The sequence below is a fragment of the Sutcliffiella sp. NC1 genome, assembly GCF_027594365.1.
In the GTDB taxonomy this organism is placed as follows: Bacteria; Bacillota; Bacilli; order Bacillales; family Bacillaceae_I; genus Sutcliffiella; species Sutcliffiella cohnii.
This window is the reverse complement of sequence record NZ_CP115153.1, coordinates 327,501-385,171: the sequence shown is the minus strand read 5'-3', so window position 1 is coordinate 385,171 and position 57,671 is coordinate 327,501. Positions and strand designations below refer to the sequence as shown.

Sequence of the window (57,671 nt, the reverse complement as noted above, 5' to 3'; positions counted from 1 at the left end):
TCCGACAAACAATGCTGTTTGTGGGCTAGCAGCATACTCAAAGTCTTCTCTTGACATTTTAGTCCCCATACCACGCTGACGATTGACATAGTACCAATAATTAGAGTAATACGGATAAAACTCCTCCTTTGCCTTTTCAGTCGTTTGCGCTAGGAATGTGTGACCTGTTACACCAACATTTAATTGCTCCGATGTATGTCCAGCCTCCAATCCTGCTTGGCGATAAATATCAACGAGTGGCTTAAATCGCAGCGGATCTCCACCTAATATCGCTAGGGCCATACCGAGTCCCAACCTACCAGCACGAGCAGCACTTTCAGGTGTCCCGCCAACTCCAAGCCAAATTGGTAACTGCTTTTGTACTGCCCGAGGCGAGATTTCCGCATCTCTTAACGATGAACGAAACTTTCCATTCCAAGAAACTTTTTTCTTTTCATTTAATTTTAATAGTAAATCCAAGTGCTCACTAAAAAGCTCATTATAATCGTTCGTGTTGTACCCAAAAAGCGGGAAAGATTCAATAAATGCACCACGACCAGCTAAAATTTCGGCACGGCCATCAGAAATTATATCTAAAGTGGCGAAATCCTCGTACAGCCGAACTGGATCAAGTGTACTTAATACACTTGTAGCACTCGTTAATTTAATACGGTTTGTTGCATATGCAATCGCAGATAAAACTACTGCCGGAGAAGAGACAACATAATCCAATCGGTGATGTTCACCTACTCCGAAAACATCAAGGCCCATTTCATCTGCAAGTTTAGCTGCCTCTATTATTTCGCCCATTCTTTGTTTAGCACTTATTGTATTACCTGTATGAGGGTTTGGCCCTAAATCTGCGAGTGTGTATATCCCTACTTCAAAACCATTTTGTTTTATTATAGACAACTGTTTCTCCCCCCTTATTAAACAGCTAACTCAATACGATTTCCAGATGGATCGTAAGTAAAAAGCCTACCTTGTTCTTCTAGTACTGTTACTCCAATACTTTGTAGATTAGCTACTGTTTCCTTTCTAGCTTCTTCATGCGGCAAAACAATGGTATATGATTCCATACCGACACTATTTTCTGGTGGCTTTGGTGCCCCTACTCCATTCCATGTATTTACACCAATATGATGATGATATTTACCAGTTGAAAGGAATAACGCTTGACTACCAAAACGATTCACCACATCGAATCCAAGCCCCTTCACATAAAATTCTTCTGTTTTCTTTAATTCTGCTACGTGTAAGTGAATATGTCCCATTAACGTACGTTCAGGCAACCCTTGCCATGATTGGCCCAGCACTCTATTTTCTAATAATCTCTCAAAATCTAGCGGATCTACTGCCATTGCTACTTCTTCACCATTCCAGTTCCATTCTGAAGGTTCTCTGTCTATATAAATTTCGATTTCATTTCCATCCGGATCATGTAAATATAACGCTTCGCTTACAAGATGATCTGATGAACCGAAACGAACACCTTTTTCTGATAAATGAACAACGATATCGGCTAAATCTTTTTTCTCAGGCAATAGTAGGGCAAAATGATATAACCCTGTAGTTCTTCCCTGTTTTGGAATGACATGTTCAGGTTGTTCCAATGATAAAATATTTGTTCTACCATCTGTAGTAAGTTTTGCTGTTGTCGAAGTTTGTTCTAATATTTGAAACCCAATTATTTCTTGATAAAACTGTAAAGACCTTACTAAATTTTGTACTTTTATGTTGACATGACTAACAAATGTTGTTGGTTTACGATGGAAGTTCATTTTTCACTCCTCCTACCCTTTATTAAAATTGTTTTCTAAATAATTAATAAAAAGAACGTATACAGTCCTAAAATAACTTTCCCTAATTACATTCATGATATGTTTATAATTAAGTTACTTTATGTAACTTAATTTATAATTTAAACTAAATATTGTCAAGTTACTAGTTTTCGTTTTACAATTTAATTAACTTTTGTGTTATTCTATGTATTAAAGAGGTGAATGGAAATGACACAGCCAACAATCTGTCCAAAGTTTGAAAAAGCCATCTCCTTACTAAGTCAAAGATGGACAGCTTTAGTAGTTTATCAATTATTACACGGTAAACAACGCTTTAGTGAAATTCAATCATCTATTGGCATAAGCGGAAAAGTACTATCAGATCGCTTAAAGGAGTTAGAAAAGCAAGATATAGTGAAACGAGAAGTGATTCCTGTGACACCAGTTATTATAGAATACTCTTTAACCGAAAAAGGACTTTCAATGGAACCAATTTTGAGTTCTATCGAAAATTGGTCTCAAGACTGGATGAAATAAGACCGAATAACGTTAATTTATAGAAAAAAGAAGCTGTTTTCCATAATCGATTGATTGGCGGGAAAGCCCTTCCCCCTTTTACTTTTTTAAGTCAGATATTGAGGTGAAACAATGGCACAAAATGAATTATCCACATTAAAAAGAGGGCTTCTCGTATTAGAACTAGTAAAAAAACATGAGGGAATTACTTTAGCAGGAGTGATGAAAGAACTTCACCTAAGTAAGTCTACCGCCTTTCGGTTTTTAACAACGTTAGAAGAAATGAAGTATATTTATAAAATTCAAACGCAATATTTTTTCAATCCTAAAATGTTTAGTGGAGAAGCAGGGGACCGTTCAAGTAAAGATTGGGCTTCGTTACGTTCTATCTATCAAGTAGCGCAAAGCTTACAAATGAGTACGTATTTAGGAAAAGTAGACGGAACGGACCTAGTTATGACTCAAGTGATACATTCCCCATTCCTGAACTCAGCAGACGAAGAAATTGGCAACCGTTCCAAGTTACATCAATCAGCTTTAGGAAAGGTTATATTGGCCCATATGGAAAAAGAGTCGTTAGAATCTTTACTTGGTCAAATGTCGTTGGAACGCGCAACAAAAAATACATTTCAAGATTCACAACTATTTCGTTATCATTTAAAAGCGATTCAGGAAGATGGCTATGCTTTTGATGATGAAGAACGAATCGTTGGTATTCGTTGCGTAGCTTTACCTGTATTTCGCAATAAAAAGGTCATTGCTGCTTTAGCTGTTGCAGCTCCAGCAGACCAAATCTCCCGTACTAATATTAAGCACATTGCCACCAAACTCCATGCAGGTAGTAAAGCCATTACGAAAGAGATAGAAACTATCGAAAGTATTCATTAATCTAAATTTAATTTGGTTTCAAATAATGAAACCCATTCATCATATTTTGATTAAAAAAACTTAAGCATCTATACTTTTTGAAGAACGAGATTCACCCAGTAGTGTTACTCCTAGCGAGTGCACAATAAATCTCAAAAAAAAACATTTGGAGGTTAACATTAATGAAAGTAGTAGCAATTGTAGGAAGTATTCGTAAAGACTCATATAATTTACAACTAGCAAAACATATCCAAAATCGTTATAAGGATCAATTTGAATTGGAGATTTTAGATTTAGGTCCACTTCCAATGTATAACCAAGATATTGAATTAGAGGCTCCACAAGAAGTTCTTAACTTTAAAAAGAAAGTAAAAGAAGCAGACGCTGTTCTATGGGTAACACCTGAATATAACTCTTCTATTCCTGGAGTATTAGGTAATGCAATCGACTGGTTAAGCCGAGTAGAAAAAGTTATGAATGGTAAACCGTCCATTATCATGGGATCTTCTATGGGGATTTTAGGAAGCGTAAAAGCACAAATGCACCTTCGCGACATTCTATTTGCTAGTGGATTAAATTCTCCAGTACTTGGCGGAAACGAAGTTTATGTAGGGGCAGTACATGAAAAGTTTGATGCAGATGGAAACTTAACAGATAACGCTACTATCGCATTTTTAGATGGTGTTATCTCTAACTTCCAAGACTGGATGAAGCAGTACGTATAAAGTGAAGCACCTCTTCAAGCTTTTTGAAGAGGTGTTTTTAAAAAGAGGAGAATAGAAATATGGAGGCAAATTATCAAAAATTATTTCAAGAATATACATTTAAAAGTGGTGTTCATGTTAGAAACCGTTTCATGATGGCGCCGATGACGACTTTTTCTGCAGATGAGAATGACTATGTTTCCGAGGATGAGCTTAACTACTATAAGGAACGTGCTAATGGTGTCGGCACAATCATTACTGCCTGTGCATATGTTTCGAAAGGTGGAAAAGGTTTCGACGGTCAAATGGGTATTGATCATGATGGAACTATTGAAGGACTTTCAAAATTGGCGAAAGTTATCCACGAGGGAGGGGCAAAAGTAGTTGTCCAACTATACCATGGTGGCCGCTTAGCAGTTCCTAGACTACTTCCAAATGGAGAAACGGTTAGTGCAAGTGCTGTTACCCCTCTTGGAGACCGTGGATTTTATAGCGTTGAGCATACACCGAGAGCGTTAACGACAGAAGAAGTTTATGAGATTATTAAAGAGTTTGGTGAAGCAACACGCCGTTCGATCGAAGCCGGATTTGACGGAGTGGAATTGCACGGTGCAACAGGATATTTATTACAGCAGTTTGTCTCACCTCATTCGAATCAACGAAAAGATGAGTTCCAAAATAGATATTTATTTGCAATAAAACTTATTGATGAAGTGAAGCGAGTGATTAGTGAACATGCAACAAAACCGTTTTTAATTGGTTATCGTTTTTCACCCGAAGAGCCAGAAACACCTGGGATTACGATGAGGGAAACGTTCGAGTTGCTAGATGAATTAATGAACGCAAATATTGATTATATTCATATGGCTACAACAGAGGCCTGGGCTCAACCGCGTAGAGGAATTGTTAGTGAAAAATCCCGTACGGAAATAATTGCAGAATACATTAACGGACGCGTGCCATACATTGGTGTTGGAAATATTCATACACCAGCTGAAGCCGCACTTGTATTAGACAAAGGGAAAACAGACTTTGTTTCACTCGGTCGTGCATTAGTCGTTGATCCTCATTGGGTTGAAAAAGTTAAATCTAACAAGGAAGAAACAATTATTCATCACTTAACAGAAAACGACCAACAAAAAGCAGTTATCCCAACACCTTTATGGAAACTCATTTTAGAAGTTCAAGGTTGGTTCCCAGTAGTACGATAAAAGTGGACGAGGTATTCCCTCGTCCACACATTTTCTAGTAATATACCTACATTTTCAACTCTAACTTCGCAACTGCTTCACAATGATTCGTATGTGGGAACATATCTACTGGTTGTATTTCTACCGTCTTATATCCACCGTCTTCTAATACACGTAAGTCACGAGCTAACGTTGCAGGGTTACACGATACATATACAACCTTCTTAGGCTTCATATCGATTATTGTATTCAGCAACGCCTCATCACACCCTTTTCTCGGTGGATCCACAACAATAACGTCAGCTTTAATACCTTGCTTGTACCAGTTTGGAATAACAACTTCCGCTTCTCCCACTTCAAACTCTGCGTTGTCTATCTCATTTAATTCAGCGTTACGGCGGGCATCATCAATAGCTTCTGGGACAATTTCTACTCCGTACACTTTTTTTGCTTTTTGGGCTAGGAATAACGTAATTGTTCCAATCCCACAGTACGCATCCATCACCGTTTCTTCACCAGTTAATTCCGCATAGTTTAACGCTGTATCATATAATACTTTCGTTTGCTCAGGATTTACTTGATAAAAAGAACGTGCCGAAATTGCAAATTTTATGTCGCCGATATAATCGTAAATGTACTCTTCTCCCCAAAGTACCGTTGTCTTATCTCCGAAAATAACGTTCGTTTTCTTTTGATTAACGTTTTGCACAATAGATTTTACCCCAGGTAATGCAGCAACAATCTCCTCAACGATTTTCTTTTTATTCGGTAATTCTTCCGTTCTCGTAATAAGTACAACCATCGTTTCGTTTGTTACAAGTCCGTAGCGAGACATTACATGTCGTAGAGTTCCTTTATGCTTCTTTTCATCGTATGCTCTTACACCGTATTTTTCACAAATAGCTCGAACTGTTTGAACAACTGTATCGTTCGTTTCTTGCTGAATCATGCATTCTTTCATATCGATAATTTCATGGCTTCGCTGTTGATAAAATCCTGCAACAAGTCCACCTTCCCGTTCACCAATCGGAACTTGTACTTTATTTCGATAGCGCCACGGCTCTGCCATTCCAAGCACAGGATGTACAGGAACCCCTTGTAGCTTCCCTATCCGTTCCATCACACCTTGGACCTGCTTTCGCTTCGCCAACAGTTGACCTTCATACGTTAAATGCTGCAGTTGACATCCACCACATTGTTTATAGATCGGGCAAGGAGCATCTACTCGATAGTCACTTTCCTTTTGTAATTCGATTAAACGACCGATAGCATATCCTTTGTTTACTTTTATTATTTTTATTTTTGCCTTTTCATCTGGTAAAGCATTGGACACAAAGATAGGATAGCCATTAATTTTAGCTACCCCAGCTCCATCATGAGTCATATCTTCAAAGGCAACATCATAATATTCATTCTTTTGCACTGGCGGTTTTAATGCATTCATACAGTCTCTTCCTTCTTCCTAAATTGCTTCTCCGATTGTATCATAGCATTAGTATTCCATACCAGTTTTCCATTATCCTAATCCGCATTTCTAACAAATAAATAGGCAATAAATCCGAGCGGTCCTAGTAAAAATACAATTAGCGCCCATAAACACCAATATTTGTTCCTCTTTTATCTCTTGCGTCACTATATACCCAAATGAGTGCAACGATCCCGATTAACCACCATAAGAAAAAAAATATCTCCATGCTTAACCCCTCCTGTTATATATTCTATTCCCCCTTACTATATTTACGAAAAATTCTGATAAAAGTTTCTTTCTAATAAATATTTCATTTTTATTCAACTATCAATTATGTTCTCACAATAAAACACGTTTGCTTGAATGTAAAAAAAATAGAGCTCTTATTAAGCCCTATTCCTTTTCTGCACGTTCTTTTGACACCATAATGTCAAAATGGCGATATAAATTGACGAATTCTCCTGGTAGGAGACCACCATATTCTCCATCTAAATTAAGTTGCATCTTTTCTTTCGTATTTACTTTCACTCGATTTGCTTTCGTATAAATAATGTGCGGATCTTTAATATGTTCACCCCGTAAAGCAAGTGAGGCTACTTTAATAAAGTCTGCTATATTCACCTTTTTTAATATAAGTAAATCAAACATTCCATCGTTTAAGCATGAATCTGGCGCTAGCTTTTCAAAGCCTCCTACCGAATTCGTTAAACTAACGAGGAATAACATAATCTCTCCTTCAAATACTTTACCGTCGTATTCAATACGTACGTCAGATGGACGAATGGAAGGTAGCATTTCTATTCCTTTTAAATAGTATGCTAGCTGCCCTATAACAGTTTTTAACTTACTTGGTACTTCATATGTTAATTCTGTAAGCTTCCCTCCACCGGCAATGTTCACAAAAAACATATCGTTTACTTTTCCGATATCAATTGGCATTGGTACACCGTTGGCAATTACTCTAGCTGCCTCTAAAATATCATCTCTTGGGATATCTAACGCACGAGCAAAATCATTCGTCGTACCTACTGGGATAATGCCAAGCTTTGGCCGATACGATTGCTCTGCAAGTCCATTTACGACCTCATTAATCGTTCCATCCCCACCTGCAGCAACGACTAGGTCGAACTCTCTTTCAGCTGCATGACGAGCAGCCTTCGTCGCATCCCCTGCTTCTGTCGTTGCATGACATGACGTTTCATATCCTGCTTTTTCTAATATTACTAATACTTCAGGCAAATATTTTTTAAAAACTTCTCTACCAGACGTTGGATTGTATATTATTCTGGCACGTTTCATATTAATCAACATCCTTAATTAATTAGTTTAAGGTTTTTTCACAAAGTATAAGGTAAAATTTTCTACCTTTTCATTTACATATTAGCTTAATCTTAATAACGAATCAATTTTTAAGCAAGAAATAGACTATTTACCTAGTTATTCATACATTTTAGCTTTTATAAAACAAAAAACCTTCACATCAGCTGCAAAGGTCTTTTATCCTACTTTTTTCAGTGTAATTTTATTTCCACAACCACATATTGTACTATGCTTTAATTGCTTAATGACTGTTTTACATATTGGGCAAGTTTTGATAGGTTTCATAACGGACTCCTTTATAGTATATTTCGAGGTTTTTTCAAAGAGGATAGAATAGTTGTATAAATTCTATGATAACATTTATTAAAGGAAAATCAATCCCTCTTTATAATTATTTTAAATAAGTAATTAATTTAAAAAGTGACATTTTTCGATAAAACGTGCAAACGACTGTACTTAATTTCTAATATAAAATCAATTGGGTACCACCTTATTACTAGTAACAATCGTTATTTGAGAAAATTTTGGAATAACGTACTTGATTCCAATATACATTTTACACAATAGTACGACTTACTCTGTATAGAATAGAGTACACATCCTGATACCCTATCAATTCCTACGATCTGCTTTCCATTAACATAAACCCCATGTAAAAAAACATTAATAACCCCCAGCTAAAATCAGCTAGGGGTCTATAAATCTATTATTCTTGTTGACTTGACTCTGATTTTGATGATGCAATTTCATCTGTTAGCGCATCGATACTACCGCGTACGTTTGCTTTACCAGAGAAGTTTTCAATTAGTTCTTTTACGTCAATGCCGGAAGAAGCTTTTAGTGATTCTTGCAAAGTAGACATTAAGTTTGTTGCATAACCTGTTACTTTGTTAGCTCCGCCGTTTTCACCGCTGCTGCCAGTATCCACAACTGTAATTTTATCAATGTTGCTAAGTGGGCTTGCGATTTGCTTCGCGTATTCAGGAAGCATTTTGATAATCATGTCTAAAATAGCCGCTTGACCGAATTGCTCGAATGCTTCTGCAATCTTTTCTTTCGCTTCTGCTTCTGCTAAACCTTTCAGACGGATAACTTCTGCTTCTGCTTCCCCTTGTGCTCTTTCCGCATCTGCTTTTGCAACACCATCGATACGAACTTTTTCCGCTTCCGCTTTTGCCATTGCCTCGATACGGTATTTGTTCGCATCTGCCTCTGCCATTTGACGAGCTTTTTCCGCTGCTGCTGCTTGCTCAACAGAGTAACGGTCTGCATCGGCTTTTTTCTTCACTTCGGAGTCATATTGGCGCTCACGACGTAAAATTTCTTTCTCTTCTAACTCAATTTGTTTTTGACGCTCAATAATTTGAATTTGCATTTGATGCTCTGTAACTTCTTGTCGCGCTCTCGCTTCCTCTAGATGGTACGCTTGGTCAGCACGAGCTTTTGCGATATCTTGTTCACGACGATATTCCGCTACTTTTAATTGATTCACTTTTTCTGCTTCCGCAATTTCTGTTGCGCGCTCTAGTTCCGCACGTTGCGCATCTTTTGCCGCTTCCGCACGTTTAATACGTGTTTCTTTGTCCGCCTCTGCAGTCGCAATGTCTGCATCACGCTTTACTTGTGCAATACGCGGTCTACCTAGTGACTCTAAATAGCCGTTATTATCACGAACATCTTTAATCGTGAAGGAAACGATAATAAGACCCATTTTCGCTAAATCTTGAGATGCAACACGTTGTACTTCTTGCGAGAACTTCTCACGGTTTTTATAAATTTCTTCTACTGTCATGGATCCGAGAATAGAGCGTAAATGACCTTCTAATACTTCACGAGCTTCATTCTCTAAATCTTCTTTTCTTTTTCCTAAAAATTGTTCCGCTGCTGTCGCGATATCACCGATAGAGTTTCCAATTTTAATAATTGCCGTTCCATCCGCCATTACCGGAACACCTTGTTCAGTATAAACTTCTGGTGTTTTTACATCTAATTTAATAGATAGTAAGCTTAACGGCTCCGCTTGTTGGAAAACAGGTACGATAAACGCACCGCCACCGCGCACAATTTTAATTTTGTTACCAGCTTCATCGACATGCACATTTTTTCCACCTAAGTAGCTACCAGTTACGATTAATGCTTCATCTGGTCCTACTGTTTTGTAACGTGCTACAAATACACCAATAAGAGCTAAGACTAAAAAGACTACAATACCAATAATAATTGCCATTTCTCCTAACATTAAAATACCTCCCCGTTTACTGTTGATTTTTTTCGATAAATTCATTATATGGAGTAACGAAAACTACTCCTTTCTTTACATCGATAATAAGCACTTCTGTCTCGTAGGCAATTTCTTCATTATAATAGCTTTGCGCGGAACGAGAAACAGTACTACCACCGATCGTTAACACAATTTCACCGAACCCGTCTCTAGGGATCGAAATAATTACTTTTGCTACTTTTCCTTTTAAATCCTCATCAGAGTAACCGAGCGATGTTTCTGCTGACTTTAATGGGACTAAAACGAACAAGTATAAAAGTGCCACTGCTAATAGTGAAAATAGAGAAGAGATAATTAGTGCAACGACGCTTTCCACACCGAAAAATTTCTCTAAAATATATCCACTTGCAGAAAAAATGGTAAAAAAGGATAAAATGACAGTCGGGTTCAGTGGCCCTGCGTCTACCACATCAAATATCCCATCCAATACATCACCTAACAAAATATAAAGAAGTGTTAGGCAACCAAAAATGACCAAACCCCATAAATAAAGCGTCATCATATCTACTCCAAATAACGTCATACGCATCTTCCTCTACATCAGTTTGATTACATCCTTACACCCTACTTTCCTTATTATACTAAAGCTGTTAAAAAATTTAATATATTCTTTTACTTTTTATACGATTTTGTTGCAACTAAGTTTCATTCTTTCAAAAAATAATTTCATAAAGAACATATGATTGGGAATTTTAATAAGAAATTAGAACGTTAGGAGGAAATCGCTTTGAAGAGGATTTTTGGTGTTTTACAAAAAGTAGGGAAAGCGTTAATGCTTCCTGTTGCGCTCCTTCCAGCTGCAGGTATTCTTTTAGCGCTAGGTAATGCGTTACGGCAAGAAAACCTTCTAGAATTAGCTCCTTTTCTCGGTGCTAGTTGGATTCAACGAGTTGCCGAAGTAATGGATGCATCAGGAGGGGTCGTTTTTGATAACCTCCCTGTATTGTTCGCTGTTGGAGTCGCTGTCGGGCTTGCTGGTGGCGAAGGGGTTGCTGCCTTGGCTGCCATTATCGGTTACTTAATAATGAACGCGACGATGGGTGTCGTAATTGGTGTAACCGATGCGATGATTGACGACCCCGCATATGCAAACGTACTAGGGGTTAATACATTACAAACTGGCGTTTTCGGAGGTATTATCGTCGGGATTCTCGGTGCATATATGTACAATAAATTCTATAATATTGAACTCCCATCGTATTTAGGCTTTTTTGCTGGGAAACGATTTGTACCAATTGTAACTGCTGCCTCTGCGCTAATTTTAGGATTACTTATGACTTTTCTATGGCCACCAATCCAAATTGGCTTAAACACATTATCTGAAAGTATGATTCATACTAACTTAACTCTTTCTGCTTTCATATTCGGTGTTATTGAACGGGCCCTAATTCCTTTCGGCTTACATCATATTTTTTATTCACCGTTTTGGTTTGAATTTGGTTCGTATACAAATGAAGCTGGCAATATCATTCGTGGAGATCAACGTATCTTTTTTGAGCAAATACGCGAAGGCTCTCAATTAACAGCAGGAACGTTTATGACAGGTAAGTTCCCGTTCATGATGTTCGGTCTACCTGCCGCAGCACTTGCAATATACCATGAAGCGCGTCCTGAAAAGAAGAAAGTTGTTGGTGGAATAATGGCGTCTGCTGCTCTTACGTCCTTCTTAACAGGAATAACAGAGCCTATAGAGTTCTCCTTCCTTTTCGTTGCACCAATATTATTTGCGATTCATACCGTTTTTGCTGGTTTATCGTTTATGGTAATGCATATTTTGAACGTGAAAATTGGGATGACATTCTCTGGTGGAGTGATAGACTACATTTTGTTCGGTATTGTGCCAAACAGAACAGATTGGTGGCTAGTGATACCGGTTGGTTTAGTATTTTCACTCATTTACTATTTTGGGTTCCGCTTTGCTATACGGAAGTTTAATTTAGCAACACCTGGTAGAGAAGATGTAAGTGAAGACGATGATGGTGGCACTCCTGCTACAGCTGGTGAACTGCCACATAATGTGCTAGATGCGATGGGTGGAAAAGAGAATATCGCCCATTTAGATGCTTGTATTACGCGGCTAAGAGTATCCGTCAACGATATTGGCCAAGTAGATAAAAATCGACTAAAAAAACTCGGCGCTGCTGGAGTACTGGAAGTTGGTAACAATATTCAAGCTATTTTTGGTCCTAAGTCTGATACGTTAAAATCGCAAATGAAAGATATTATGGATGGAAAAACTCCACGTCCAGCGAAAACTGTACCAGAAAGAGAAGTAGAACAACAAATTGAAGAAATAAATCCAGATGCTTTACAAACCGATTCTGCTGAAGAAGATTTTATTTCTCCGATTGCAGGTGAAATAATGCCGTTAGAAGAAGTACCAGATCAAGTGTTTTCTCAAAAGTTAATGGGAGATGGGTTTGCTATTTTACCAAGTGAAGGTACAGTTGTTTCTCCTGTTGACGGTAAAATCGTTAATTTATTCCCAACGAAGCACGCAATTGGTATTTTATCGAACAGTGGTCATGAAATACTCATTCATATCGGAATTGATACTGTTAATTTAAAAGGAGAAGGGTTTGAAGCATTTGTTGCACAAGGGGACACTGTTTCAAAAGGTCAACAACTTGTAAAGTTCGACCTTTCTTTCGTAAAGCAAAATGCCCCTTCTATTTTAACACCTATTATTTTTACAAATTTAGAGGATAATGAAGGCTTAAAAGTAAAAAAACATGGAGCTGTCTCATTGAAAGAAGAAAGTATTTTATCGATAACAAAAGGATAAAAAAAGCACCGTTCCAATTTTGGTTCGGTGCTTTTTTTATTTAACGTTTTTGTATTTCTTCTAACAATAATTTATTTACAAGTGGTGGATTCGCTTGACCTTTCGTCGCCTTCATAATTTGTCCAACTAAGAAGCCAACTGCACGGTCCTTACCATTTTTGTAGTCTTCAATCGATTGTTGGTTCGCATCTAAAATTTCTGTTACGATTTTACGAAGCGTGCCTTCGTCAGAAATTTGCACGAGTCCTTTATCTTTTACAATCTTTTCTGCGTCTCCGCCTTTTTCAATTAACTCTTTGAATACTTTCTTCGCAATTTTACTAGAAATCGTTCCATTTTGAAGAAGCTTAATCATACCAGCTAATCCTTCTGGTGTTAGAGCCGTTTCTTCTAATTCTTTTTGCTCAGCATTTAAGTAGGCCGATACTTCACCCATCAACCAGTTTGATGCTAATTTCGCATCTGCACCAGTATGAACTGTCGCATCAAAGAAATCAGACATTTCCTTCGAAAGTGTTAATACGTGCGCATCGTACGCTGGTAGCCCTAATTCTTCTACGTAGCGCTTTTTACGTACGTCCGGTAATGCTGGGATAGAAGCACGCACTCTTTCTTTCCATTCGTCATCAATATGTAATGCAACTAAATCTGGTTCTGGGAAGTAACGATAATCGTCAGAGCCTTCTTTTACACGCATTAATATTGTTTGTTTAGAAGATTCGTCATATCGTCGAGTTTCTTGCTGAATAATTCCACCTGACAGTAATACTTTTTCTTGACGTTTTTCTTCGAATTCTAAACCTTTTTGAACAAAGTTGAAGGAGTTTAAGTTCTTCAGCTCTGTTTTCGTACCAAACTTCTCCTGTCCAACAGGACGTAATGAAATATTGGCATCACAACGAAGGGAACCTTCCTCCATCTTACAATCAGATACACCTGTATATTGGATGATGGATTTTAATTTTTCTAAGTACGCATAAGCCTCTTCTGGCGTACGCATATCTGGTTCTGATACGATTTCAATTAACGGTGTTCCTTGGCGGTTAAAGTCAACAAGTGAATAACCATCTCCACTATGCATTAATTTACCAGCATCTTCTTCTAAATGAAGACGAGTGATTCCGATGCGTTTTTTCTTACCATTTACTTCGATTTCAATCCAACCATTTTCACCAATTGGCTTATCGAATTGAGAGATTTGGTAAGCTTTCGGGTTGTCTGGATAGAAATAGTTTTTACGGTCAAATTTCGTATCTGTAGCGACTTCACAGTTTAACGCCATTGCAGCTTTCATTGCGAACTCAACTGCTTGTTTATTTAATACAGGTAGTACACCAGGGTAACCTAAATCAATAACACTTGTTTGTGTATTTGGATCTGCACCGAATTCCGTTGGGCTTGCAGAAAATATTTTTGATTTTGTTTTTAACTCTACGTGTACTTCAAGTCCAATAATCGTTTCAAAGTTCATCTTGTCTCACCCCTTACAATTGTGGTTTTTGTTTATGATGGTCTGTTGCTTGCTCGAATGCATGGGCAACACGGTAAATTGTACTTTCATCAAAGTGTTTTCCGATAATTTGTAATCCAACCGGTAAGCCGTTCACAAATCCACCTGGTACAGAAATAGCCGGTACTCCCGCTAAGTTAACTGGAATGGTTAAAATATCGTTTGCGTACATTGTTAACGGATCGTTCACTTTTTCTCCTACTTTAAATGCGGGAGTTGGAGTTGTTGGTCCAACGATCACATCGTAGTTTTCAAACACTTTTTCAAAGTCTTCTTTAATTAATGTTCTTACTTTTTGAGCTTTAATATAGTAAGCATCGTAGTAACCAGAGCTTAATGCAAACGTTCCTAACATAATACGACGTTTTACTTCTGGTCCAAAACCTTCACTACGAGTTTGCTTGTACATATCGATTAAATTTTTCGCATTGTCCGTACGGTAACCGTAACGAACACCGTCGAAGCGTGCTAAGTTAGCTGAAGCTTCAGACGAAGAAAGTAAATAATACGTTGCAAGCGCATATTTTGAATGAGGTAATGATACTTCATCCCACGTTGCACCTTGAGCTTCCAACACTTTTAACGCATCTATTACAGATTGACGAACTTCTTCGCTAACCCCTTCACCTAAGTACTCTTTTGGTACGGCAATTTTTAATCCTTGAACATCTCCAGTTAAGCTAGAAAGAAAATCTGGAACCTCTGCATTCGCTGAAGTGGAATCCATTGGGTCTAATCCTGAAATAGCTTGTAATAGGTAGGCATTATCTTCTACTGTTCTTGTAATCGGACCAATTTGATCTAGTGATGAAGCAAAAGCAACTAGTCCATAACGTGATACACGACCGTATGTAGGCTTTAATCCAACTACTCCACAAAACGCTGCTGGTTGACGAATTGAACCACCTGTATCAGAGCCTAGGGAGAAAAATACTTCACCCGCCGCTACAGCAGCAGCAGAACCACCACTTGACCCACCTGGCACTCTATCTAAATCCCACGGGTTACGAGTTGCTGCAAACGCTGAGTTTTCGTTTGAAGAACCCATTGCAAACTCATCCATGTTTAATTTACCAATTGTAACTGTTTGGGCAGCTTGTAGTTTTTGTACAACTGTTGCATCGTAAATCGGATCAAAGTTCCCAAGGATTTTGCTCGCACAAGTAGTACGAATACCTTTCGTTACGATGTTATCTTTTACACCAATTGGAAGTCCGAACAATAATCCATGTTCTTTCTCTACCCCAATTGTTTCATCTAATTGTTTTGCATATGCACGTGCATTTTCTTCATCTAATGTTAAGAACGCTTGAACTTTATCGTCTACATTGTGAATTTGTTTATAAGACGCATCCACTAAGTCCGAAACGCTAATTTCTTTCTTATGTAAAAGACTATGTAGTTCTGATAGCTTTTTGTCGAATAAAGACACTTTATTTCCCTCCTTACTATTCTAATATAGATGGAACGCGTACTTGTCCATCTTTATGGTCTGGTGCATTTTTCAATACTTCCTCGACTGGAAGACCTTTTGCCGGAACATCTTCACGCAACACATTTTTCATATGTAAAACGTGTGTTGTTGGCTGAACATTTTCAGTATCGAGTTCATTTAATTGCTCAGCAAACGTAATAATAGAATCTAACTGATTTGTGAATAATTCTGCTTCTTCTTCCGTTATCGCAAGACGCGCTAAGTGAGCTACGTGCTTTACTTGATCTTTTGAAATACGGGACATTTCTTTCACCTCCGTAAAATTTCGGACTTGCACAATATACTTATAATACTAAACTTTTACTACCTACTTCAAGCTACAGTTGTTCTACAATAATATAGAAAGAAAAAGATTTGTGAAATAGGTCGTTAACTCAATGAATAATTTACGTTTATTTGAAAATTTTGTCGATACGTTCATACTAAATCACATTAATCAAATTTGAATTTACCTACTCTGCTTTCATCTATATAATAATTCAAACAAAAACAGATAATCATATAAAAATAAAAAATGCATAGGATACTAAAACAAGGCGAATTAGCATGTCTGATTTTTCTGAATAGTTTTACTTTAGAAAAAATACAATTCAGCTTTAACCTTATAATGGCAACGGTTTACAAGCCGTTGACTATGTTACAAATATGTTTCATCGCCTTGAATTATTGGGAATAGTTTGTTAGGTTAAGTAACCGTAAGCATTTGTATTTTTTTCAGAAAGGGAGAATGCTAGAAAAATAGAAAAATAGGAGTGATTTTGATGGAAACGGGAACGATTATCGCGTTAGCATTGTATTTTATCGGGATGCTAGCGATCGGACTTTACGCTTATAAGAAGTCGACCGATGATTTATCAGGGTACATGCTTGGAGGACGAAGGCTTGGACCTGGTGTAACAGCATTGTCAGCTGGGGCATCAGATATGAGTGGTTGGATGTTAATGGGATTACCAGGTGCGATGTATGCATCCGGAATGTCAGAAATATGGATTGCAATTGGTTTAACGATTGGTGCATATTTAAACTATATTTTAGTTGCACCTCGCTTACGTACTTATACGGAAGTAGCTAATGATTCTATTACAATTCCAGACTTTTTAGAAAACAGGTTTTTTGATAACACTAGAATTCTTCGCCTAGTTTCAGGTATTGTTATTATTATTTTCTTTACCCTTTACACCTCTTCAGGATTAGTATCTGGTGGTACGTTATTTGAAAGTGCATTTAATATGGATTATAAAGTAGGTTTATTTGTAACTGCAGCTGTAGTTGTTTCCTACACATTATTTGGTGGTTTCTTAGCAGTTAGTTTAACGGACTTTGTCCAAGGTTGTATTATGTTCGTCGCTTTAGTGTTAGTCCCTATTGTTGCGTTTACTAGTTTAGGGGGCCCAACACCAACCTTCGAGGAAATCCGTAGTATCGATCCAAACCTTATGAACTTATTTGCTGGTACATCTGTTTTAGGTATTATTTCGTTACTAGCATGGGGGCTTGGTTATTTCGGTCAACCACACATTATCGTCCGCTTTATGGCGATTAAATCAGTTAGTGATTTAAAAGCTGCGCGTCGTATCGGAATGGGTTGGATGATCGTAGCAATTATCGGTGCGTTAGTAACTGGTTTAGTAGGTATCGCTTATACTTCTCAAAACAATATTCAAATTGAAAATAGTGAGACGATTTTCATCGTACTATCACAAGTTTTATTCCATCCTATTATCGGTGGGTTTTTATTAGCCGCTATTTTAGCAGCAATTATGAGTACTATTTCTTCTCAGCTACTTGTCACATCAAGTGCGTTAACAGAAGACTTTTATAAAACATTCATAAAACGTAGTGCTTCTGAAAAAGAACTTGTATTTATCGGGCGTTTATCGGTATTTATCGTTGCAGTTGTAGCAATTCTTTTATCACTTACACCAAACGATACGATACTGAACTTAGTAGGTAACGCTTGGGCAGGATTTGGTGCTGCTTTCGGTCCAGTAATTTTATTAAGTTTATTCTGGAAACGAATGAACCGTTGGGGAGCACTTGCTGGGATGCTTGTTGGTGCAATCACCGTTCTTTTCTGGATTTACTTCCCAGTAGAATTTAATGGTCAAACGTTAAGTGGTTGGGTGTATGAAATTATCCCAGGTTTCATTCTAAGTACAATTGCTATTATACTAGTTAGTTATATTACTAACTTCCCACGCCAAAAAGTGCAGGATGGCTTTGAAGAAATGAAAGAAACATTAGATGAAGAAACAAAGTAATATAGTTAAGCAAGAGGATCAGAGCTAGCTCTGATCCTCTTTTTTTTACTAGAATTCAAAAAATTTACATATTTCATAAAATACAAAAATTCTCATTGCCATCGTTGAAGTTACAAACTACAATGTAATAAATATAGAAAGCTTATTTTCTCACTATAAACATATACATTAGTATACGATATTAATCGTAAATACGAAAAGATTGGAGTGATTAGGATGGAAACAGGTACAATTATTTCGTTAGCGCTCTATTTTATTGTAATGATTGCTATCGGGGTGTATGCCTACCGGAAATCAACAAATGATTTAGCCGGCTATATGCTTGGTGGAAGAAAGCTTGGTCCTGGTGTTACAGCTTTATCCGCTGGAGCATCTGACATGAGTGGCTGGATGCTCATGGGATTACCTGGCGCCCTTTATGCATCCGGAATATCTAGCATGTGGATTGCAATTGGTTTAACAATCGGTGCGTATGTCAATTATTTAATTGTAGCACCACGTCTTCGTTCTTATACTTATATCGCGAATGACTCTATTACAATACCAGACTTCTTCGAAAACCGATTCGGAGATCAAACGAGAATTCTTAGAATCGTTTCAGCAATTGTTATCATTATTTTCTTTACACTTTATACTTCATCCGGTTTAGTTGCTGGTGGAACATTATTTGAAACGGCTTTTAAGATGGATTACAGTGTTGGATTATTTGTGACAGCCCTAGTAGTTGTAGCCTACACGTTTATCGGGGGATTTCTAGCAGTTAGTTTAACAGACTTCGTTCAAGGTACTATTATGTTTATCGCTTTAATACTAGTACCAATTGTCGCACTAACAAGTGTTGGAGGAACAGCAACAACAATCGATACCATCCAAAGTATTGACCCTAACTTAATGAACTTATTTACCGGAACAACCGTCTTAGGTATCATTTCTTTACTTGCATGGGGGCTTGGATATTTCGGACAGCCACATATTATCGTCCGTTTTATGGCCATCCGATCCATCAAAGAGTTAAAGCCAGCACGCCGTATCGGGATCGGCTGGATGATTATTACGTTAATTGGTGCAATGGCAACAGGCTTAGTTGGAATTGCCTATGTTTCACAAAATAACTTGCAAATTGGAAACTCCGAAACAATTTTTATTGTATTATCACAAACACTCTTTCATCCTTTTGTAGGTGGATTTTTATTAGCTGCTATTTTAGCCGCGATTATGAGTACTATATCTTCGCAGCTGTTAGTAACTTCTAGTGCTTTAACGGAAGATTTTTACAAAACGTTTTTACGTCGTACTGCGTCTGATAAAGAATTAGTAATGGCTGGTCGCCTATCGGTTGTAATCGTTGCCATCGTTGCTATATTTTTATCTTATACACCAAATGATACTATCTTAAATTTAGTAGGTAATGCATGGGCTGGTTTTGGTGCAGCATTTGGCCCTGTTGTTCTATTAAGTTTATATTGGAAACGAATGACTCGTTGGGGAGCATTAGCAGGAATGTTAACCGGGGCAATTACGGTGCTATTCTGGATTAATTCTTCTATTGAAGTGAATGGTTTAGTTTTAAGCAAATGGATGTATGAAATTATCCCTGGTTTTCTATTAAGTACGATTGCTATTATTGTAGTTAGCTTACTCACTAAACTTCCTAGCGAAAAAATTCAAGGACAGTTTGAGGAAATGAAAAAATCATTAGAATAAAGATTGTCGGGTCAGAGCTAGCTCTGACTCTTTTTTTGTGTTGTATGAACGATTTTGTGCGTCCCTTGAACAAGCTACAGGCGGCACATAAAACGAGTGTAATCCACATAAATTGTTCGGTAACCCACATATGTGAGCGGGTAATGCACAGAAACTTCGGAGGGAGCATTGAACGAGCTACTGGCCGCACATAAAACGATTGTTAACCCACATAAATTGTTCGGTAACCCACAGAAACGAATGGATAATGCACAGAAACTTCGGTGGGAGCATTGAACGAGCTACTGGTCGCACATAAAACGATTGTTAACCCACATAAATTGTTCGGTAACCCACAGAAACGAATGGATAATGCACAGAAACTTCGGTGGGAGCATTGAACGAGCTACTGGTCGCACATAAAACGATTGTTAACCCACATAAATTGTTCGGTAACCCACAGAAACGAATGGATAATGCACAAAAACTTCGGTGGGAGCATTGAACGAGCTACTGGTCGCACATAAAACGATTGTTAACCCACATAAATTGTTCGGTAATCCACAGAAACGAATGGATAATGCACAGAAACTTCGGTGGGAGTCTTGAACAAGCTACTGGGGACACATAAATCCAAAAGATAACCCACAGAAAGGAGCGGTTTATATACATAAACTTCGGAGTGCTTTGAAACTGACTTTTCCAATCATCTTCCGGAACACATTCCGGGCTATGTTGAACAGAAATCGCGGCAAATTGAACAGAAAACTGCCGCATACGGAACACATTCGATGAAACGGACTTTTCCAAGCATCTACTTGAACACATTCTGGGCTATGTTGAACAGAAACCGCGGCAAATTGAACAGAAACCGCCGGATACCGATCACATTCGATGAAACGGACTTTTCCAAGCATCCTCCGGAACACATTCTCGGCGATGTTAATCACAAATCGCAACATGTTGAACAGAAACCGCCGGATACCGATCACATTCGATGAAACGGACTTTTCCAAGCATCCTCTGGAACACATTCTCGGCGATGTTGATCACAAATCGCAACATGTTGAACAGAAACCGCGACAAATTAAACAGAAACCGCCGGATACCGATCACATTCGATGAAACGGACTTTTCCAAGCATCCTCTGGAACACATTCTCGGCGATGTTGATCACAAATCGCAACATGTTGAACAGAAACCGCGACAAATTAAACAGAAACCGCCGGATACCGATCACATTCGATGAAACGGACTTTTCCAAGCATCCTCTGGAACACATTCTCGGCGATGTTGATCACAAATCGCAACATGTTGAACAGAAACCGCGACAAATTAAACAGAAACCGCCGGATACCGATCACATTCGATGAAACGGACTTTTCCAAGCATCCTCTGGAACACATTCTCGGCGATGTTGATCACAAATCGCAACATGTTGAACAGAAACCGCGACAAATTAAACAGAAACCGCCGGATACCGATCACATTCGATGAAACGGACTTTTCCAATCATCTTCTGGAACACATTCTCGGCGATGTTGAACAAAAACCGCTAGATACGTAACAGATAGGGCTTGCTCTCCCTCTCCTCTCCACCCCCAAACATCACAAAAACACCTCCCTGCAAATAGCAGAGAGGTGTCGTATTAAGCTTATAGCATTTCTGAAGTTGTTTTAGCTTGCATGTGAAGAAGTAGGTAGTCTGGGCCACCTGCTTTAGAGTCTGTTCCTGACATGTTGAAGCCACCGAATGGTTGGTATCCAACGATTGCACCAGTACAGCCACGGTTGAAGTAAAGGTTACCAACGTGGAAGTCTTCACGTGCCTTTTCAATATGGTCACGGTTGTTAGTGATAACTGCTCCCGTTAAACCGTATTCTGTGTTGTTCGCAATTTCAAGCGCATGATCGAAATCTTTTGCTTTTGCAAATGCTACAACTGGTCCGAAGATTTCTTCTTGCATTAAACGAGCTTTCGGATCAACATCGGCAATGATCGTTGGTTGTACGAAGAATCCAGTCGAGCTGTCTCCTTCTCCACCAGCCATTAAACGTCCTTCTTCTTTACCGATTTCTACATAGCTCATAATTTTATCAAATGCTGCTTGGTCGATAACAGGACCCATAAAGTTAGATTGGTCTGTAGGATTACCAACTTTTAATTCTTTCGTTAACTCAACAGCACGAGCTAAAACTTGATCATATACATCTTCAACGATTACTGCACGTGAACATGCAGAACATTTTTGTCCAGAGAATCCGAATGCAGATTTAACGATAGCTTGAGCTGCTAGTTCTAGGTCGCCTTCTTTATCGACAACCATTGTATCTTTTCCACCCATTTCTGCGATTACACGCTTTAACCAAATTTGGCCTGGGTTTACTTTGGAAGCACGCTCGTATATACGTAAACCTACATCACGAGAACCTGTGAACGAAATGAAACGTGTACGTGGGTGGTCTACTAAGTAGTCCCCAACTTCCGCACCGCTACCAGGTATGAAGTTTAATACTCCTGCAGGAAGTCCTGCTTCTTCCATTACTTCTACAAACTTAGCTGCCACGATTGGCGTAGTAGATGCTGGTTTTAATAGAACTGTATTACCAGATACGATAGCTGCTACTGCTGTACCAGCCATAATTGCGAATGGGAAGTTCCAAGGAGAAATAATAACTCCTACTCCAAGAGGAATATATCCGTAACGGTTATATTCGCCTGGGCGACTTTCCACTGGCATGCCGTCTTTAATTTTTAACATTTGACGAGCGTAATATTCTAAGAAATCGATTGCTTCTGCTGTATCCGCATCTGCCTCATTCCACGGCTTACCTGCTTCTTTTGTTAAAAGTGCAGAAAATTCATGTTTACGACGACGAATGATAGCAGCCGCACGGAATAAAATATCCGCTCTCATTTCTGGCTTTGTTTTGCGCCAAGTATTAAATGTTTCATCAGCAATTTGCATTGCCTTTTCCGCCAGCTCTTGGTTAGCTTTTGAAACGCGACCAATTACTTCTTCTTTATTCGCAGGGTTTACGGAAACGATTTTATCTTCTGTCGTAACACGCTCTCCGCCAATTACTAAATCATAATCTTGTCCTAAGTAAGATTCCACCAATTTTAAGCCTTCTAAGTAGGCTTTCTTATTTTCCTCTTGCGTGAAATCTGTAAATGGTTCATGTTTGTAAGGTAATACCATTACATTCGCCTCCTATCCATTATAAGCGCTTGCACTTTTCCATTCTAACCTATAAATTAAAAGCTTTCAAATGTTGTTATTTATTAAACTAGTAAAAAAATAATAGAAATTGCGACTTACTGAATTTTTATTATGTAAGCGTTTTGCCAAATACTAATTTTATAGGAAAATCATTTCTCTCTTCTTTATATATATGCACTTTCGTATTATAAAAAAAAGTAGCTAGCATGATGCCATGCCGCTACTTAGTAAATGTGAACAAACGGTTCCTCCGCACCAGCATCTCTAACAATTAATGCTTCTGCTCCGTTTATTGATTCTACTGTTAGTTCTAGATTAATATGAGGTGGGAAATGTTCTAATAGTAATCCCGTTACATATTGTGTAAATCCAATCAATTCTGCTTTTCCGTAAAACTCCATAAATACATTAATTTCAAATTTTTGAATATCCCCGTCCATGTAGTGACCATACCCTACAATTCCTGTATGGTTCGGAAAGAATTCATCTACATCTGTTTTGAAGTTTTGGAACCTCATTGCATCGTCACGATAAAATTCCATTGCGTCGCTTGAAGGGAACAAATGATATTCCTCATTTATCGCTTCCCATCTCGCTGTTGAGCTATTTCCACGATCTACTGTACTTTTTGTAATAAACGTTCCAGGTACGATTGAATTGTGCTCACTCTGTTTGTACAATCCTACTACAATTGGGATTTGCTCCAACCCCTGTATATTTCGAATTCTACTAACAATTTCATTTGCCATTCTTTTTCCTTCTTCTTCAAGAACAGCATCGGGAATATCGTATGTTCTTGCTAACGGAATTCCTTGGTGTTCGTCCGTATATTCATGTACAGAATTTAACGCTAACCCGATAGAAATTCCGCCTAGCTCAACTTTCCCATCATCTTTGCGAACTAAATAGTTTTGCTCTAGTACATGGGCTAAAATGATTGGGCTATTTTCGTTTGTTTCTTTCGTATCCTTTCCCTCGATCCAAGGAGGATTTAAACCTAAGTTTGCTTCATCTCCTTGTTCTTCCATCTGAGCAGGAGTTAATTCTCGACGCAACCAGCTACTAATCGTGCTTCGGGAAATGTATTGGCCTTCTTGGTATAAATATTGAGCTGACGGAAATGTACCTTGGGAAAGTCTCATTAACCCTAGTTCAAATTCATCAACGTCCATTCTACTGCTTAACCGTGGCACTGTTTGCCCGCGTGTTTCCCCTGGTTTAAACGGAAGAATCGTCTGATAAAAGTCATCCGATATTTTATATCTTGGTACGATTGCTCGTTCCGTATCTTCTTGTTGTGGATCTTGAATTACTTCTTCTTGTTTCTCAAAGCTAGGAATACATCCGCTAGTTAGAAGAGAAACAACAAGGAGAACTGGTAAGTATCTCCTCACATTCAACACCTCTTATTATTGTATTTCTTGAACCAATCTTGCCTCATCCCATACTTCAATACCGAGCTCTTGAGCTTTCGTTAGTTTAGAGCCTGCTTCCTCTCCAGCTACGACTAGATCTGTCTTTTTACTTACACTTCCTGTCACTTTTCCACCTAATCGCTCAATTGCTGCTTTTGCATCATTTCTTGATAATGCTTCTAGTTTACCAGTTAAAACGACTGTTTTACCAGCAAAAACCGAATCTACTTCTTCTTCATTTACTGGCATTGCACCTTTATATTCCATATTTACGCCAAGTTCTTTTAATTCTTGAATTACTTCTAGTACTTCTGGCTGCTCAAAATAAGTAACAACGGAATCAGCCATTTTATCGCCTATTTCATAAATCGCCACTAACTCTTCTTTCGATGCTTTCATCATTGAATCTATATGAGGAAAATGTTGAGCTATCGTCTTCGCTGCCTTTGCACCAACAAGACGGATGCCTAAGCCAAACACTAGTCGTTCTAACGAATTATTTTTGGACGCTTCAATCGCTTTTATTAAATTATCCGCTGACTTCTCGCCCATTCGTTCTAATGCTATAAGTTGTTCTTTCGTTAACTTGTAAAGATCGGCCACATCTTCAATTAATTTTTCAGAAAAAAGCTGGGCAATTACTTTTTCACCGAGTCCATCAATATTCATCGCATTTCTTGAAACAAAGTGTATTAAGCCTTCTCTAATTTGGGCAGGACATTTCGGATTAATGCATCGTAGTGCGACTTCTCCTTCTATTCGCACTAACTCACTGTTACACTCTGGACAATGAGTTGGCATTTGGAAATCCACTTCCTCCCCTGTCCGCCGGTCTGTCAATACATTCACAACTTCGGGGATAATATCTCCCGCTTTTTTTACGACCACATAATCACCGAGCTTAATATCTTTCTCTCTAATTAAGTCTTCATTATGTAATGATGCACGTTGTACCGTTGTTCCCGCAACTTTAACGGGCTCTAAAATAGCGGTAGGGGTTATAACACCCGTTCTTCCTACGCTAAGCTCAATGTCGATTAATTTCGTCGAGACTTCTTCTGCAGGAAACTTATACGCGATAGCCCAACGTGGACTTTTCGCTGTAAATCCTAATTCCTCCTGCTGGTCCAAACTATCTACCTTAATGACGATGCCATCTATATCATACGAAAGCTCTGGTCGTTTTGTATGCCATCCTAGAACAAATTCAACTACTTCTTCTATCGTATTGCACACTTTACGTTCTTTATTTGTTTTAAATCCTAGCTTTTCTAAATATTGAAGGGCCTCACTATGAGACGTAACACCGAGTTCTTCTGGATTTACTAGACTGTAAACAAAAATGTCTAAATTACGTTGGGCAGCAATTTTTGGATCTAACTGGCGAAGGGACCCTGCTGCTGCATTTCTTGGGTTTGCAAACGGTTCTTCTTCTCTTTCCAGCCTGTCTTCATTTAGTTTTACAAATGATTTTTTCGGCATGAACGCTTCACCACGTACTTCTAACGTTACGTTTTCTTTTAAGCGTAACGGTATCGAGCGAATCGTTTTTAAGTTAGCAGTAATGTCTTCACCTGTCGTCCCATCTCCACGTGTTGCTCCTTGGACGAACACCCCATCTTCATAACGAAGGGAAACCGCTAATCCGTCAATTTTCATTTCGACTACATAACGGACGTTTTCCCCTACGGCTTGCTTCACACGGCGATCAAAGCTTCGTAAATCATCTTCATTAAACGCATTTCCAAGTGATAACATCGGAACGCGATGCTCCACTTTGGAGAACATGTCTAACACCGCTCCCCCAACTCTCTGTGTAGGAGAGTCAGGGCTTTGGAGTTCAGGATATTGTTGTTCTAACTGTTTTAACTCCGTTATGAGGGAATCGTATTCAGCATCTGAAACAGACGGCTTATCTATTACATGATATTCATAATTATATTGGTTTAATATATTATGAAGCTCTTTTACTCGCGCTTCTGCTTGTTGTATGTTCATACTTTACGCCCTTTCGTTCTAAACTTTCGTAACTGGAGCAAATTTAGCTAACAGTCGTTTTATTCCTACTGGACTAGGAAAAGCAATATCAAGTTCCTTATCTTCTCCTTCACCTTTCACACTAACGACTGTTCCAATTCCCCATTTTTTATGTTCTGCCTTATCGCCAACATTCCAACCAAGTTGATCTCCACCAGTGCTCGTTAATGCTCTCGAAGGTACTGTTACGTTGCGCTGTGGTGTTGGGGTAGGTGTTTGTCTACCGAACGGTCGAGGTGAACCTCCGCCTCCAAATGGTGTTGTTGCTTGTTTGTTCGCTTCTACTAAATTATCTACTAATTCTTCTGGAATTTCCTTAATGAATCGCGATGGGGGATTCATGTTCGTACGGCCAAATAACGTTCTCATTTGGGCACTAGTCATATAGAGTTCTTGTTCTGCCCTTGTAATTCCAACGTACGCTAAACGACGCTCTTCTTCCATTTCCACTTCTTCAAAAAGAGAGCGACTATGTGGGAATACTCCTTCTTCTAACCCAATTAAAAAGACAACTGGGAACTCTAATCCTTTTGCTGCATGAAGTGTCATTAGAATGACTGTTTCTAACTCTTCTCCTGTTTCCTCATCTAATTTATCAATATCCGCAACTAATGCTAAATCGGTAAGGAAGGCAATCAATGTTTTGTCGTCATTTTTATCTTCAAAGTTTTTCGTAACAGACAGAAACTCGTCAATGTTCTCTAAGCGGCTTTGAGCTTCTATTGTTTTTTCTTGCTTTAACATATCACGGTAACCTGATTTAGTTAGTATTTCCTCAACTAATTCTGTTACTGATAAGTATTCTTGCATTTGCGTATAATTATCAATAAGATTACGGAATTCTTTTAGGGATGCTGTAGCTCGTCCACTTACTCCAATTAAATCAACATCACGTATCGCTTCATAAATAGAAATATCATGCTGTGTTGCATATGCTGCTACTTTTTCTAACGAAGTCGCTCCAATTCCACGTTTTGGTACGTTTACGATTCGAGTTAAACTAATATCATCATCTGGATTAGAGATAAGACGAAGATAGGCAAGAATATCTTTAATTTCTTTTCTGTCATAGAACTTTGTGCCACCGACAATCTGGTAGTTAATATTAGATTTAAGTAACACTTCCTCCATTACACGGGATTGTGCGTTCGTACGATACAGTATGGCAAAATCCGAAAGTGTGCGAGAAGGATCATTTTGCATAATTTCTTTTATTTTCCCAACAACGAACTGGGCTTCTGCATTTTCTGTGTCAGCTTTATAGTAAACAATTTTTTGGCCTTCATTATTCTCTGTCCATAAGTTTTTCGGTTTTCTGTTAAAGTTATTAGAAATAACATGGTTTGCGGCTTGTAAAATTCGCTTTGTAGAACGATAGTTTTGTTCTAACAAAATCATTTCTGCATTCGGGTAATCTTTTTCAAAATTTAAGATGTTCGTAATATCCGCTCCACGCCAACGGTAAATAGATTGATCCGAATCACCTACAACACAAACATTTTTTAAACGTGCTCCGATTAATTTTACTAGTTTATATTGTGCATGGTTCGTATCTTGGTACTCATCGACATGAACGTATTGAAACTTGCGTTGATAAAATTCTAGCACTTCTGGTACACGTTCAAATAAGTGAATCGTCGTCATAATAAGGTCATCAAAATCTAAAGCTTGGTTTTTTCTTAATCTTTTTTGATAGCCTGTGTACACTTTACTAACTATTTCTTCATACGGCCCTAACGGTTGTTTCGCAAATTGCTCAGGACTCATCAGTTCGTTTTTCGCTGAACTAATCGCGCCAAGCATCGAACGCGCTTCATATTTTTTCGTATCAATATTTAATTCTTTTAATACGTTTTTTATGACAGAAAGTTGATCAGTAGTATCTAAAATAGAAAAGTTTCGATTAATTCCTATGCGGTCGATGTCACGGCGTAAAATTCTTACACACATCGAGTGAAATGTCGAAATCCAAATTTCATCCGCTACTGAACCTACAATTTTAGAAATACGCTCTTTCATTTCACGTGCTGCTTTATTTGTAAACGTAATCGCGAGTATATTCCATGGCGGAACTTCCTTTTCTGCCATTAAATACGCAATACGGTGAGTCAACACTCTCGTTTTACCACTACCAGCTCCGGCCATAATTAAAAGAGGCCCGTCTGTTTTCCTTACTGCCTCTTGCTGCATCGGATTTAATCCATCTAACAATTTTTGACTTAAATATTGCATACTTCCACCACCCTATCAAACGTTTGTTCTCTTTTAATATCATACTATAAAAAAGGTCATTTTTCCTCAACCTTTTATTGCTTTTACTGTTTTTAGTGCTTCTTTTAAATTTTGATATATTATATTTCCTACTACTACTGTATCTGCATATGCAGCCATTTTGCGAGATTTTTCTTCACTATCAATGCCTCCGCCGTAAAAAAGCTGTGTATGTTCAAGAGCTTCTTTTACGTTTTTGACCAATTGTACATCTCCATACGTTCCACTATATTCTAAATAAAATATCGGAAGGTTAAACATCTTTTCTGCAAGCGTAGCATAAGCGATACAATCTTCTAGGTTTAAGTTTGTATTTGCCCCTGTTAGTTTCGCTGCTTTACAATCACTATTTAAAATGACGTACCCTTCTGTAATCATTTCATCCCAATTAATAATGTGACCATATTCTTTCGTCGCCTCTTTATGAAGACCAACGACCCAGTCTGTATTGTTACTATTTAAAACGGTTGGAATAAAATAATAATCAAAGCCAGGTGTGACTGATTCTATATTTGATACTTCTAACACACACGGTACGGAATATCTACGAACCCGGCTCATTAGCGCTAACACATTATCTAACGTGACTCCGTCAGTACCGCCGATCATAATAGCATCTGTCCCTGATTCACAAACTTGCAATAAAGCTTCATCATCTATCTCTTTATTTGGATCTAATTTAAAAACGTGTCGCCATTCACGTATATTGTACATAACTATTTTTTCCTCCATTTTTAATTCCATTTTCCATTATAGCAAAATGTAGTAGCTACTAAAAAGATATAAAGGAACGATGGAAAAAGTTTGCTCAAATTATTAGTTTTTCTCTCTATTAAATTAAGTAGATTTCAATAAGCTTCAACAAAAGAAGAATGCGCATAGCCTTTTATAAGGAATTTGAATCAATTTTCAAAATAGGAATTCAATGTTTACATCTTTCTTATCACCATACATATAAATATGAAGGAATAAAGGAATGAAGGATTAACGCTATTCCAAGTTTCGTTTTTTTTGAATGGGGTAAAAGAAAGATACGTAGCAAAAACGGTGAATAGGAGGGATTAAGATATGCCAGTATGGGCTTGGCTTCTAATAGGTTTCCTCGCACTACTTGTTTTTGGTGCAATCGTTGACTATTCCAATAAGCGAAAGCGAAAAGGGATGCATAATAGAGCAGAAACTGATGTTGACGATTTAAAAACAAAGCAACAAAGAGATATGAACCATTTTCTATAATGTGAATGAATTGGGTCCGTAAGATGGGGGGTACGACTCCTACAGGTAAGTATATATAAACAAAAAGAGCGTATTCATCCTATGATAATACGCTCTTTTTCATTTACTTTTCTGCTTTATCTCCATACAATCTCTCTAACGCCATTTCGTAAGCGTCATTGCCATAGTTTAAGCAACGTTTTACACGAGAAATAGTTGCAGTACTTGCACCTGTTTCTGTTTCAATTTTATGATACGTAAACCCTTCTCGGAGCATTCTCGCTACTTCCATACGCTGTGCTAACGATTGTATTTCGTTCACTGTACATAAATCATCAAAGAAACGATAGCATTCCTCTTTATCTTTTAACGTCAAAATGGATTCAAATAGTTGATCTAACTCTTTACCACGCAATTTATTTATTTGCATTTTCATTTACTCCTTCTATTCAAAATGAACAGCACCTAGCGACGGGACAATATTAATCCACGTTTTACCAGGAACGAAACTTATTGGTTGATCATTAGTAAATGGAATAATACGACCTTCTACCGCTTTCCATTCTACTTCATTACGGACACCCGCTTGCACTAAAACCGCTTTACCGCCAGAGGATAAGTCAATGTCTCTTCGTCCTTTATCATCAATAACAGCATGACTTGCCTCCACAATAAATATGTTGTGTGCAACGATGTCTTCGAGCGTTTCTAAATCGGTCGTTTTTTCTCCACCACTATACCTAACGTAATGTTGTTTTTCCGTATTAAATATATATTCAACATGTGTTGCTTGTCTAGAAGAATAGTCAATTTTCACTTGTGCTGTTTCTTCACCTGTAACACTATCACTTCCAGTAAAGGAAAGAGGTGTAATCTCTTTTTCTATATTAAAATGCAATTGATCGGCACCTTTTTTAATATTGTCATACGTAATATAGGAATTATGAGGCGCTTTTCTGAAACTAGCACGTTTGAATAATGAACCATCATAAAATAATCCGTTAATGCCATCAATTGCTCCTGCTTCAATTCTTTCTTTAGCAGCTGGACTCCATCCGTGAAAGACGAACAATGATTGGTACCCGTTGGCTAAATCAATGAAATAATCTCTTGCACTACGAACCGGGCCTACTACTTCGGGCATCTCACTTTGATATATTGCTATTAGACGAGTAATATCCCCTTCGGCAAGTACTTCGTATACAATATCCGCTTTATGCAATCCAGATTGTGGCCTTGCTTTAATGTCATTATTAATGATAACCGCAATCGGTCGATCATTTTTTACTTCTTCATATCCAACTCCAGTTAATGGCGCTGGAATTCCGATTGTTTCAGATTCCTCCACTATCTCTTCCTTCGGCTCTTCTATGTTTTGTACTGGTGGTTCTTCTTGAACTACTTCCTTCGATTCACAACCAACTAAAATGAATAGAAAAGCCGAAACTAGTAAGCATAATTTTTTTATCACAACGAACACACCTTTTCCTTTTTCTCACTTTAACATTTTAACGCATTATTGACGGAAAAAGTACTGTTTTATTCATTACATCGTAGATTCCTCTTGGTGTAATACGAATATAAGGTAAATGAGTGGACGATAAAAATAGTAAAGTATAAATTGGATCAGTAAAAGAATAACCTCTTGCAAATAGTTCAGACCTCATATTTTCCTCTTCAACTATAAGCTCTTCTAAATTCTTTTGGGACATTACACCATCTAACGGTAGAGGAATTTCTGTTATTACTTCTCCGTTTTCCACGAGCACCATTCCGCCGCCGAGTTCTTTCATTCGACTAAATGCTACGATCATATCGTTTTTATTCTTCCCGATAATAACAATATCACCAGTATTAGAATAAGAACTTACTAACCCACCTATACCTCTATCAAAACCTTGAATAATCGTATTTATTCTCCACTTGCCATGGCGGTCCATCAGCATTAAAAATGACTGATCGTCGTCTATTGCTAGCTCTTCTCCTGATACGTCCACTAGAACAGAATACGGTTTTAATATTACATCGTTTACCATTGATAATCCAAGTGCCATAGAGAATTGTAAATCATCCATACATAAGTCCCAATCTAGGTTCAACTTCGATAAACCTAACATATCCCAATTTACTTGTGCAAACGCACTTTCTACTAGTTTTCCTTCTTTTTTGACCCATTTTCCATTTGCCAAAACTGCTATAGGAGTTGGATTATTTATATCTGTTAAAATATTTAAGTTAGCAATGCGTCCTGTTGAAGCGCTTCCATGAATATGCTCCACTTTAAAATGTTTGGCCGCATTAAACGAAGCCATTTTATACGCATTGATAGGATCTATCCCTTGCTCTAAAGCGATTGCAATTAATCGATTAATAATTCCACCTTGGTAAAAGCTCGGCGGTGAACCATCTGTCGTAAAAAACGCCTGATCGTAGTAATGAAAGTCCGATTGCTCCAACTCTTCTAAAATAGTTGGTAAATCCGGGCGAATAGAGGAGTACCTTAACGGTGTTGTGTACCCTTGTAATATTCGTTTTTTCACATCACTTCCGGTCATCGCTTCATGGTCACTATCTACCCCAAGTAACTTCATTTTTACTAATGTTTTTTCTGATGCACCTGGCAAATGCCCTTCAATCGGCTTATTTCTTCTTTTCGCTTCTTGCATCCAATGAAGAATAATGTCATCTCCCGCTACTACTTTCGGCCAACATGTTAGTTCTCCACCTTGTATAACCGTTTCATGATCTAGCCAGCTTTTTATATTACTTGTTGTAAAAACCTCTTCTTCATTTCGAATTTCTGTTTGTGCATCAAACCGGCACCACCAGTACATTGTAACAGGGCTTTTTTTCATTTCATCCAAAAAAGTAAACGCTTTCCTTTTTGTCAAATGTAAAGCTAGCATTAAATTATCATTTACAATTGTAGTTGTTCCAGATTGAGATGCATATTGTGCAAAAGAATGGGGATTATATAACTGAAATGGGTGCACATGCGGTTCGATATATCCAGGAACGATAAAAAATGAAGAACAGTCGACTATTTCCGTTCCTTTCGTTTCGGAAGGAAGCTCATCACCTACATATACAATTCGATCTTCATAAACCCATATATTTGCCTTTAACCACGCGTTAACATGCACATTTAAATATGTAGCGTTTTGAAGAACAATTGTAGGCGGTATATCGCCATTTATGACAGAAACATGTTCACGTAGTTTTTTACTTTTCCATCTATATTGAAAATTAGCCATGCTGACCCCTCACTTACTAAAGGTATATTACAGTGTAAAGTACATGTTATGTACAAAATTATTGTAATATAACCACTTTTCCTAATCGTACCATATTCTATTGCCTTTCGCATTATAGAATAAGCATTTTTCTAAATTTTTTAACAAAAAGGAGAGATTGTTTTGCGACCGAATATCGGAATCATTAATGCTTTAATCCGTATTACTTGCGGATTCACTGTACTAGCATGGGTAACAAGTAAATTAGTAAAAAGACCTTTCCGTGATTCATATTTAGTTGTAGCCTTTTTAGCTGCGATGAAAATCGGAGAAGGAATTTTACGTTACTGCCCATTAACAGCCCTTTATGATCGTTACCAGGACGATTATGACTATGAATATGATTACGAAGATGATGATTTCGATGTAGCTGTTGACTATGATACAGACGAAGGCGAAGCTTATAATCCTTCGTAGTAAAGAAAAGAGGAGCTTTAAAGCTCCTCTTAAATCAATTAATAATAAGGATGTGATTTTATGGTTGAATATTTAACAGACATGTCATTTGTTTTAGCTACAGCAATTGGTGGTATTGTTGCTCTTTTATATATTTTTATTAAGAAAAAGCGTGTTGAATAGCTTTATTACCGATATCAGTTCGATTGAACAGGTTATCACATTGAACTTTTTCCAGTTGTTCGTATGCTTTTTGCTGCGCTTTCACTAACTCTTCCCCTTCAGCGGCAACGAGGAGTACTCTTCCACCATTTGTGACTGTTTTCCCCTCTATTTCTGCTGTACCAGCGTGAAAGACGTATCCTTCGACATTGGATAACCCATTAATTTCATGTCCTTTTTCGTACGCATCTGGATAGCCTTTCGCTGCCATGACTACCCCTAGAACATGTTTATCGGACCATTTTAATTCCATTTCCTTTTTATCTAGCACTTCTACAACAACTTCTGCTAAATCATTTTCCAATCTAGGTAAAACAACTTGCGTTTCTGGGTCACCGAATCGTGCATTAAATTCAATCACTTTCGGACCATCTTTCGTTAACATTAATCCTGCATATAAAATTCCACAAAAGCTTCTTCCCTCTTTTACGAGTCCAGATGCAGTAGGATATAGTACAGTTTTTATTGATTCTTTTACAACATTTTCAGCTATTTGAGGAACTGGCGAATATGCACCCATTCCACCAGTGTTAGGTCCTTGATCTCCGTCAAAAGCACGTTTATGGTCTTGCGCTATAACCATCGGGTAAACAGCCTCTCCATTAACGAAAGCCATTAATGAAAATTCTTCACCTTCCAAATACTCTTCAATGACTACTTGACTACTTGCTTCCCCGAATTTTGACTCTACCATCATTTCATGGACAGCCGCTAATGCCTCTTCCTTCGTCATCGCCACTACTACTCCTTTACCAGCAGCAAGTCCATTCGCCTTAATGACGATTGGTGCACCATGTTTTTCAATATAATTAATGGCATCTGAAGCATTTTCGAAAGTTGCCGATATTGCAGTCGGGATATCGTACTTTTCCATTATATATTTCGCATAGCTTTTACTTCCTTCAATAAAAGCAGCTTCCTTAGTTGGGCCGAATACTCGTAAATCCTCTTTTTGAAATGCATCTACTACACCAGCTAATAGTGGCGCCTCAGGACCAACAATTGTTAGATCAATACGTTCTTCTTTGGCAAAATTAACAAGTGCGTTGATGTCCATTTCATCAATCGGGACACATGTAGCTATTTCTCTCATACCGACGTTACCAGGGGCAACAAATAACCGAGTTACTGATGGACTTTCCGACAGTTTCCATGCAATGGCGTGTTCACGACCACCTTTACCAATGACAAGTACTTTCATTTCAGGCAACCCCCAATTAGTATTTTAAAATAATTAATGTTTAAAATGACGTACTCCAGTTAACACCATCGCAATTCCGTATTCGTCTGCTTTTTTAATCGAATCTTCATCACGAATCGAACCACCAGGTTGAATAATAGCTGTTACACCTGCCTTTGCCGCTGCCTCTACCGTATCATCCATTGGGAAGAATGCATCTGATCCTAGTGCGGAACCTTCAGCTAATTTTCCAGCTTGATGTAAAGCAATATTAGCTGCACCAACACGGTTCATTTGCCCTGCACCAATTCCTACTGTGCGTTTATCTTTTGCTAGCACAATTGCATTGGATTTCACATGCTTTACTACTTGCCAAGCTAATTTTAAGTCTTGCCACTCTGCATCCGTCGGCTGACGTTTTGTCGGAATAGAAATAGTTGCATCTTCTAACGTGTACGTATCTTCATCTTGTACTAGTAATCCACCACGAACGGAAGTAAATCGCGTTTCAATTGCTGTCTCCGTTTCGATAGGTAGTGTTAACAAGCGTATATTTTTCTTTTTCGTTAAAATTTGTTCCGCTTCTTCCGTAAACGAAGGCGCAATGATGATTTCTAAAAATATTTCATGTAAACGTTGTGCTGTTTCCTCGTCTACTTCTGTGTTGAACGCAACGATTCCACCAAAAATTGAAACAGGGTCTGCCTCATACGCTCTTACAAACGCCTCATAAGTAGTTACTCCTACACCAACTCCACAAGGATTCATATGCTTTACCGCTACTACTGCTGGCTCCGTAAAATCTTTAATAATTTGAAGTGCAGCTTCAGCGTCATTAATATTGTTGTACGAAAGCTCTTTACCATGAAGCTGTGTTGCGGAAGCAATGGAATTATCTGCACGTAATGGTGCTTCATAAAAAGCTGCTTTTTGATGTGGATTTTCTCCATATCGTAAATCTTGTTTTTTCTCATACGTTACTGTAAAGGATTCTGGAAATGTTTCGTTTACACTTTCTGTTAAATAATTTGAAATCATCGCGTCATAGGCTGCTGTATGACGGAAAACTTTTGCTGCTAATCTTTGACGCGTTTCCTTGTTAACGCTGCCGTTTTCTTTTAGTTCACCTAATACTGTTTCATAGTCTGTCGGATCTACTACAACAGTTACACTTTCATGATTTTTTGCTGAAGCGCGTAGCATCGTTGGACCACCAATATCGATGTTTTCAATAGCATCCTCGAATGTTGTTCCTTCTTTTGCGATTGTTTCTTTAAATGGATATAAGTTGACAACTACGATATCAATCGGTGTAATGTTATGCTCATTAAGCTGTTGTTGATGGTTCTCGTCCGCTCTTCTCGCTAACAAACCGCCATGTATATTCGGATGTAATGTTTTAACTCGCCCATCTAATATTTCAGGGAATCCCGTAACTTCAGAAATGCTAATAACATTTACACCATTTTCTTGTAATACTTTTTTTGTACCACCTGTCGATATAACTTCTACTCCTAGCTCGACTAATTGTTGTACAAATGGAACGATCCCTTCTTTGTTGGAAACACTAACAATTGCTCTCATCTTTTCGTTAAACTCCTCTCAGTGTGTAAAATATTTTGCAAAGTTTTTGGATAAAGCTCATGTTCTAACTGTTGTATACGTTGTTGTAACGTTTCTCTCGTATCAAATGGTAAAATCTCTACTTCCCCTTGAGCGATAATCGGGCCAGTATCCATCCCTTCATCAACAAAATGAATCGTAACACCCGTTTTACCAACTCCTTCTTTTAATGCTTGCCCTACTGCATCAAGACCTGGAAAGTCTGGAAGTAACGACGGATGTACGTTTACAATTTTTTTAGGGTAGGCTGATAATAATGTCGCCCCTATTAATCTCATATATCCCGCTAACACAATCCACTCAATATTATGCGCACGTAATTCATGTAAAATGGCATTCTCGAAAGCTACCTTTGATTCATATTCTTTTGGTGAAAAAACAAACGTTGGAATGTTTTCTTCGTTTGCTCGCTCTACTACTTTAGCATCCTGTTTATCACAAACAAGCAAGGTAGGAACAGCTTCAAGGCTACCGTTGCGACAAGCCTCGACAATTGCTCGAAAGTTAGAACCACTTCCTGAGGCAAAAATTGCCATTTTTATCATCGCACTTCTCCTCCACCAAATACAATGCCCTCTCCTTCTTTTACACGTCCAATAATATAAGCCTTTTCTCCATGTTCTTCTAAAATATGAATGGTGTCACTTACTATCTCCTCATCTACCGCTAGCACCATGCCGACTCCCATATTAAAAATGTTAAACATCTCTTTTTTGTCTAAGTTTCCAGCCTGCTGAAGTAAGTCAAAGATAGGTGGGATTGGCCATGATCCATAGTCTACTTCTGCTTGGAGCCCTTCTGGTAGCATACGTGGAATATTTTCAATAAAACCACCACCTGTAATATGTGCCATCCCATTTACCTCGTATTTTTTCAACACTTCTAAAATTGGCTTAACGTAAATGCGTGTTGGCGTTAGTAATTCTTCTCCTAGCGACTTAGTGAATCCTTCATACGTTTTATCTAATGCTAGATTACTATTCTCAAAAACTATCTTTCTTACTAGCGAGTACCCATTACTATGAATACCACTTGAAGATAGACCTATTAATACATTTCCAGGTCGAATCTTTTCTCCCGTAATAAGCCTTTCCTTTTCCACGACTCCGACTGTAAATCCAGCAAGATCATATTCTTGCTCAGCATACATACCAGGCATTTCTGCCGTTTCCCCACCAACTAGGCCACAACCAGCTTGCTCACACCCAGAGGCAATCCCTTTCACTATTTGTTCTAGTTTTTCAGGATTCGCTTTGCCACAAGCAATATAATCTAAGAAAAATAACGGCTCAGCCCCTTGCACTACAACATCATTGACACACATCGCAACTGCATCCATTCCAATTGTATCGTGCTTATCTAGCATAAAAGCAAGCATTAACTTCGTTCCAACCCCGTCCGTTCCTGATACTAATACCGGGTTTTTCACATCCATTGATGATAAATCGAACAATCCACCAAAACCACCAAGACCACCCATTACACCTGGCCTTACTGTTTTCGCAACATGTTTTTTCATACGAGTAACTGCCTCATAGCCTGCTTCTATATCTACTCCAGCTTGTTTGTATGCATTTGCCATATGTGTCCCTCCAATTGATTGAAAATCTATTCTACTTTGTTATTAAAATTGTTACGGTTATACAGAGGAAATTGAGAAAGCAACGTTTCCGCTGCTTTCCTAACTTTTATGTCGTTTAACACTTTTCGTGTGGTAGTACTGTATCCGGATATATTTCAGTTGGGTATTTACCAGTAAAGCATGCCATACATTGTCCACGAGTTTCTCCATCGTATGAGCGACCAATGGCATCTAACATACCAGTCTCACTTAAAAATGCTAACGAATCGGCACCAATCATTTGGCGAATTTCTTCAACAGAGTGAGCAGAAGCAATAAGCTCCTCGTGTGTGGAAGTGTCGATTCCGTAAAAGCACGGATTTTTCATCGGCGGCGAGCTTATTCGTACGTGTACTTCTTTTGCTCCTGCCTCTTTTAACATTTGGATGATACGTCGACTCGTCGTTCCCCGGACAATCGAGTCATCCACCATAACCACTCTTTTTCCTTCTACCACTCCACGTACAGGTGAGAGTTTCATTTTCACCCCTTGTTCACGTAGAGTTTGGGATGGTTGGATGAATGTACGTCCAACATAACGGTTTTTAATTAATCCAAGTTCGTACGGTAGTTCTGCCCATTCTGCATATCCTATCGCCGCAGAAATACTGGAATCTGGAACACCTGTAACAACATCTGCATCAACTGGTGCTTCCATTGCTAATTGCTTTCCTAAATTTTTTCGTGCGGTATGAACATTAATTCCGTTAATATTGCTATCTGGACGAGAAAAATAAATATATTCCATACTACAAATAGCTCGTTGAGTATGAAGTGAAAAACGTTCAGAGTGTAAGCCTTCATCATTAATAATGAGCAATTCTCCTGGCTCCACGTCACGCAAGTATGTTGCACCAATAATATCAAACGCGCACGTTTCTGAAGCAACAACGTAAGCATCGCCTAACATTCCTAATGAAAGTGGGCGTAATCCGTTTGGATCTAACGCGACCATCATTTCTGTTTCTGTCATTATAAGAAAGGCATATGCACCTTTTAATAGTGATAGGGCATTTTTCACTTTTTCTTTAAAAAGTGGGTAGCCGCTACGTTTAATTAAATGTGCTAACACTTCTGTATCGGAACTAGTTTGTAAAATACTTCCTTGTCCTTCTAACTGATATTTCAACGCGTTTGCATTTACTAAATTTCCGTTATGTGCGAGAGCAATACTACCAGTTTGCGAATGGAAGAGAAGTGGCTGGACATTTTCAAAGCCACCCCCGCCTGCTGTTGCATAGCGAACATGACCTATCGCCGCTCGACCATGTAACTCCTGCAGTTTTCCTCCAGCAAATACTTCGTTTACGAGACCTTCCCCTTTTACACAAGATAGCTTTTCTCCATCAGAAACTACTATTCCAGCTCCTTCTTGACCTCGATGCTGGAGACTATGCAATCCGTAATACGTTACTTGTGCACTTTCAGGGTGTCCCCAAATACCGAACACTCCACATTCTTCATTTAAGCCTCTGATTTCAGTAAGCATGGGATAGCCCCTTTCCAAGCTGCTGTCATTTCGTTTGAAGTAAGGCGTAAAACTTCTTCCTCTCCAGCTTGAATAGATAAATTACTATCGTTTGTTACGCTACCTATTTCCGTCGCATCTACTAATGCTAAAAATGCCTCACGATGTTCTGGTTTTACAGAAACGATGTAACGTGATTGAGTTTCACTAAATAGAGCTGTTGTTACATCACCTTGAACTCGAATCTCTGCTCCTACATGTTCATTTCCCATTACACTTTCAGCAACCGCTACTGCTAAACCACCTTCAGAAATATCGTGAGCTGATTGTACATAACCGCTACGAATTGCGGCTAACAATTCTGCTTGTCTTTTCATCTCAACGTTAAGATCAATGGAAGGTGGTGCACCAAAGATTTTGCCATTTTGTAATTTTTGAAGCTCACTTCCGCCAAACTCAGGCTTCGTTTCCCCAATCATAAAAATGATATCTCCAGCCTCTTTAAAAGATTGTGTTGTCACATATTCAACATCTTCAATTAAACCAACCATACCAACTACTGGTGTTGGATAAACTGCTACACCGTTCGTTTCGTTATATAGAGATACGTTTCCACCAATAACAGGTGTTTGTAATTCACGACATGCATCGCTCATTCCATCTACAGCTTTTTCTAACTGCCAAAAAATTTCTGGTTTTTCCGGATTTCCGAAGTTTAAGCAATCTGTAATCGCAAGTGGACGAGCACCAGAACATACTAGATTACGTGCAGCTTCTGCAACAGCAATTTTTCCACCAACTTCAGGATCTAAATATAAGTAGCGAGAGTTACAGTCTGTTGTCATCGCTAATGCTTTTTCTGTCCCACGAATTCGTACTACTGCTGCATCTGATCCTGGGCAAACAACTGTGTTTGTTCTTACTTGATAATCGTATTGATCATATACCCACTCTTTACTAGCAATAGTTGGTTGTTGTAGTAGTTCCATTAACGTTTCCCCATAGTTCGAAACAGTTGGAATTTCTACTTCCATCTCTTGAAAATCTCTATAATAAGCAGGTTCACTAGAAGGCTTATTGTATACAGGGGCATCCTCTGCTAAGGCGTCTACTGGAACATCCGCAATTACTGTCCCGTTATGCATTAAACGCAACTGTTTATCATCTGTTACAACACCAATCGCAACCGCTTCTAAGTCATACTTTTCAACAATTTTTTGTGCTTCATGCTCACGACCTTTTTCTACGACAATTAACATGCGCTCTTGTGACTCAGAAAGCATCATCTCATAGCCAGTCATACCTGTTTCACGTTGAGGTACTAAATCTAAGTTCATTTCAATTCCAGAGCCTGCTTTTGAAGCCATTTCTGCAGATGAGCTCGTTAATCCAGCAGCTCCCATATCTTGAATTCCGACAAGGCCGTCCCATTTCACTATTTCTAGACATGCTTCTAATAATAATTTTTCCATGAATGGGTCACCAACTTGAACAGCTGGTCGTTTTTCTTCAGAAGCTTCTGATAGTTCTTCTGATGCAAAGGTCGCTCCGTGAATACCGTCACGTCCTGTTTTTGCTCCAACATACATGACTGTGTTTCCGACACCTTTTGCTTGCCCTTTTTTTATATCTTCATGGTTAATGATACCAACACACATAGCATTTACTAACGGATTTCCTTCATAGGAAGGATCAAATTGGACCTCTCCCCCAACAGTTGGAATACCGATACAATTTCCGTAGCCAGCTATACCTGCCACCACTTCTTCAAACAAATACTTTACTCGTGGGTTTGTCAGCTCCCCGAATCTTAAAGAGTTTAATAGAGCGATAGGACGCGCTCCCATTGAAAATACATCACGAATAATTCCACCTACACCAGTTGCAGCACCTTGATACGGTTCAATGGCAGAAGGATGGTTATGACTTTCAATTTTAAAAACTACTGCTTGGTTATCACCGATATCAACGATTCCCGCTCCTTCACCAGGACCTTGTAAAACGTGTGGCCCTTCTGTTGGGAACTTGCGTAACACAGGCTTTGAATTTTTATAACTACAATGTTCTGACCACATGACGGAAAATAGGCCTGTTTCTGTGTAGTTTGGTAAGCGACCAAGAATATTCTCTATCATAGAGAACTCTTCATCACTCAATCCCATTTCTCTATATATTTTTTCATCTTTAATTTTTATTGGATTTGGCTCAAGAAGTAACGACATATGTTTCCCTCCAGTTTCGGACAATGGATTTAAATAATTTCAATCCGTCTGCACTACCTAAAAGCTCACTAACAGCACGTTCAGGATGTGGCATCATACCTAATACATTTCCTTTTTCATTGACAATTCCAGCAATAGAATCTAAACTTCCGTTCGGATTGTCACCTGCATAACGAAACACAATTTGATTATTCTCTCTTAACGTTGCAAGCGTTGCTTCATCACAATAGTAATTTCCTTCACCATGAGCGATTGGAATCATTATTTCTTCTCCATTTTCGTACTCACTCGTAAACATCGTTTTATCGTTTTCTACGCGAAGAGGAACCGTTCTGCATATGAACTTTAACCCTTTATTTCTTTGCATAGCACCTGGTAAAAGTCCAGACTCTAATAAAATTTGGAATCCGTTACAAACACCTAATACTGGCTTACCTTGTTCTGCAGCTTTTACCACTTCATTCATAACGTTTGAAAATCTTGCAATCGCTCCAGAGCGTAAGTAATCTCCGTAAGAAAAACCACCAGGAAGTAAGATGCCATCGTATTCATCTAAATTAGTAGCATCATGCCAAACGTACTCTACCTCTTGTCCTAGTTCATCTTTAATCGCATGAAACATATCTACATCACAGTTAGAACCAGGAAACACGATTACTGCAAATTTCATGAAGGAACAACCTCCTCCACCTCATAACGATAATCTTCAATAACAGTATTAGCTAACAGCTTTTCACACATTTCTTTTACTAGTACATCTAAGTCGCGCTCTGACTTTGCAATTGTTAATTCTAAATATTTTCCAATACGAACATCTTCTACTTCATTGTAAGAAAGAGAATGAAGTGAGCTTTTTACTGCTGTTCCTTGTGGATCTAAAACACTTTCCCTTAACGTAACGAAAACTTTTACTTTATACATGAGCGTTGCCTCCGATTCGGTGTAGTATTTGTTCATATGCTTTTGTTAAATTGCCTAAATCACGACGAAACACATCTTTATCTAGCTTTTCATTCGTATGTTTATCCCATAGTCGACAAGTATCAGGAGAAATTTCATCCGCAAGAACGATATTCCCATCCAATGTCTTTCCAAACTCTAACTTAAAATCTATTAATCTAATATCTTTTTGTTCGAAAAAGTCAGATAAAAATAAGTTCACTTTTCCTGCAAGCACTTTTAATTCAGCTACTTCTTCAGGAGTAGCTAATTCAAGCAAGGCAATATGGTCCTCTGTAATTAACGGGTCACCTAATTCATCATCCTTATAATAAAACTCTACGATTGGCTTCTTTAAAGGTAGACCTTCTTCTATACCTAAACGCTTCGCCATACTGCCTGCTGTTACGTTTCTTACTACAACTTCTAAAGGGATGATCGTTACTTTTTTTACAAGTTGTTCTGTCTCAGAAAGCTGCTGAACAAAGTGATTTTCTACTCCAGCTTTTTGAAGCTCGAAAAATAGGAAACTAGTAATAAGATTATTTAATCTACCTTTCCCTTCAATACTTGCTTTCTTTTCTCCATTAAAGGCTGTCGCGCTATTTTTATATTCTAACCAAACGATAGTATCATCATTTGTTGCATATACTTTTTTCGCCTTACCTTCATACATTAGATCCAATTTTTGAATGTCCATGAAGATCGCCCCAATCTTTCTATTTGGGGGAGCAAAGTCCCCCACCTTTTTATAGTCCTAATCTCGTGAAAATCGTATCCACATGCTGTAAATGGTAGTTGTAATCAAAGCAGTCTTCAATCTGAGCCGCAGTTAAACGGGATGTGATTTTCCCTTCGCCTTCTACAAGTTGACGAAAAGCTACTTGTTTTTCCCATGCTTCCATCGCTTTCGGTTGAACCGTATCATATGCTTCTTCACGGCTCATGCCAGTATCGATAAGCGCTAATAGAACACGTTGCGAATAAATTAGTCCTAACGTACGGTCCATATTACGCTTCATATTATCTGGAAACACCGTTAAATTTTTCACGATATTGCCGAAACGATTTAACATGTAATTTAAAGCAATTGTCGCATCCGGAAGAATGATTCTTTCTGCGGATGAATGAGAAATATCACGTTCATGCCATAACGGTACATTTTCATAGGCAGTCATCATATACCCACGAATGACACGTGCTAGCCCAGTCATATTCTCAGATCCAATTGGGTTCCGTTTATGTGGCATCGCTGAGGAACCTTTCTGTCCTTTTGCGAAAAACTCTTCTACTTCACGAGTCTCACTCTTTTGTAAACCGCGAATTTCAACGGCAAACTTTTCTATTGAAGAAGCAATTAATGCTAATGTGCTCATATAGTGAGCGTGTCGATCGCGTTGTAATGTTTGAGTTGAAATAGGTGCTGCTTGTAAACCTAATTTTTCACACACATATTGCTCTACGAAAGGGTCGATGTTGGCGTATGTTCCAACCGCTCCAGAAATCTTTCCGAATTCAATTCCGGCAGAAGCTTGCTTAAAACGCTCAACATTACGCTTCATTTCTTCATACCAAAGCGCTAACTTAAGACCAAAAGTAGTAGGCTCCGCATGTACTCCGTGCGTTCTTCCCATCATCACGGTATATTTATGTTCTTGTGCTTTTTCCTTTAATATCGCGACAAACCGTTCCAAGTCTTGAAGAAGTATGGTGTTTGCTTGTTTGACTAAATAAGATAATGCTGTATCAACAACGTCTGTTGAAGTTAATCCGTAATGCACCCATTTTTTCTCGTCTCCTAGCGTTTCCGATACTGCTCTCGTAAAAGCAACAACGTCATGACGAGTTTCTTCTTCAATCTCATAAATTCGATTTATATCGAAAGACGCTTTTTCACGCAAAATTTTCACGTCTTCTTTCGGGATTTCCCCTAATTCTGCCCATGCTTCACATGCTAGGATTTCTACTTCTAACCAAGCTTTGAATTTATTTTCATCTGTCCAAATAGCAGCCATTTCTGGTCTTGAGTAACGTTCGATCATCGTTGACTTCCTCCGTTCTTATACTTCGACTGTAAGCTCGTTTGCTTTTTTCAAAGCAATTTCAACTGTATCACTTACGATATTTAAATGCCCCATTTTTCTCTTCTCTTTTTTCTCTTCTTTTCCATATAGATGTAGCTTTCCGTCGCGGTTTTGTTCAAAAAAAGCAATTCCTGCATCCATATTTTCTCCTAATAGGTTTACCATCACGACGGAATTCCATAATGTTGTTTTTCCAAGAGGTAAGCCACATATTGCTCGAACGTGCTGTTCAAATTGGGATGTTTCACATGCATCTATTGAAAAATGCCCTGAATTATGCGGTCGAGGCGCCAATTCATTAATGAAAATCGTTTCTTCATTTAGTACGAACATCTCAACAGCTAACGTCCCAATTAGGCCAACATGCTCGGCTAGATTGGTTGCCGCTTCTATCGCTTGTTTCTTTAATTGTTGTGAAACTCTAGCAGGTACAATCGTTTGGTGTAAAATATTGTCCTTATGAATGTTTTCCGCCACTGGAAACACGTCCGTTTCACCGTTAGTACCTCTTGTTACGACGACTGAAATTTCCTTTTCGAACGAAATCCATTTTTCTAACACGCATTCTCCATGTGCTAAAAGCGCTGTTGCCTTTTCTATATCGTTTTCACTCTTAATAACTACTTGACCTTTCCCGTCATAACCAAAGCGACAAGTTTTTAATACTGCTGGTAATCCTAATTCTTCAATTGCTTCGTTTAATTGAGCTTTATCGACAACTTGTTTATACGGTGCTACGTCAAGCCCTGCTTTTTTAATCATTTTTTTTTCATGTACACGATGCTGTGTTTGCTTTAACACGTTGCTTCCTTGTGGAAGATAGGCATTTTCTTCTAACCAAAGAAGAGTTTCATAGTTTATATTTTCAAACTCGTACGTAATTACGTCCGAAACTTTAGCTAACTTTTGGATGCTTTCTAAATCATCAAACGAGGCAGTAATTTCGATATCCGCTATTTGACCACATGGAGAATTAGGCGTAGGGTCCAATACTGCAATGGAATAGCCCATCGCTCGTGCTGATAACGCCATCATTCTACCTAATTGTCCACCGCCGATAATACCAATTGTTTGTGGGGGTAAAATTGATTTATACAAGGTCTTCACTGCTTTCTAACACTTTTTGTTTTGTCATTTCACGTCTAGTTTCTAAACGAGTAGCTACTTCATCGTTAAAACTTCCAATTATTTGAGCAGCTAGTAGTCCAGCATTTGTAGCACCAGCTTTCCCGATAGCAACCGTTGCAACCGGAACTCCACCTGGCATTTGTACAATTGATAATAATGAATCTAGTCCGTTTAGAGCTTTTGATTGAACAGGAACTCCGATAACAGGAAGTGTTGTTTTCGCTGCAACCATTCCAGGTAAATGCGCTGCCCCTCCAGCACCTGCAATGATTACTTTTAAACCTCGAGTTCTTGCTGTTTCTGCATAGGAAAACATTAAATCTGGTGTTCGGTGAGCTGATACAACTTTTTTCTCGTATACTATTTGTAATTCATCTAAAACCTCACAACTATGCTTCATCGTTTCCCAATCTGACGTACTCCCCATGATCACACCTACTTGTGCACTCATTCTCTCGCTCCTTTTCTATAAACAAAAAAGTTTTACTGTTAAATTATGAGAAAATAATAAAAGCCCAGATAGACTCCTTCCAACAATAAGGGAAAGAAAGTCTACCTGAGCATATTTTAATAAAAAAATAGCGCCAAGCAGCCATCTGAAAAAAGATAGCTCTCTCCCTCATAGTCCAACTTTTTACGGAAGTCGGGTAGAAACTTATGGGCCATATTCCCAAGATTATATGAGGTACGTATAACTATTCTAACTTCTAACACTATCTTAACAGGGGTTATCTAACACTGTCAATGTTATTTTCGAACGATGCTACACTTTTTGTATTTAATGTTCGTGTTTTCGCGCATTTATCCTTCTGGATTCATTAAACGTCCTTCAAAAACAATTTTTCTTCCACATGGTTCTACTTCTTTTTTACCATTTCTCTCGACTTCTTGAAAAATTGGTTCCTCCATCCGCCTTGTCGGTATATACCCCTCACTTTTCATCCGATCAAGACATTGATCAATCGTTTCATTTTCCATTACTACAAAATTTTGTTTTCCTTTTGTTTTTTTCGCCATTCTTTAATTTTCCTTTCTTTCACTGCCTTCACCCAAAATCCGCCGTGAATGGTTTTCGGTTCGTATGCTATAATAAATGCTTTCGGATCTAGTTCTTTAATTAAATGATACAAACTAATTTCATATTTTCTAGGTGTTAATATTTGAAGGGCCATTCGATCTCCTTCCAAGCCGTTAGCTTGCCAGTTCGTAACACCATATCCTTTTTCACGCAACTGCTTAGGTAAGTCTTTATCATATTCCTTTGTAATAACGTTAACTGTAATATAACCAAGTGCAAGTTTTTCTTCTATTTTCATTCCAACTATTACACCCAAACCGTATCCAAGTGCGTACGCTATTAAATTTTGAATTTGATTTAAATTATCCAACACTAACCCTAAACCAACAACATATATAACTACTTCAATTGTACTAATAAGTGCTGCTAAATATCTTTGACCTTTTAATGTTAAAATCATTCTAATTGTAAAGAAAGATACGTATACAACATTAATAATAATGATAATTGCTACCATTATAAAACTATTTTCTAACATTGCTGTCCCTCCATTTCAAACGGGTATAAATGTTTATTTTACGAGAATGACTAGGCTGCTGTAAATATGATAGGCAATATTTTAGAAATAAATATATAGAAATGGTATCTTGGTAAACGTATCGTTTCACTAAGGTATATAATAACATCAGCAATGTCGGTTTAAGTATCCTTTAGTGGTACTATTCCCATAGTAACAGATAGGAATGTAAGTAATTTACTATTTTCGCTTTATTAGTTTTTTTCTTCGCGAAAATCGTTTGCATTATGTTTATAAATATTGCCGCTAGATTTCCCTCTTAAACACCCTATTATATTAGAAACAACTCCCCCTATAGGCACATGACCTCCCTTTTTGCATAAGTTATAGGTAGAAATGTAAATAAAGGGAGGATAAATGATGATGATGAACAATAACCCTTTTAAGCAGTTAGGTGATTGGCGCAAAAACTTTGATCAGTTTTTCGGTGATGAATTTTGGAATGGCTTTGAACCGATGATTCAAAATATGCAAACACAAACAAACCTATATCGGAACGAAAACGAAATTGTTTGTATAATGGCTTTACCTGGACTAGAAAAGCCCGATGAGGTAGAAGTTTTTATTCACCCACAACATATTGAAGTAAAAGGTCATATACGCTTACCTATTGAAAATTTAGAACTCGTTGAGGAAGGTATTTTTCAAGGGGACTTTGAACGCAAAATCGAGCTTCCTTTTCCTGTTAGAGAGGATAAAGTAGAAGCTACGTACGAAAACGGCTTATTGTTTATACATCTTCATCGGCATATACCGAATAATACGAAACGTAAAATTATGATCCAAAACGGTGTTCAAACAAACAAAACGATGAACACTTCGAACGAGTAATAATCGTTCGATTTTTTTTATTGAAATTAAATGAACGCAATATCTTACATAAACGTCCTATAATAGATTAAAGTTTAGAAGCTATGTAAATAGATAACATGAGGAGAGGTGAGGCATGTAGATGGAAAAAGAAGAAGAAATACAACTTGTTGAGAAAGCAAAACGCGGCGATGACAACGCCTTCTCCCAGCTTTATGAGCAATACTACCCTTTTTTATACAAATATCTGTTAAAACTAACGTTACACGAAGATTTAAGTAAAGACTTGGCACAAGATACGATGCTGAAGTGTTATAAACATTTACATGCCTTTAACGGAGATAGTAAATTTTCATCTTGGATGATTTCCATCGCTTCTCGAGCATATATTGATTCTTTGCGAAAAAAAAGACGAGAAAACAATTGGCTTCAACAAGTAAAAACCTCTCTCTCCCGTCAGCTTTCGTGGGCCTCTAAAACGAAAGGGATGGAGTGGAGCCATCACTTTTTAGACTTTAATAAGCTAGAAGCCGATATACGCGTCCCAATTTTATTACGACACTATTACGGTTATTCTTACGAAGAGATTGGCAAAATGCTAGGCATTAAAGCAGGTACAGTTAAATCTCGCGTTCATAACGGAATTAAACTAATTAGAAAGGAGTGGACAGAGAATGAGTAATCATCAAGATCAAGATGTAATAAAAGCTTTACAAAAAGATTGGAACAATATTGATGAACTGGCTGGAGAGCAACACCTATCACATTATGCCATTCAACAACAAGTTCAACTATTTCAACAGAAAAGAAAAAAAGCATTTTATAAAGAATTGACCTTTTTCATTATGATTGCCATTTTCATATTAAGTCTTTTCCTTACTACTATTTCCAAAGGGATGCAAATCGCATTTTATATTCAGCTTCTTGCAGCAATTATCGGGCCAGTTGTTTACTTTTTTCTTTTACGTCGTGAGGAAAGGAAGGCATGGCGATGACAGAAGAAAAAATAATTATCCTAATTCTCTTATCGCCCATTTTATTCATTCAAAGTATTTTTCTTTTCATTGATGCAAAAAAGCGAAATAGTTATGCATGGTTTTGGGGTTTATGGGGATTAATACAGTTTCCACTTCCATCTATTTTATATTGGTTTTTTGTTATAAGACCACAAAATAAACAACAAAGAAAGGGTGCATCTAAATGGAAGAGTTAATGCAAATCAACTGGGCTATTATTGCTCCTATATTCGTACTACAGCTTATTTTAATGGTTTTTGCACTAATTAGTTGCTTACGTCAAGACGAAACGAACGGGCCAAAATGGTTATGGGTACTAGTTATTATTTTTATCAACATCTTAGGTCCGATTCTTTATTTTGTTATTGGCAAAAAGAATAATTAAGGAGAAAAAAAGGATGCTTGTACAAGTAAAAGACTTACAAAAAGACTTTAATGCACATACCGCGGTAAAAAAAGTATCGTTTACGATTGAAAAAGGAAATTGCATTGCCCTCCTTGGTCCAAATGGAGCAGGCAAAACGACAACATTACAAATGTTAGCCGGATTACTAAGTTCCACTAGTGGATCCATCCAATTCACAGAATTACAGGGTAAAGATTATCGTCTAAAAATTGGGTTCCTTCCACAACACCCTTCCTTTTTTAACTGGATGACACCAGTACAATTTTTGCAGTTTGCTGGTGAACTTTCAAACATTCGTAAACAGGAATTAAAAGATAAAATTGAAGAGGTATTGCAATTCGTCTCTTTAAGTGATGTAAAAAAGAAACGAATCGGTGGATTTTCTGGTGGAATGAAACAACGTCTCGGATTAGCTCAAGCATTGCTCCATGACCCAGAATTACTCATATTAGACGAACCAGTATCCGCTTTAGACCCAGCTGGCCGTCGAGATGTATTAACACTTATCCATCAGTTAAAAGAACGTATGACGATTTTATTTTCTACTCACGTTTTACATGATGCTGAACAGGTATGCGATAAAGTTATTATGTTAAAGAACGGGGAAATAAAATGGGATGGAACGTTAGATGAATTAAGAAAAGCCTTTGCCACTTCCGCAGTAAAAATTCAAACCGAAGAACAATTAGAAGGCAAATTGAATTTAGCAAATGTCGAGAACATTCATTTCAACACAAAAAATAGTGCAACACTCTATCCGAATGCAGCTCTCGACTCCAATAAACTATTATCTACCCTTATAGAAAATGGTTTAACGATTCATCGTTTTGAAAAAGTCCAGGATTCTTTAGAGGATGCCTACATGAAGGTGATGGAACAATGAAAAATCTATTTATACTATGGAAAAAAGAAATGATAGAAAATGGCCAAAATGGGAAATGGATTTGGCTTCCAATTGCCATCACTTTAATAGGGATTTCACAACCAATTACAAGTTACTATATGCCACAGATTATTGAAATGGCAGGAAATTTACCAGAAGGAGCGTCTATTGTTTTGCCGACCCCCTCTGGCGGTGAAGTGTTAGCTGGAACCCTCTCTCAAATTGGTACAGTTGGAACATTGTTATTTGTTTTAGCAATAATGGGTGTCATCTCAAACGAACGAGCCAACGGATCAATTACGATGGTTATGGTGCGTCCCGTCACACCTTTACAATACGTTGCAAGTAAATGGATTGGACAGCTTTTAATTACACTAACTTCCTTCTTACTGAGCTATTTTCTAACTTGGTATTATACAAATCTTTTATTTTCCTCTGTAAGCTGGCAAGCAGCTCTCGGCAGTTTCGCCATTTATAGCCTATGGATTGTGTTAATCGTTTCGTTTTCTATTTGGATGGGCACTCTATTAAAAGGAAATGGAGCTATTGCAGCAGTTAGTATCTCCTTTTTAGGAATATTAAGCTTGCTAACTAGTCTCTTCCCACGGTTTATGAAATGGAGCCCAGGTAATTTGCGTGAACATGCAACTGTTCTATTAATAGAACAACCTGCTCAAGACCACCTAGTGCTAACGTTAGTTGTTACCATTTTACTCTGTAGCCTCTTTTTCGGATTAGCGGTCACTAGCTTTAAGAGGTTAGAACGATTTTAATGCTTTAATCAGAAACGGATAGAATGAATCTATCCGTTTTTTGCATTTCCGGAAATTGCTCGGTAATATTTCTGTTTCGAAGTCAGATTAAGAAATAAAAGAAAACCTGTTAATAGTAACGTTATAAAAGCCCCACTCACAACTGTAAATTTAATAGATACAAATTGAGCAGTTATCCCAAAAACAGATGTAACTACAATAATGAGGAAGGCTTCCACAAATCCGTAAAGACTTCCAATTCTCCCCATTACCTCCACAGGAATATTATTTTGATAAAAAGTTTGGAAACCCGTATTAGCAAACGCACTTGCAAATGCTAACAAGAATACCCCAATCGATGCGACACTAAAACTTGTTGAAAAAGAAAAAATGATATAGCCGAGTGCAACTACAACTGAACCACCCCCTATCATAAAAGGAATAGATAATTTTTTCGTAAATAAAACATTAATTAATGCTCCTATTAAAATACCTGCTCCTGCAATACTTACGAGAAATCCGTACTCACTATCTGATAAAAGGATTACTTCTTTTGAAAAAGCTACCTCTAATGAATCAATTGCTGTTTGCATTACGATAAATGCACTAAATAAGAAATAAATAGTCATAACATACAAGTGATTTTTACTAAACTGGAAAACTACATTCCAGTCAGTTTTGAATAAATGAAAAGAAAGCTTCTCTGTATTTTCTTCTTTTTCATTTTCTAAATTTGGCATGAACATTGTTATTATCGCCGAAAAGAAAAAAGCTACTGCATTAATATAAATAGCTAAAACAGGTGTTCCAACTAAAAATAATACCCCTGTAATTGCTGGCCCTAAAAAAAATGCTCCTGACCCTAACAAGCTTCTCCAAGAGTTAAACTTTTGACGTTGATTAACCGGAATTAATCTCGTAATATAATTCGTCGATGTTGGGCCGTAAATAGAAGAAGCCATATTAATGAAAAAGACTAAAATGTATATAATCCATAACAGGGATGAAAAGTACGCTAAACAAAGTATTAGAGCCCCTTGGATTATATCTAACAGTACCATTAAATACTTTTTATTCGTCCGGTCAATTACGCTCCCACTCCACAAATTTGTAAATACCGTTGCTAACGGTCTGATAAGATAAAGTGCAGTGACAGCAAGTGCTGAACTAGTCATATTAAACACTAAAACATTAAGAGCAATAAAATAAACCCACATGCCTAAATTGGATATTCCAATTCCGAATAACAAAATAACAGGATACTTCCACGATGATATTTTACTAATATTCCTCATAGGTACCTCCCGCAAATGATTTTTTACAAAAGCAAAAAATCCCACCCCCAAGACTTTTTTGTCTTGGGGGCGAGATTGTATCATCGCGGTGCCACCCCTATTTTATTAATATGTCACCATATTAACCTTTTAAGGTACTGCAGATTCATAACTGCCTATACCTTGGCTCTTTAACGGGAGCTCCCGTCACACCATCCCTAAAAAGTTCCGATATGCTGCTCAGAGGCTTGCTTCAATAAAATTGTCCTTACTCCTTTTCAGCAACCGGAGCTCTCTGGAAAAGACCCTTTTATGTACTCTTCTCTTCATCGCCATTGTTATTATTTTTAACATCTTATCATTATTGGATTTTCATGTAAATAAGGAAATATTTTCTCTCTTGATTATACATACGTTTTTAGGAATAATTATTCAAAAATATATAAGTTGATGATACACTTATTAAAAATAAATAAAAGGAAGTCTATCTTTATGCTTAATACATCTAACGACAATATTGTCCAAACAACTACTAAATTCCCATATCGCTTTGAGGATTTAGAAAGAATCGCAAAACATACTCTAGCCGAAAACGTATTTAGTTACATTTATTCAGGAGCTAGTGCTGAAAATACGTTACAGAAAAACAACTCTACTTTTCATAAATATAATATGATTCCTCGCTTGCTTAGAGATGTGTCAAAAATAGATATGTCCATAAACCTATTCGGCAAACAGTTACCAACCCCTCTTATTTTAGCACCTGTTGGCGTTCTTAAAATGGTTAATGAAATGGGAGATCTTGCTGTAGTAAAGGCAGCCGAAACATTCAACCTACCGTTTATTCAAAGTACTGTTTCTAGTTTTTCAATAGAAGAGGTTAGCCAAGCAAGTAGTAATCCTAAGTGGTTTCAATTATACTGGTCCAAAAATTTGGACGTTACATTTAATATGGTCAATCGCGCTGAGCAAGCAGGTTATGAAGCGATAGTATTAACGATTGATACCGTTACACTTGGCTGGAGAGAGTCCGACTTACATCACGGCTTTTCCCCACTTGCTAATGGATACGGACAAGGAATATGGGAATCCGACACAGCTTTTTTATCCAGTTTAAGGGATGGAAGTCAAAACGCTATGATCGAAGGAATTATCGATAATATTAATTTCCCATCGTTGCAATGGCAACACATTGTTGAATTAAAAAAGCGAACCCACCTTCCAATCATATTAAAAGGAATACTCCATCCTGATGATGCTCTTCTTGCACTTCAATACGGTGTTGACGGAATAATTGTTTCTAATCATGGTGGAAGGCAGTTAGATGGAATCATTCCTAGCATAAATGCTCTACCAGCTATCGTAAAAGCAATTGACGGTAAGATTCCTGTTCTTTTTGATAGCGGGATACGTAGAGGCAATGATGCTCTAAAAGCTATTGCTTTAGGAGCCGATGCAGTATTAATTGGAAGACCATTCGTTTATAGTTTAGCAATCGGTGGAGAAGAGGGCGTTCGCCAATTTTTAAGTAATTTCATTCAAGACTTCCAAACAAATATGATACTTACTGGTGTCTGTTCCATAAAAGAAGCAAAAGAAATTCATATCGTTCGAGAGTAACTTATCATAATGCAATTTCGATGCTGAAATTGCATTTTTTTATGCACTTTAAAATGCTTATATGATTATATTGCAATATAGTAGGTGAGGGAGATGGTTATTATTTCAATTACAGTAAAGAAGGCACAGCCTCAAGATTACTCCTCTATCTCTTTAATTGCGAATGAGGTACATGAAAAACATGTAAATGCTTTACCTCATATTTTTTATACAGTTAAAAATGCATTACCAAAAATATATTTTGAAGAACTAATTGAAAACCCGATGTGCGAAATATTAGTGGCTAAAGAAGGAGAAGATGTAGTTGGATTCGCTATAATTGAAATAATGGAATCACCACCCATTCCAACCTACACATATAGAAAGATCTCGTTTATTAACAATATCGCAATAAAAAAAGAATACTCCAGAAAAGGGATTGGTGATACCTTATTTAAAGAATGTACAAATTGGTCCAAAATTCATGGAGCCTCTGCAATCGAATTGAATGTATGGGAGTTTAATCAAGATGCTATAGCATTTTATAGAAAGCTAGGTATGGAATATGCTAGTAGGAAAATGTACATTCCTTTGGCTGATTAGCATTCATTATAGAATATTGCATAACACTTTATGTAAAGGGATTTTAATGTGGATTGTTATTGGTTTTTTGCTCAGATAAGAATAGAACAGTCGCTTGAGGTCCACAGGTCTTCCCTTAAGGGGATTCTCCTTAAAGTTCTTATTTTATTGATTTCGTAAAATATAATTCTATATAAAGTTCAAAAGCACAGGCGCTTCGTTCAGGCCCGTACAAACTGGACTGTTACGGTTGTGATAAAGGAAACACGGCGACGGAGGAGCCGATGTTGACTTATCGTACTTCGGATAAGGGAAGTTTGATAGGGCCTAAGCGCCGGAGCTAGACACAAAAGCGGAGGCGGCTCGTTCTGGCCCGACAAGCATAAGGCAGGCGCTGCAGGTGGACGCTCTTTGTCCACCGGAAGTGACTGACTTATGTCTCGAGGGCCAAGCCGCCGGAGCTAGAAGTAGCAACACAAAGTTAGTAGTTATCTACAACTTTCCACTTTTATAATTTCCTAAACGACAAAAAAAGCCCAGCGCCTAATTACGCTGAACCTTTTCTGTATGCCTGGCGACGTCCTACTCTCACAGGGGGACAGCCCCCAACTACCATCGGCGCTGAAGAGCTTAACTTCCGTGTTCGGTATGGGAACGGGTGTGACCTCTTCGCCTTCATCACCAGACATATTTAGTTGAAAGAATTGTTCTTTCAAAACTAGATAATATATTTTCATCAAGATTGTTCGTATCGTTCATTTACATTGGTTAAGTCCTCGATCGATTAGTATTCGTCAGCTACACGTGTCGCCACGCTTCCACCTCGAACCTATCAACCTGATCATCTTTCAGGGATCTTACTAGCTTGCGCTAAAGGAAATCTCATCTTGAGGGGGGCTTCATGCTTAGATGCTTTCAGCACTTATCCCGTCCGCACGTAGCTACCCAGCTATGCCTTTGGCAAGACAACTGGTACACCAGCGGTGCGTCCATCCCGGTCCTCTCGTACTAAGGACAGCTCCTCTCAAATTTCCTACGCCCACGACGGATAGGGACCGAACTGTCTCACGACGTTCTGAACCCAGCTCGCGTACCGCTTTAATGGGCGAACAGCCCAACCCTTGGGACCGACTACAGCCCCAGGATGCGATGAGCCGACATCGAGGTGCCAAACCTCCCCGTCGATGTGGACTCTTGGGGGAGATAAGCCTGTTATCCCCGGGGTAGCTTTTATCCGTTGAGCGATGGCCCTTCCATGCGGAACCACCGGATCACTAAGCCCGACTTTCGTCCCTGCTCGACTTGTAGGTCTCGCAGTCAAGCTCCCTTGTGCCTTTACACTCTACGAATGATTTCCAACCATTCTGAGGGAACCTTTGGGCGCCTCCGTTACTCTTTAGGAGGCGACCGCCCCAGTCAAACTGCCCACCTGACACTGTCTCCCGAGCCGATAAGGCTCGCGGGTTAGAATTTCAATACAGCCAGGGTAGTATCCCACCGACGCCTCCACCGAAGCTAGCGCTCCGGCTTCTCAGGCTCCTACCTATCCTGTACAAGCTGTACCAAAATTCAATATCAGGCTACAGTAAAGCTCCACGGGGTCTTTCCGTCCTGTCGCGGGTAACCTGCATCTTCACAGGTACTATAATTTCACCGAGTCTCTGGTTGAGACAGTGCCCAGATCGTTACGCCTTTCGTGCGGGTCGGAACTTACCCGACAAGGAATTTCGCTACCTTAGGACCGTTATAGTTACGGCCGCCGTTTACTGGGGCTTCGGTTCAAAGCTTCGCGCCGAGGCGCTAACCTTTCCCCTTAACCTTCCAGCACCGGGCAGGCGTCAGCCCCTATACTTCGCCTTACGGCTTCGCAGAGACCTGTGTTTTTGCTAAACAGTCGCCTGGGCCTATTCACTGCGGCTCTCTCGGGCTTTAACACCCTAACAGAGCACCCCTTCTCCCGAAGTTACGGGGTCATTTTGCCGAGTTCCTTAACCAGAGTTCTCTCGCTCACCTTAGGATTCTCTCCTCGCCTACCTGTGTCGGTTTGCGGTACGGGCACCATATTCCTCGCTAGAAGCTTTTCTTGGCAGTGTGGAATCAGGAACTTCGGTACTATATTTCCCTCGCCATCACAGCTCAGCCTTTAGGATAAGCGGATTTGCCTACTTATCCAGCCTAACTGCTTGGACGCACATATCCAACAGTGCGCTTACCCTATCCTCCTGCGTCCCTCCATCGCTCAAACGGAATGAGGTGGTACAGGAATATCAACCTGTTATCCATCGCCTACGCCTTTCGGCCTCGGCTTAGGTCCCGACTAACCCTGAGCGGACGAGCCTTCCTCAGGAAACCTTAGGCATTCGGTGGAAGGGATTCTCACCCTTCTTTCGCTACTCATACCGGCATTCTCACTTCTAAGCGCTCCACCAGTCCTTACGGTCTAGCTTCAACGCCCTTAGAACGCTCTCCTACCACTGTTCGTAAGAACAGTCCGCAGCTTCGGTGATACGTTTAGCCCCGGTACATTTTCGGCGCAGAGTCACTCGACCAGTGAGCTATTACGCACTCTTTAAATG

Annotated in this window: 51 protein-coding genes, 2 rRNA genes, 1 riboswitch and 1 other annotated feature (2 of these 55 cut by a window edge); of the genes, 19 read left to right on the top strand and 34 right to left on the bottom strand. The window is 38.4% G+C overall.

The annotated features are described in order from the left end of the window. Together O1A01_RS01985 and O1A01_RS01980 are read right to left on the bottom strand one after the other, a co-directional pair. Positions 1–891, bottom strand: the 5' portion of a protein-coding gene (locus tag O1A01_RS01985; RefSeq protein ID WP_270065445.1) for an LLM class flavin-dependent oxidoreductase. Its footprint begins 168 nt before the window's first position; only the first 891 of its 1,059 coding nucleotides appear in the window; it begins with the start codon at positions 889–891; its stop codon lies beyond the left edge, outside the window. A 17-nt stretch (positions 892–908) separates the two neighbouring features. Beyond that, positions 909–1,760: a VOC family protein gene (locus O1A01_RS01980; protein WP_270065444.1), complete on the bottom strand. Its 852-nt coding sequence runs from the start codon at positions 1,758–1,760 to the stop codon at positions 909–911. A 228-nt stretch (positions 1,761–1,988) separates the two neighbouring features. Here O1A01_RS01980 and O1A01_RS01975 point away from each other — a divergent pair, with 228 nt between their 5' ends. The 4 genes from O1A01_RS01975 to O1A01_RS01960 all read left to right on the top strand — a co-directional run bounded on the left by O1A01_RS01975 (position 1,989) and on the right by O1A01_RS01960 (position 5,058). Continuing rightward, complete coding sequence (locus tag O1A01_RS01975; RefSeq protein ID WP_066416123.1) at positions 1,989–2,297, top strand: winged helix-turn-helix transcriptional regulator; 309 nt, start codon at positions 1,989–1,991, stop codon at positions 2,295–2,297. 111 nt (positions 2,298–2,408) lie between these two features. Next, positions 2,409–3,164, top strand: a complete 756-nt coding sequence (locus tag O1A01_RS01970) for an IclR family transcriptional regulator (RefSeq protein WP_270065443.1) — start codon at positions 2,409–2,411, stop codon at positions 3,162–3,164. 161 nt (positions 3,165–3,325) lie between these two features. Continuing rightward, on the top strand, positions 3,326–3,868 hold the full coding sequence (locus O1A01_RS01965) for an NADPH-dependent FMN reductase (protein ID WP_270065442.1): 543 nt from the start codon (positions 3,326–3,328) through the stop codon (positions 3,866–3,868). A gap of 59 nt (positions 3,869–3,927) precedes the next feature. Beyond that, positions 3,928–5,058, top strand: coding sequence for an NADH-dependent flavin oxidoreductase (locus O1A01_RS01960; protein ID WP_270065441.1), 1,131 nt, complete (start codon positions 3,928–3,930; stop codon positions 5,056–5,058). A gap of 46 nt (positions 5,059–5,104) precedes the next feature. Here the strand turns inward: O1A01_RS01960 and rlmD are convergent, their stop codons facing one another. The 4 genes from rlmD to O1A01_RS01940 all read right to left on the bottom strand — a co-directional run bounded on the left by rlmD (position 5,105) and on the right by O1A01_RS01940 (position 10,629). After that, positions 5,105–6,481, bottom strand: coding sequence for a 23S rRNA (uracil(1939)-C(5))-methyltransferase RlmD (gene rlmD, locus O1A01_RS01955; protein WP_270065440.1), 1,377 nt, complete (start codon positions 6,479–6,481; stop codon positions 5,105–5,107). A gap of 417 nt (positions 6,482–6,898) precedes the next feature. After that, positions 6,899–7,804 (bottom strand): diacylglycerol kinase, encoded by a 906-nt coding sequence (locus O1A01_RS01950; RefSeq protein WP_066416112.1) that lies wholly within the window; start codon positions 7,802–7,804, stop codon positions 6,899–6,901. A gap of 727 nt (positions 7,805–8,531) precedes the next feature. Then, positions 8,532–10,064 carry a flotillin lipid rafts scaffold protein FloT gene (locus tag O1A01_RS01945; RefSeq protein ID WP_270065439.1) on the bottom strand — a complete coding sequence of 511 codons (1,533 nt, stop codon included), beginning with the start codon at positions 10,062–10,064 and terminating at the stop codon, positions 8,532–8,534. A gap of 16 nt (positions 10,065–10,080) precedes the next feature. Next, the gene (locus O1A01_RS01940) at positions 10,081–10,629 is read right to left on the bottom strand and encodes an NfeD family membrane protein (RefSeq protein WP_270065438.1); all 549 of its coding nucleotides are present in this window, start codon (positions 10,627–10,629) and stop codon (positions 10,081–10,083) included. A gap of 204 nt (positions 10,630–10,833) precedes the next feature. Here O1A01_RS01940 and ptsG point away from each other — a divergent pair, with 204 nt between their 5' ends. Then, entirely contained in the window at positions 10,834–12,891 is a 2,058-nt protein-coding gene (gene ptsG / locus O1A01_RS01935; protein WP_084380423.1) for a glucose-specific PTS transporter subunit IIBC, read from the top strand. Positions 12,892–12,931: 40 nt separating this feature from the next. Here the strand turns inward: ptsG and gatB are convergent, their stop codons facing one another. From gatB to gatC, 3 genes are read right to left on the bottom strand one after another with little or no spacing between them, the layout of a single operon-like run. Next, positions 12,932–14,362, bottom strand: a complete 1,431-nt coding sequence (gatB, locus tag O1A01_RS01930) for an Asp-tRNA(Asn)/Glu-tRNA(Gln) amidotransferase subunit GatB (RefSeq protein ID WP_066416103.1) — start codon at positions 14,360–14,362, stop codon at positions 12,932–12,934. Between the two features lie 13 nt (positions 14,363–14,375). After that, positions 14,376–15,833, bottom strand: coding sequence for an Asp-tRNA(Asn)/Glu-tRNA(Gln) amidotransferase subunit GatA (gene gatA, locus O1A01_RS01925; RefSeq protein WP_270065437.1), 1,458 nt, complete (start codon positions 15,831–15,833; stop codon positions 14,376–14,378). A 16-nt stretch (positions 15,834–15,849) separates the two neighbouring features. After that, positions 15,850–16,140, bottom strand: coding sequence for an Asp-tRNA(Asn)/Glu-tRNA(Gln) amidotransferase subunit GatC (gene gatC / locus O1A01_RS01920; protein ID WP_066416096.1), 291 nt, complete (start codon positions 16,138–16,140; stop codon positions 15,850–15,852). Between the two features lie 517 nt (positions 16,141–16,657). Here gatC and putP (O1A01_RS01915) point away from each other — a divergent pair. Beyond that, entirely contained in the window at positions 16,658–18,157 is a 1,500-nt protein-coding gene (gene putP, locus O1A01_RS01915) for a sodium/proline symporter PutP (protein ID WP_066416092.1), read from the top strand. A gap of 216 nt (positions 18,158–18,373) precedes the next feature. Then, the gene (putP, locus tag O1A01_RS01910; RefSeq protein WP_066416090.1) at positions 18,374–19,861 is read left to right on the top strand and encodes a sodium/proline symporter PutP; all 1,488 of its coding nucleotides are present in this window, start codon (positions 18,374–18,376) and stop codon (positions 19,859–19,861) included. 1,634 nt (positions 19,862–21,495) lie between these two features. Here putP (O1A01_RS01910) and pruA read toward each other — a convergent pair. From pruA to O1A01_RS01885, 5 genes are all read right to left on the bottom strand, one after another. Next, positions 21,496–23,043, bottom strand: a complete 1,548-nt coding sequence (gene pruA, locus O1A01_RS01905) for an L-glutamate gamma-semialdehyde dehydrogenase (protein ID WP_270065436.1) — start codon at positions 23,041–23,043, stop codon at positions 21,496–21,498. Positions 23,044–23,288: 245 nt separating this feature from the next. Continuing rightward, positions 23,289–24,458: a CamS family sex pheromone protein gene (locus O1A01_RS01900; RefSeq protein WP_270065435.1), complete on the bottom strand. Its 1,170-nt coding sequence runs from the start codon at positions 24,456–24,458 to the stop codon at positions 23,289–23,291. Positions 24,459–24,473: 15 nt separating this feature from the next. Continuing rightward, positions 24,474–26,477: an NAD-dependent DNA ligase LigA gene (gene ligA / locus O1A01_RS01895; protein WP_066417238.1), complete on the bottom strand. Its 2,004-nt coding sequence runs from the start codon at positions 26,475–26,477 to the stop codon at positions 24,474–24,476. An 18-nt stretch (positions 26,478–26,495) separates the two neighbouring features. Then, the gene (gene pcrA / locus O1A01_RS01890) at positions 26,496–28,748 is read right to left on the bottom strand and encodes a DNA helicase PcrA (RefSeq protein WP_270065434.1); all 2,253 of its coding nucleotides are present in this window, start codon (positions 28,746–28,748) and stop codon (positions 26,496–26,498) included. 66 nt (positions 28,749–28,814) lie between these two features. Further along, positions 28,815–29,501: a heptaprenylglyceryl phosphate synthase gene (locus tag O1A01_RS01885; protein WP_066417240.1), complete on the bottom strand. Its 687-nt coding sequence runs from the start codon at positions 29,499–29,501 to the stop codon at positions 28,815–28,817. Between the two features lie 354 nt (positions 29,502–29,855). Between O1A01_RS01885 and O1A01_RS01880 the strand changes: the two genes are divergently transcribed. Continuing rightward, positions 29,856–30,023 carry a hypothetical protein gene (locus tag O1A01_RS01880; protein WP_157076665.1) on the top strand — a complete coding sequence of 56 codons (168 nt, stop codon included), beginning with the start codon at positions 29,856–29,858 and terminating at the stop codon, positions 30,021–30,023. 103 nt (positions 30,024–30,126) lie between these two features. Here the strand turns inward: O1A01_RS01880 and O1A01_RS01875 are convergent, their stop codons facing one another. The 3 genes from O1A01_RS01875 to O1A01_RS01865 are packed head-to-tail and all read right to left on the bottom strand — an operon-like array spanning position 30,127 to position 33,256. Further along, a complete protein-coding gene (locus tag O1A01_RS01875) occupies positions 30,127–30,432 on the bottom strand; it encodes a YerC/YecD family TrpR-related protein (RefSeq protein ID WP_066417246.1) in 306 nt (101 codons plus the stop codon). 15 nt (positions 30,433–30,447) lie between these two features. Beyond that, positions 30,448–31,470 carry a DUF3048 domain-containing protein gene (locus tag O1A01_RS01870; protein WP_066417319.1) on the bottom strand — a complete coding sequence of 341 codons (1,023 nt, stop codon included), beginning with the start codon at positions 31,468–31,470 and terminating at the stop codon, positions 30,448–30,450. A gap of 40 nt (positions 31,471–31,510) precedes the next feature. After that, the gene (locus O1A01_RS01865; RefSeq protein WP_270065433.1) at positions 31,511–33,256 is read right to left on the bottom strand and encodes an adenine deaminase C-terminal domain-containing protein; all 1,746 of its coding nucleotides are present in this window, start codon (positions 33,254–33,256) and stop codon (positions 31,511–31,513) included. Positions 33,257–33,412: 156 nt separating this feature from the next. Between O1A01_RS01865 and O1A01_RS01860 the strand changes: the two genes are divergently transcribed. Both O1A01_RS01860 and O1A01_RS25325 read left to right on the top strand, forming a co-directional pair. Beyond that, positions 33,413–33,712, top strand: a complete 300-nt coding sequence (locus O1A01_RS01860; RefSeq protein ID WP_084380487.1) for a YgaP family membrane protein — start codon at positions 33,413–33,415, stop codon at positions 33,710–33,712. A 60-nt stretch (positions 33,713–33,772) separates the two neighbouring features. Next, complete coding sequence (locus tag O1A01_RS25325; protein ID WP_333482921.1) at positions 33,773–33,874, top strand: EYxxD motif small membrane protein; 102 nt, start codon at positions 33,773–33,775, stop codon at positions 33,872–33,874. Here O1A01_RS25325 and purD read toward each other — a convergent pair. From purD to O1A01_RS01790, 14 genes are all read right to left on the bottom strand, one after another. Beyond that, positions 33,852–35,114, bottom strand: a complete 1,263-nt coding sequence (purD, locus tag O1A01_RS01855; protein ID WP_066417254.1) for a phosphoribosylamine--glycine ligase — start codon at positions 35,112–35,114, stop codon at positions 33,852–33,854. The genes O1A01_RS25325 and purD overlap by 23 nt on opposite strands. A gap of 33 nt (positions 35,115–35,147) precedes the next feature. Next, positions 35,148–36,677, bottom strand: coding sequence for a bifunctional phosphoribosylaminoimidazolecarboxamide formyltransferase/IMP cyclohydrolase (gene purH / locus O1A01_RS01850; RefSeq protein ID WP_066417257.1), 1,530 nt, complete (start codon positions 36,675–36,677; stop codon positions 35,148–35,150). Next, positions 36,674–37,261, bottom strand: coding sequence for a phosphoribosylglycinamide formyltransferase (purN, locus tag O1A01_RS01845; protein ID WP_066417259.1), 588 nt, complete (start codon positions 37,259–37,261; stop codon positions 36,674–36,676). Before purN ends, purH begins: the two co-directional genes overlap by 4 nt. Next, on the bottom strand, positions 37,258–38,298 hold the full coding sequence (gene purM, locus O1A01_RS01840) for a phosphoribosylformylglycinamidine cyclo-ligase (protein ID WP_066417261.1): 1,041 nt from the start codon (positions 38,296–38,298) through the stop codon (positions 37,258–37,260). Before purM ends, purN begins: the two co-directional genes overlap by 4 nt. A gap of 115 nt (positions 38,299–38,413) precedes the next feature. Then, complete coding sequence (purF, locus tag O1A01_RS01835) at positions 38,414–39,826, bottom strand: amidophosphoribosyltransferase (protein WP_270065432.1); 1,413 nt, start codon at positions 39,824–39,826, stop codon at positions 38,414–38,416. Then, positions 39,802–42,027 (bottom strand): phosphoribosylformylglycinamidine synthase subunit PurL, encoded by a 2,226-nt coding sequence (gene purL / locus O1A01_RS01830; protein ID WP_066417267.1) that lies wholly within the window; start codon positions 42,025–42,027, stop codon positions 39,802–39,804. Before purL ends, purF begins: the two co-directional genes overlap by 25 nt. Next, complete coding sequence (gene purQ / locus O1A01_RS01825) at positions 42,011–42,697, bottom strand: phosphoribosylformylglycinamidine synthase subunit PurQ (RefSeq protein WP_066417268.1); 687 nt, start codon at positions 42,695–42,697, stop codon at positions 42,011–42,013. Before purQ ends, purL begins: the two co-directional genes overlap by 17 nt. Beyond that, positions 42,694–42,948 carry a phosphoribosylformylglycinamidine synthase subunit PurS gene (gene purS, locus O1A01_RS01820; RefSeq protein ID WP_066417269.1) on the bottom strand — a complete coding sequence of 85 codons (255 nt, stop codon included), beginning with the start codon at positions 42,946–42,948 and terminating at the stop codon, positions 42,694–42,696. The genes purQ and purS overlap by 4 nt, the downstream gene beginning before the upstream one ends. Further along, positions 42,941–43,660 (bottom strand): phosphoribosylaminoimidazolesuccinocarboxamide synthase, encoded by a 720-nt coding sequence (gene purC, locus O1A01_RS01815; RefSeq protein WP_270066361.1) that lies wholly within the window; start codon positions 43,658–43,660, stop codon positions 42,941–42,943. The genes purS and purC overlap by 8 nt, the downstream gene beginning before the upstream one ends. Before the next feature lie 55 nt (positions 43,661–43,715). Next, the gene (gene purB, locus O1A01_RS01810) at positions 43,716–45,008 is read right to left on the bottom strand and encodes an adenylosuccinate lyase (RefSeq protein WP_066417270.1); all 1,293 of its coding nucleotides are present in this window, start codon (positions 45,006–45,008) and stop codon (positions 43,716–43,718) included. Between the two features lie 18 nt (positions 45,009–45,026). After that, positions 45,027–46,148 carry a 5-(carboxyamino)imidazole ribonucleotide synthase gene (purK, locus tag O1A01_RS01805; RefSeq protein WP_066417274.1) on the bottom strand — a complete coding sequence of 374 codons (1,122 nt, stop codon included), beginning with the start codon at positions 46,146–46,148 and terminating at the stop codon, positions 45,027–45,029. Beyond that, complete coding sequence (purE, locus tag O1A01_RS01800) at positions 46,141–46,629, bottom strand: 5-(carboxyamino)imidazole ribonucleotide mutase (RefSeq protein WP_066417275.1); 489 nt, start codon at positions 46,627–46,629, stop codon at positions 46,141–46,143. The genes purK and purE overlap by 8 nt, the downstream gene beginning before the upstream one ends. 151 nt (positions 46,630–46,780) lie before the next feature. After that, a riboswitch (purine riboswitch) is annotated at positions 46,781–46,882 on the bottom strand. A 97-nt stretch (positions 46,883–46,979) separates the two neighbouring features. Beyond that, positions 46,980–47,195, bottom strand: a complete 216-nt coding sequence (locus O1A01_RS01795) for an NETI motif-containing protein (protein WP_066417278.1) — start codon at positions 47,193–47,195, stop codon at positions 46,980–46,982. Beyond that, positions 47,159–47,734 carry a DUF2179 domain-containing protein gene (locus O1A01_RS01790; RefSeq protein ID WP_066417280.1) on the bottom strand — a complete coding sequence of 192 codons (576 nt, stop codon included), beginning with the start codon at positions 47,732–47,734 and terminating at the stop codon, positions 47,159–47,161. Before O1A01_RS01790 ends, O1A01_RS01795 begins: the two co-directional genes overlap by 37 nt. A 396-nt stretch (positions 47,735–48,130) precedes the next feature. Between O1A01_RS01790 and O1A01_RS01785 the strand changes: the two genes are divergently transcribed. The 7 genes from O1A01_RS01785 (at position 48,131) to O1A01_RS01755 (ending at position 51,661) form a co-directional block, all read left to right on the top strand. Continuing rightward, on the top strand, positions 48,131–48,604 hold the full coding sequence (locus tag O1A01_RS01785) for an Hsp20/alpha crystallin family protein (protein WP_235858160.1): 474 nt from the start codon (positions 48,131–48,133) through the stop codon (positions 48,602–48,604). Between the two features lie 121 nt (positions 48,605–48,725). After that, positions 48,726–49,265 (top strand): RNA polymerase sigma factor SigY, encoded by a 540-nt coding sequence (gene sigY / locus O1A01_RS01780; RefSeq protein WP_066417283.1) that lies wholly within the window; start codon positions 48,726–48,728, stop codon positions 49,263–49,265. Continuing rightward, on the top strand, positions 49,258–49,578 hold the full coding sequence (locus tag O1A01_RS01775) for a DUF5345 family protein (protein WP_066417285.1): 321 nt from the start codon (positions 49,258–49,260) through the stop codon (positions 49,576–49,578). Before sigY ends, O1A01_RS01775 begins: the two co-directional genes overlap by 8 nt. Then, entirely contained in the window at positions 49,575–49,796 is a 222-nt protein-coding gene (locus O1A01_RS01770; protein ID WP_084380489.1) for a transcriptional regulator, read from the top strand. Before O1A01_RS01775 ends, O1A01_RS01770 begins: the two co-directional genes overlap by 4 nt. Beyond that, positions 49,784–49,984 (top strand): PLD nuclease N-terminal domain-containing protein, encoded by a 201-nt coding sequence (locus O1A01_RS01765; RefSeq protein WP_066417294.1) that lies wholly within the window; start codon positions 49,784–49,786, stop codon positions 49,982–49,984. Before O1A01_RS01770 ends, O1A01_RS01765 begins: the two co-directional genes overlap by 13 nt. Before the next feature lie 13 nt (positions 49,985–49,997). After that, complete coding sequence (locus tag O1A01_RS01760) at positions 49,998–50,888, top strand: ABC transporter ATP-binding protein (protein ID WP_270065431.1); 891 nt, start codon at positions 49,998–50,000, stop codon at positions 50,886–50,888. Continuing rightward, positions 50,885–51,661 carry an ABC transporter permease gene (locus tag O1A01_RS01755; RefSeq protein ID WP_066417309.1) on the top strand — a complete coding sequence of 259 codons (777 nt, stop codon included), beginning with the start codon at positions 50,885–50,887 and terminating at the stop codon, positions 51,659–51,661. The genes O1A01_RS01760 and O1A01_RS01755 overlap by 4 nt, the downstream gene beginning before the upstream one ends. Positions 51,662–51,690: 29 nt before the next feature. Here O1A01_RS01755 and O1A01_RS01750 read toward each other — a convergent pair whose 3' ends face one another. Next, a complete protein-coding gene (locus tag O1A01_RS01750) occupies positions 51,691–52,935 on the bottom strand; it encodes an MFS transporter (RefSeq protein WP_066417312.1) in 1,245 nt (414 codons plus the stop codon). Between the two features lie 62 nt (positions 52,936–52,997). Then, positions 52,998–53,253, bottom strand: a binding site (T-box leader). 153 nt (positions 53,254–53,406) lie between these two features. On the opposite strand from O1A01_RS01750, the gene O1A01_RS01745 reads away from it, so the two are divergent. After that, a complete protein-coding gene (locus O1A01_RS01745; protein WP_066417315.1) occupies positions 53,407–54,534 on the top strand; it encodes an alpha-hydroxy acid oxidase in 1,128 nt (375 codons plus the stop codon). A gap of 93 nt (positions 54,535–54,627) precedes the next feature. Then, positions 54,628–55,116 (top strand): GNAT family N-acetyltransferase, encoded by a 489-nt coding sequence (locus tag O1A01_RS01740; RefSeq protein ID WP_066417316.1) that lies wholly within the window; start codon positions 54,628–54,630, stop codon positions 55,114–55,116. 548 nt (positions 55,117–55,664) lie between these two features. Here the strand turns inward: O1A01_RS01740 and rrf are convergent. Both rrf and O1A01_RS01730 read right to left on the bottom strand, forming a co-directional pair. Further along, a 5S ribosomal RNA gene (gene rrf / locus O1A01_RS01735) occupies positions 55,665–55,781 on the bottom strand. A gap of 78 nt (positions 55,782–55,859) precedes the next feature. Next, positions 55,860–57,671, bottom strand: a 23S ribosomal RNA gene (locus tag O1A01_RS01730) (it continues 1,123 nt past the right edge of the window).

What these genes read in the sequence shown, in the direction of transcription:
- O1A01_RS01980 (WP_270065444.1), bottom strand. Translation starts at nt 1,760, where the DNA reads ATGAACTTCCATCGTAAACCAACAACATTTGTTAGTCATGTCAACATA.
- O1A01_RS01975 (WP_066416123.1), top strand. Translation starts at nt 1,989, where the DNA reads ATGACACAGCCAACAATCTGTCCAAAGTTTGAAAAAGCCATCTCCTTA.
- O1A01_RS01970 (WP_270065443.1), top strand. Translation starts at nt 2,409, where the DNA reads ATGGCACAAAATGAATTATCCACATTAAAAAGAGGGCTTCTCGTATTA.
- O1A01_RS01965 (WP_270065442.1), top strand. Translation starts at nt 3,326, where the DNA reads ATGAAAGTAGTAGCAATTGTAGGAAGTATTCGTAAAGACTCATATAAT.
- O1A01_RS01960 (WP_270065441.1), top strand. Translation starts at nt 3,928, where the DNA reads ATGGAGGCAAATTATCAAAAATTATTTCAAGAATATACATTTAAAAGT.
- rlmD (WP_270065440.1), bottom strand. Translation starts at nt 6,481, where the DNA reads ATGAATGCATTAAAACCGCCAGTGCAAAAGAATGAATATTATGATGTT.
- O1A01_RS01950 (WP_066416112.1), bottom strand. Translation starts at nt 7,804, where the DNA reads ATGAAACGTGCCAGAATAATATACAATCCAACGTCTGGTAGAGAAGTT.
- O1A01_RS01945 (WP_270065439.1), bottom strand. Translation starts at nt 10,064, where the DNA reads ATGTTAGGAGAAATGGCAATTATTATTGGTATTGTAGTCTTTTTAGTC.
- O1A01_RS01940 (WP_270065438.1), bottom strand. Translation starts at nt 10,629, where the DNA reads ATGACGTTATTTGGAGTAGATATGATGACGCTTTATTTATGGGGTTTG.
- gatB (WP_066416103.1), bottom strand. Translation starts at nt 14,362, where the DNA reads ATGAACTTTGAAACGATTATTGGACTTGAAGTACACGTAGAGTTAAAA.
- gatC (WP_066416096.1), bottom strand. Translation starts at nt 16,140, where the DNA reads ATGTCCCGTATTTCAAAAGATCAAGTAAAGCACGTAGCTCACTTAGCG.
- putP (WP_066416092.1), top strand. Translation starts at nt 16,658, where the DNA reads ATGGAAACGGGAACGATTATCGCGTTAGCATTGTATTTTATCGGGATG.
- putP (WP_066416090.1), top strand. Translation starts at nt 18,374, where the DNA reads ATGGAAACAGGTACAATTATTTCGTTAGCGCTCTATTTTATTGTAATG.
- pruA (WP_270065436.1), bottom strand. Translation starts at nt 23,043, where the DNA reads ATGGTATTACCTTACAAACATGAACCATTTACAGATTTCACGCAAGAG.
- ligA (WP_066417238.1), bottom strand. Translation starts at nt 26,477, where the DNA reads ATGAACATACAACAAGCAGAAGCGCGAGTAAAAGAGCTTCATAATATA.
- pcrA (WP_270065434.1), bottom strand. Translation starts at nt 28,748, where the DNA reads ATGCAATATTTAAGTCAAAAATTGTTAGATGGATTAAATCCGATGCAG.
- O1A01_RS01885 (WP_066417240.1), bottom strand. Translation starts at nt 29,501, where the DNA reads ATGTACAATATACGTGAATGGCGACACGTTTTTAAATTAGATCCAAAT.
- O1A01_RS01880 (WP_157076665.1), top strand. Translation starts at nt 29,856, where the DNA reads ATGCCAGTATGGGCTTGGCTTCTAATAGGTTTCCTCGCACTACTTGTT.
- O1A01_RS01875 (WP_066417246.1), bottom strand. Translation starts at nt 30,432, where the DNA reads ATGCAAATAAATAAATTGCGTGGTAAAGAGTTAGATCAACTATTTGAA.
- O1A01_RS01865 (WP_270065433.1), bottom strand. Translation starts at nt 33,256, where the DNA reads ATGGCTAATTTTCAATATAGATGGAAAAGTAAAAAACTACGTGAACAT.
- O1A01_RS25325 (WP_333482921.1), top strand. Translation starts at nt 33,773, where the DNA reads ATGGTTGAATATTTAACAGACATGTCATTTGTTTTAGCTACAGCAATT.
- purD (WP_066417254.1), bottom strand. Translation starts at nt 35,114, where the DNA reads ATGAAAGTACTTGTCATTGGTAAAGGTGGTCGTGAACACGCCATTGCA.
- purH (WP_066417257.1), bottom strand. Translation starts at nt 36,677, where the DNA reads ATGAGAGCAATTGTTAGTGTTTCCAACAAAGAAGGGATCGTTCCATTT.
- purN (WP_066417259.1), bottom strand. Translation starts at nt 37,261, where the DNA reads ATGATAAAAATGGCAATTTTTGCCTCAGGAAGTGGTTCTAACTTTCGA.
- purM (WP_066417261.1), bottom strand. Translation starts at nt 38,298, where the DNA reads ATGGCAAATGCATACAAACAAGCTGGAGTAGATATAGAAGCAGGCTAT.
- purF (WP_270065432.1), bottom strand. Translation starts at nt 39,826, where the DNA reads ATGCTTACTGAAATCAGAGGCTTAAATGAAGAATGTGGAGTGTTCGGT.
- purL (WP_066417267.1), bottom strand. Translation starts at nt 42,027, where the DNA reads ATGTCGTTACTTCTTGAGCCAAATCCAATAAAAATTAAAGATGAAAAA.
- purQ (WP_066417268.1), bottom strand. Translation starts at nt 42,697, where the DNA reads ATGAAATTTGCAGTAATCGTGTTTCCTGGTTCTAACTGTGATGTAGAT.
- purS (WP_066417269.1), bottom strand. Translation starts at nt 42,948, where the DNA reads ATGTATAAAGTAAAAGTTTTCGTTACGTTAAGGGAAAGTGTTTTAGAT.
- purB (WP_066417270.1), bottom strand. Translation starts at nt 45,008, where the DNA reads ATGATCGAACGTTACTCAAGACCAGAAATGGCTGCTATTTGGACAGAT.
- purE (WP_066417275.1), bottom strand. Translation starts at nt 46,629, where the DNA reads ATGAGTGCACAAGTAGGTGTGATCATGGGGAGTACGTCAGATTGGGAA.
- O1A01_RS01795 (WP_066417278.1), bottom strand. Translation starts at nt 47,195, where the DNA reads ATGGCGAAAAAAACAAAAGGAAAACAAAATTTTGTAGTAATGGAAAAT.
- O1A01_RS01790 (WP_066417280.1), bottom strand. Translation starts at nt 47,734, where the DNA reads ATGTTAGAAAATAGTTTTATAATGGTAGCAATTATCATTATTATTAAT.
- O1A01_RS01785 (WP_235858160.1), top strand. Translation starts at nt 48,131, where the DNA reads ATGATGATGATGAACAATAACCCTTTTAAGCAGTTAGGTGATTGGCGC.
- sigY (WP_066417283.1), top strand. Translation starts at nt 48,726, where the DNA reads ATGGAAAAAGAAGAAGAAATACAACTTGTTGAGAAAGCAAAACGCGGC.
- O1A01_RS01775 (WP_066417285.1), top strand. Translation starts at nt 49,258, where the DNA reads ATGAGTAATCATCAAGATCAAGATGTAATAAAAGCTTTACAAAAAGAT.
- O1A01_RS01770 (WP_084380489.1), top strand. Translation starts at nt 49,575, where the DNA reads ATGACAGAAGAAAAAATAATTATCCTAATTCTCTTATCGCCCATTTTA.
- O1A01_RS01765 (WP_066417294.1), top strand. Translation starts at nt 49,784, where the DNA reads ATGGAAGAGTTAATGCAAATCAACTGGGCTATTATTGCTCCTATATTC.
- O1A01_RS01760 (WP_270065431.1), top strand. Translation starts at nt 49,998, where the DNA reads ATGCTTGTACAAGTAAAAGACTTACAAAAAGACTTTAATGCACATACC.
- O1A01_RS01755 (WP_066417309.1), top strand. Translation starts at nt 50,885, where the DNA reads ATGAAAAATCTATTTATACTATGGAAAAAAGAAATGATAGAAAATGGC.
- O1A01_RS01750 (WP_066417312.1), bottom strand. Translation starts at nt 52,935, where the DNA reads ATGAGGAATATTAGTAAAATATCATCGTGGAAGTATCCTGTTATTTTG.
- O1A01_RS01745 (WP_066417315.1), top strand. Translation starts at nt 53,407, where the DNA reads ATGCTTAATACATCTAACGACAATATTGTCCAAACAACTACTAAATTC.
- O1A01_RS01740 (WP_066417316.1), top strand. Translation starts at nt 54,628, where the DNA reads ATGGTTATTATTTCAATTACAGTAAAGAAGGCACAGCCTCAAGATTAC.